The sequence below is a fragment of the Methanoregula sp. genome (genome assembly GCF_028712425.1).
Taxonomy (GTDB): Archaea; Halobacteriota; Methanomicrobia; order Methanomicrobiales; family Methanospirillaceae; genus Methanoregula.
This window is the reverse complement of the sequence record NZ_JAQTQD010000004.1, coordinates 92596-147825: the sequence shown is the minus strand read 5'-3', so window position 1 is coordinate 147825 and position 55230 is coordinate 92596. Positions and strand designations below refer to the sequence as shown.

Below are 55230 nucleotides of genomic sequence, written 5' to 3'. Positions count from 1 at the left end.
GGTCAGCTTCATCGGCAAACCGCTTGGGGTCGTCAGTGTAGATGACAAGTTCCGGACCTTCAAACTCGACCTGCGTTACATTGATGCCGCGGGGCACCTTGTCATTGATCTTGTCTTTGAGTTCTTTTAACCGCTCTTCAATTTGCATACAATAAACGTCCTAAAAAAAGATTATGCTGATGTCTTGGCAAGGTATTTCTTGAGAGCATCCTCGGAAAGAGTCTGGAATTTGTCTTTAGTTATGGCTACCACGTGGATCCCTTCACCGGACCCGGCATCGCGTTTCATGGCCGACTTCAGGCCACGGACCGCGATCTCGATTGCCTGTTCTTCGGTCATGCCCGGCTTGTAACGGTCCTCGAGGACACCGTAGGCCATCGGGGAGCCGGAACCGGTGGCAACGATCTCCTCTTCCTTTGTTGCACCACCCATCGCGTCCACGGAGTAGACGCTCGGGCCTTTCTCGTCAACGCCGCCGACTAAAAGCTGGACGTAATACGGGAAGTAACGGTTCTGGTTCAGGTAGTTCGAGAGGAGCGTTGCCGTTGCCCCGACCGTGATCGGGCGCGACCGGCGGATCTGGTAGAGGTTGCACTCCACGTTCAGGATGCGGGCGAGCTGCTGGGCATCGCCAACGCCTCCCGCCGTAGTCATGCCGATCCGTTCTGCGACCTGGTAGACTTTCTTGGCTTTCTTGCTGGCGATCATGAGGCCCATGGTCGCCCGTTTCTCGGTTGCAAGGATGACTCCTTCGGCAAAGACAATCCCGATGGTGGTCGTCCCCTTCATGGACTCCGGTAACTGTTCAGGCATATGAGATACCTCAAAAATATATTAACGCTGAAATTAGGTAAAAGCGCTTGAAAGTACTTGGGGCTATGTGAAAAGATAAAGGTTTTTATTCAGAATCTTCATGGCAAAAAGCCCGGATCAGTTCACGGTCGTAGAGCATGGAAACCAGTTTCTTGTCTCCGTTCACGACGGGCAGCTGGTCAACGCGGGAACGCCGCATCTTCAGCGCACACTCGCTCACTTCCGCGTTTGCCGGCACGGCAACAACATTCTTCACCATGGCAAGCTTGACCGGGCGGTTGGGCAGCTGGACCTTGGAGATCCCAAAGCTGATGGTGTGGTTGTCCCGGATGCTCTCCCAGGTCCATTCGTCATCATCGGTCCCGTTCGAGAAGTCGGAGACACCGACCGAGTCCTCGATGCTTGAGTTCCGGATCAGGTCCCGTTCTGAGATGATCCCCTTGAGCCGGTTCTCGGCATCAAGGATCGGGATGGCATCGACACCGGATATCTCCATGACCCGGCCCACGACCGGCAGGGGAGTCTCCTCCCAGAGGGCAAACGACTTGCTCGTGTACTTATCCTTGATCTCCTCACGACACTTGACCTGCGCAAGGGCGTGGATAACATCGGCAACCGAGAGGAGGCCGACAAGGTGGTGGTCCTCGACAACCGGCAGCCTGCGGATGCGTTTTGTTACCAGGATCCGGGCCGCCTCTTTCATCTCCATGTCAGGCCCGATGGTAACGGGTTTTGCCGTCATCAAAAGGCCGAGCTGGGTCTCTTCGGGCTTGCTGAGGAGATCCTTTCTCGTGATGATCCCGACGAGCTTCTTGTTCTTGATGACCGGGACGCCGGAAATTCCTGTACGCTTGAGGATCTTTAAGACATCGTCCCGGTTGCCCGGGATCTCGACGTTGACAACGTCCGATGTCATGTAGTCTTTGACAATCATGTCCGTTATGATCTCACCACCATGGTAGAAACCGTGCTGTGGGTCACGATGAACGTGGAAACACTCCCGATGAGGAGCCGGTCGGTCTGGCTCTTGCCGTGGGAACCGACAATGATGAGGTCTGCCTTTACCTTGTCGGCAAGGGCGATGATCTCGCTGCCCGCATGACCGAACTTGAGGTGCGTGGCAAGGGTGATGCCATGTGACGCGGCATCGGTCTTTGCCTTGTCAAGAACCGCATCGCCCTCTTTTTTGAGGACATTATACATGATCTCGACGGTATTGTCTGTAGGGAGGGACGAAAAAAGACCGGTTTCAACAACATAGGCCGCGTGCAGTTTTGTTTCGCCTGCCCGGGCAAGTTCGACAGCACGGTCGAGCGCCTTCTGCCCGGCCGGTGAGCCGTCTAGTGCAACCAGGATATTAGCAAACACCGGAATCACCCAAAACAAACATGCCTCTTTCATTTAATTTACGAATTAAAAACCCTTGTGCCGCGGCAGGAAAACGGAGCCCGGATAACCAGGGATGTAACCGGATCATGGCTGAATTTGAGCGTATTTTGCTCCGGGTCGATGATCCGCAGGCGTGCCCGCGCACCGGGGCGGATGAAAAACGGAGAGCCGGTCAGCACCGATCCGGCTACTGCGGAACGGAGGATTCCTGCGGGATCTGTTTTGTACAGGGTTGAGACGAACGCCATCTCGCCACCCAGGTCCGGGGGAACAAACATGACATTGTCTGTCCCGAGCCAGACCGTACAGCCGAGTTCCTGCATCAGCATGACGGGGGGTTTCTTTGCCGAAGCCGTCACGCCCAGCCTCCAGTTGGACCGCGGGCAGATGACTATGGGAATCCCCTTCTCCGCACAGGTCCGGAGCTGCTTCTTTGTCGCGTGGGTTCCGTGGACAATGAAGTCCGGGTCAAACGAGAGGGCAGCGTCAACATCCCCTGCATCCCGCTCCCCGGCATGGAACGCCACCTTCTTTCCCGCTTTTTTCGCTTCCGCAACAATCCGTTCAACACCCGCGACATCCCGGGCGCTGCTGACCCCGAGGCCGTCTGCAACGAGCTCGCCCCCGTCACGGCCAAAGGCCATGGCATGGAACGGGAGATCCGCGCCGGCATCCCGCAGCATTGCAACCCCTCCGGGACCCCCCTCGCGGAAGTCCGCACAGCCGGCCGTGCCGGAAGCAATCATCCCCTCCATACTCGCCCGCATACCGGCAACAAGATCGGCACGGGGAGCAGCCCGCAGGAGCCGGTGCTTCAGGCCGTCCGGGGGAGTGACCAGCGAAACTAGGTCGCCTGTTGCCCCGCAGTCCATTGCAATGGTGTCGCCAAGGTGCGTGTGAGCATTGAAGAGCGCCGGGCAGATCCAGAGCTGCGGGGCCCGGGGGTTCTCTTCGATTGCCGTGATCGTGCCGTGCTCGATGATGATATCTGCCTTTTCGGGTGCGAGCTCTTCTCCCAGGAGCGCCAGTCCGGACACGATCTGCGGGCTTTTTTCAGTCATGCGTATCTCTCTTTTATATAGCGAAAAATGAAATATATTTGCATGGCAAAGAAGAAAGGTGGCAGATTACTCTCCTCAGCGGGACTGGTCAATTATTACGAGAGCGAGGACCGGCGGGCAATCCATATCAGCCCCATCACCGTGATGGTTGTCGCAGCCGCGATCGGCATCATCATCATGGCGCTCAAGATCGCCTTCCCCGGATAACCCTCTTTTACGACCACTCTTTTTTCAGCACGCGCCGCGTGATATCCTCTTCACCCGAGAAGTACAGGTTGTCGTGCCCTGTCCATTGCGGGCAGCCCCGGAAGAGAACAACAGGGACGCCATTATTGCTCTCGCCCATCACGAAGTTGGAGAAACCCGCTATCTCGTCCACGACCGCCTCTTCCGTGATCTTGAGCACGTGCCCGAAAAGATCCGTATCGCCCCGGAAGTCGCGGATCGCCTGCATCCCGCTCCAGCCGATGGCATTCCCGGTCTGGCCGCGCCTGAACGACCGCCCGCAGGTGTCGGTGATGATGACACCAATATTCCTGCCGGTGATCTTCCGGATCCGCTCGCGGACATCTTCGGCAGCCTTCATCGGGTCGGGGGGGAGGAAGATCACCATGCCGTCCTCGATGTTGCTCTGGTCCACGCCTGCCCGGACACCGATATGCCCGAACGAGAGCTCGGAGAGGATGAACGGGTGCTCCATGATGATATCGGTGGACGCATCGAGAACTGCCTGCACGAAGCGCGGGTCCTCGCCGTTCAGACCGCCAAGCCGGATCGCACGCTCTGAGGGCGTGATCTCCGACAGGGGCCGGGTAAAGCCTTTCGCTTTAGAGTAGATGGTCGAGGCAATGCAGAGGATGTCGCCCTCAGCGATCGCAACGCGGTCGCAGATGAGCGCTGCAACATCGTCGCCCTTTTTAATGAGGGGGAGGCCCTGCACACCGATGACCTGGATCGGTTCAGTCATGCAGATCTCTATGAGACAAACAGCCGATATCAGGGTTTCGGAATGAGATGGTGAAATGCGGATCTGCCGCTCCGGGGGCAGGCTTTCCGCGGGAGAGCACCTCACACCCATACCCGCGCCCCATGCCGATATGTATATATCATGGTCGCGTAGATCACCATCTGATTATGTACCTCATCATACGCTGCCCGCAGTGCGTGACGTTCACGTACGTGGACAAATTCCAGCGCTGGAAACTCTGTCCCACCTGCGGGCACGCGTACGAGGTGAGCAAGGCGCCGATGTATCTCGAAGTCCAGGACCACCATGAGGCAGAGCACATTGTCCGCCAGATGGAAAAGCACCTCCACGCAAACAAGAAAAAAGACTTTTCGCCTGAGGAGAAGGAAGAACTCCGGCACCATTACACCACGGCCCTGAAGCAGCGGCGGGAGCACCAGCACCCGGTGCACTGATCCTTTTTTCCCATCCGGCCCTTTAGTTTGTATCGGTGTGGATCGTTCCCCGCACCCATGAGGCCGCAATGCCGATCACGCACAGGGCAGTGAAGATGACAAAAGCCACCGTAACGCTGGTCATCAGCCCCGGGTAGACCGCGGGTGTGATGGTCTCTGAACCGATAAAGACCGCAAAGCAGAACATCGCGATTGCCATGGAAAGGAGCTGGCCGGTTGACCGCATGGTGGCATTCATCCCTGACGCGATGGCAAGGTGACGCTTCTCCACCGAGCTCATGATGGCGTTGGTGTTGGGCGAGGAGAAGATGCCGTAGCCCAGGCCCATTACCATGAGGCTTCCGACAATGACCCAGAGCGGTGTTGACGGGGTGAGGAGAATGCAGAACGAGAGGCCGAGCGCTGTTATGGCCATCCCAGCCGTGGAGACGAAACGCGGCTCGATCCGGTCGGAGAGGCGCCCCGCGATGGGAGAGAAGATCATCTGGATGACGGGCTGTGCCACGAGGATGAAGCCGGCAGATGCTGCCGAGAAGCCCTGGATATACTGGAGGTAGAGCGAGAGCAGGACACCCACGCCGAACGTTGCGCCATAGTTGATCATCGCGGCGATATTGGAGAAGACGAATGTCCGGTTGCCGGAGAAGACCGAGAAATCGATTAGCGGATGATCCATGTTCCGCTCCCACCGGAGGAAGACTGCGCCCGCACCGAGAGCAACAGCGATCCATGCAAGACCGGCAGGGTCCGGCAGGATGAGCATACCGTTGATGAACGTAAAGAGCATGATGCAGTAGATGGCGGCCCCAACCCGGTCGAGCGTCTCGCCCGCTGCATCGGCCCACTCGTGCCGGATGCCACTGAGCGTGAACGCGATGGTGATGAGGCCGAGCGGGATATTGACCAGGAAAATGGACGGCCAGCCGAAGAGATCGGTAAGGATCCCGCCCAGGAACGGGCCAAGCGAGAGGCCTGCATAGACCGTGGCAATCGTGATGCCAAGCGCCCATCCCCGTTCGCCCGGCCCGTAGACCTGCGTAACGATGGCAAGCGATGTTGCGAAGAGCATGGCGCCCCCGATCCCCTGGATGAACCGCAGCGCAATCAGCAGTTCCACGGATGGTGCAACAGCGCAGGCGAGCGATGCAATGGTGTAGAGGATGACGCCAGAGAGGAAGATCTTCTTCCTCCCGGCAATGTCGGCAAAGCGGCCGAATGGCACGATGAAGATGGCAGCGGAGATGATGTACGCGGAGGTGATCCAGCCCAGCATCACCGCGTCTGCATTGAACTGCACCGCCATGGCCGGGAGGGCAATGGTTATGGACGAACTGGTGAAGGGGACGAGGAAACCTGCGAGTGCGGCCACAAAGAGGATGGTCTTCTTCTCGCGTGCATCGATCATGCGTAACCGGAACTTGGCTTTGATGGCGTTAAAGGATGATGGTTACAGGGAAATTTCATCAGGGGGAAGGCTTTTTTCTTTTCTGCCCGGGCAAGACCGCGCAGGCTATCACACTGCGATACTACACGCGTGCACAAACTAAAAAGTGCCACAAGAGCATTGATCTGGTGAAAGGCATGGATCCGTACGATGTTGCTGTTATCGGGGGAGGGCCGGCCGGGCTCTTCTGCGCGATCCATGCCACATCGCCGTCATGCCGCGTTGTGCTGTTCGAGAAGAGCGAACAACCCGGAAAAAAGCTCCTGCTCTCGGGGACCGGGCAATGCAATATCACCCATGCCGGGGAGATCCGGGATTTCCTTACCCGGTACGGTGATCACGGGAAATTCCTTAAACCGGCGCTGATGGGCTTTTCCAACACGGACCTCATCCGGTTCTTCTCGGGACGGGGGCTCGCCATGATGACGGAAGAGAACGGCAAGGTCTTTCCGAAAACCCGCTCGGCTGCCGATGTCCTCTCCCTGCTGCTCGGAGAATGCAGGACGCGGGGCGTTGAGGTCCGGTGCGGGGAACCGGTGATTGACGTGGAGAAGACCGCAGACGGTTTTCTCATTACCACCGCGACAGGCTCATTTCCGGTCCGGGCCGTTGCCATCACTACCGGGGGGGCATCGTACCCGAAGACCGGCTCTTCGGGCGACGGCATCCGGCTTGCGGCAGGGCTCGGCCAGCCGGTGACGGATCTGTTCCCGGCTCTCACGCCGGTCACGGTGCGGGACTACCCGTTCGCCGGTCTTGCCGGCATCTCGTTTGAAGAGATCCCCTTCTCGCTCTGGCATGGCGGCAGGAAAACCGGATCGTTCTGCGGCGACATCCTCTTCACGCACACCGGGCTCTCCGGCCCGGGCATCCTCGACGCCTCGCGGTATTTCACGCCCGGGGACACACTCCGGGCATCGTTTGCCGGGAAGGCTCCCCGCGACGCCTTTGACCGGGACCTGGCAGCACTCCTCCAGGCCCAGGGCACACGACTGGTCCGGACTGCGATGACCAGCCTTCACCTGCCCGACCGGTTCATGAGAGCAATCCTCGAACTCTCCGGCATTCCGGACGACCTCACATGCGCTCATGTAACGGCCAGCCAGAGAAAGGAGATCGTGACAAGGTGCACGGAGTTCCCGTTTGTCATCGACCATCTCGGGGACTTCTCCATTGCAATGGCCACCCGTGGCGGCATTGCACTTGAGTCCGTGAACCAGAAGACCATGGAATCAAAGATCATCCCCGGTCTCTTCTTTGCCGGAGAGGTGCTGGACATTGACGGGAACACCGGGGGCTATAATCTCCAGGCCGCGTTCTCGACCGGATATGCTGCTGCGATGGCGCTTCGGAACCGGCAGGGCAGCCCTTCCTGAACGCGGTTCCTGTGAGCATCAGGCCGTTGGATGAAATTAACCGGCACCTTAAAATCCCGGACAGCGCACCGGGTACCTATGGAATTGGCATTCAGGAAGAAATGGGGCATCATGTTCAAGGCCGTGGTCATCATGCTCGGCCTGCTGGTTATCCGTACGGCAATCGATCTTGCCGGGTACGACATCATACCAGTCAACCGGGTGGTCGGTGCGTTCATCACGGGCGCCATCTTCACCATCGCAATCATTTTTACCGGCACGTTCACGGATTTCAAGGAGAGCGAGAAAGTGGGGTCCGAACTCGCCACGGCATTAAAAGCCCTGTACAACGACAGCCGGGTGCTTCCTCTGGCTGACGAGAAAACCCTGATTATCTTCCGTTCCCATATCCGGGATCTCCACCGCACCATCCGCGACAGCCTGCTGGAAAACCGGTTTGAGCTCAGCGCGGTCAACCAGGCTATGGACAGGATGAACAACGATATCCGCACGCTGGCGTTCCTGAATGTGGCACCGCCCCTGATCGCCAAACTCCGGAATGAGATGGGCGCCATCGATAAGATCTGCAACCGCATCGAAGTGATCATCCGCACGGACTTCATCCCCGCAGCCTATGCGCTCGCAGAGCTTGCTACCGGGGGCGTTGTCCTGCTCCTCTTCTTCCTCCACATGGACAATATATTCGAGAGCACGATGATCTTTGTCATTGTTACCACCATGCTCATCGGCCTGCTCCTCCTCATCCACGACATGGACAACCCGTTCGAGTTCGGGCCCGATGCATTCGCGGACGTGGACCTCGAATCGCTGGTGATGCTGGAGAAGTATTTCGACGAGCAGGATGCAGCGATGGAGAAAAGCGGGACCGGGAAGGCGTGAGAGCTGAAACGGGAATTGACACTTTTTATTCTTGTGACACTCTCAATCAAAATTTGTTGATAATCTCAATCGAACTGATGGGGGCTGATGCCCCCATACCCCAAAGGGATGACTGCCGCCGCCCCGAAGGGCGCCCCGCGGCGGCCTTCAATTACCGGCTCTTCCCGTAAAGAAAACTACCCCGCTGTGCCCTGAGATGAGCCATGAGGCGGGGAGCCCTTATAATTTCCAGCTGTCATATGACATTCATCATTCAGACATGAAGATGGCAGATTGTAGAAACGGCATTATCCATTTTTTCAGAACAAGTCTTTGAAATACTTATAAAAAAAGATCGGTGTTGATTGAAGAGAAAATAAGTAACTTTTACTCCCCGCTCTTCTTCACGCCACCCGGTCCAATAGTTATCCCGGCCTTCTTAATGAGGTAGTATCCGGCAGTGAGACCGACAATGATGACACCAATGCTCATCATCTCGAAACCGTACTCGAACCCGTTCATGTTCGAGGGGTCCATCAGGATAACCTTCCTCGCCACGGCAATGACCGCAAGCAGGATCACGATCTCGACATGGATGGTGTTCTCACGGAAATATGCCTTGATGGTGTCGAGGAGTTCAACGCCAATCAGGACAAGCAGGAACGCTCCGAGGACATTGATCATCTCAGATGATTCCATCAGGATCGGGCTTGTTGTGACGAGTGCACTAAAGAGGAGTATGGCAAGATCTGCCATGGCAGTGATAAGGACGACAACAAGCATCACCATCAGGGCTGCGTAGATACACTTCTCAATCTTATCTATGCCAGAAATTACTTTCATGATTGGTCAGTCCCTCCAGGGAACAAGGTCCGGCTCGGCCGGGTCGTACAGGTTTACGACATCGCCGATCACGATGACCGCGGGGGGTTTGACACCGGTCTTCTTTGCCTCGCCCGCGATGGTGGCAAGCGTGCCGGCCGTGACCCTGCGGTCTTTTCTCAGGCCGCGTTCGATGATGGCAACCTTTGTCTCTTTCGCTTTCCCGTTCTTCACCAGCACTGCTGCAATCTTTGCAAGGTTCGCCACACCCATAAGGATGACGATCGTGCCCCGGCTCTTTGCCAGCAGCTCCCAGTCAAGCGCCGGTTCCGCCTTGGTCGGGTCCTCGTTCCCGGTCAGCACCGTGACCTGGCTTGCGTACTTCCGGTGCGTGAGCGGGATCCCGACCGATGCAGGCACCGCAAGGGCGCTGGAGATCCCCGGCACCATCTCGACCTCGATCCCCGCAGCCCGGACTGTTTCGAGTTCCTCGCCGCCCCGGCCGAACAGGAACGGATCGCCGCCCTTGAGCCGGACAACAATCTTCCCTTTCTGTGCCCGGTCCACCATCAGCGCCTCGATCTCGTCCTGCTCAAGGTTGTGCTTCCCGCCGTATTTCCCGCAATCGATCTTCTCTGCGCCGGCCGGAAGGGTCGAGAGGATCTCCTCACCCGGCAGCTGGTCAAAGAGCACGACCTCAGCGCGGTCAATCACGTCGCGGCCCCGCCGCGTGAGAAGCCCTTCTGCTCCCGGTCCCGATCCTACGAGGTAAACTTTTCCTTTCATCCGGTAATCCCCAGTTGCTTGTACGCTTCATCTATGAGGCCCTGCGCCTTTGCCTTCAGCTTCCTGCCCTCTTCCCGGGCCTGGCCGATATCCTTTACATCGACCTCGATCCGCTCGGCCCGGGTCCCGTCCAGCGACAGCACTTCGGCGATGAGGTGCCCGCCGCGGGAGAAGATCCCAAGGGGCGTGAAGCAGCCGCCGCCAAGCTTCTCCATCACAGCCCGCTCGATGGCGATATCGGTACGGGTCTCCGGGTGGTCGAGAGCCGAGAGAACCTCCACGAGCGACGGGTCTGCCCTGCTGACCACCGCGACCGTGCCCTGGTTCGGTGACGGGACGAACTTCTCCGGCGGGAGCCGCCGGCCGTCAATCTTGATGCCAAGCCGCTGGAGGCCGGCTTCGGCAAGCATGATACCGTCGTACTCGCCGGCACTCATCTTCCGGATCCGCGTGTCCACGTTGCCGCGGAGGTCCTTAATCGTGATCCCCCGGTCGTGCCGGAGGAGCTGGGCCCTCCTGCGCGTGCTCGATGTGCCGATGACCCGTACGTGGGCAAATTCACCCTTGTGGGCAAGGTAATCCGCTGGCGAGTCGCGTTTCAGGATTGCTGCGGTAAAAAGGCCGCTCGGGCGGAATGCCGGGATGTCCTTCATGCTGTGCACGGCACAATCGATGGTGCCTGCAAGGATCGCATCGTCCAGTGCCCGGACAAATACACCCTGTCCACCGATCTCGTGGAGCGGGACATGGGTCGTGGTATCACCCTGCGTGTTGATGATGATCTTCTCGGACTCTATCCCGAGATCATCGAGTTTCTTGATTACCGTCTCTGTCTGGACAAGGGCGAGCTTACTGCCCCGGGTCCCTATCCTTATCGGCATTTCCGGTACGCCTGTGCCAGTGCGGCGAGATCGTGATCCGTGTGCGCTTCTGAGAGGAAGTTGGTCTCGAACTGCGAGGGCGGCAGGAAGATCCCGGCATCGAGCATCTTCTTCCAGAAGACCCTGAATGCAGCGGTGTCGCACTCCTTCACTTCGCGGTAATTCTGCGGGGGCGAAGCCCTAAAGAAATACTTAAACATCGAGCCGAGGCGGACAAAACACCCTCCCTTCATGTCACCGATGCCCTCTTCCAGGGCCCGACACTTCTCTTCGAGGTTCCGGTAGAGCGACGCGTTCCCGTGCAGGTACCGGAGAGTGGCTATGCCCGCGGTGAGCGAGAGCGGATTGCCCGAGAAGGTCCCTGCCTGGTATACCGGTCCCTGCGGTGCAACGAGCTCCATGATCTCCCGCCGACCTCCGAATGCCCCGATGGGCAGACCCCCGCCGATGATCTTGCCAAGGGTAGTGAGATCGGGTTTTACCCCGAATTTCTTCTGCGCCCCGCCGATGCCGACACGGTATCCCGTGATCACTTCATCGAAGATGAGGAGGACGCCGTGCGCCTTCGTGATCTCCCGGATCTCTTTGAGATAGTTATCGTGCGGAAGGACCGGGCCGATGTTCCCCATCACCGGTTCGATGATGAGGGCTGCAATGTCCTTGTTCTTCGCAAGGACAGCCTCCAGTGCTTCGGGATCGTTGAACGGCACCTGCCGTGTGTGGGCCACGAGGTCGGAAAGCACCCCGGCCGAGTCCGGGACGCCCATCGTGGTGGCGCCGGAACCGGCCTTGACGAGGACTGCATCATGGGCGCCGTGGAACCCACCCTCGATCTTCACGATGTCTTTTTTGCCGGTGAACCCGCGGGCGAGCCGGATCGCGGCCATGGTGGCCTCCGAGCCGCTCGAAACGAACCGGACCATGTCCATGCCCGGGTGGTCGCCGGTGATCATCTTTGCGAACTCCGGTTCGAACGGCGACGGCGTCCCGTAGAGCCAGCCGCGGGCCAGCTGCTCCTCGATGGCACTGCCGATCTCCGGGTGCGCGTGACCGAGGATCAGTGGCCCATAGGCCATGCAGCAGTCGATGAGCACAGCCCTGTCGGCAGTTGCGAGGTGCGCTCCTTTTGCACCAGTTGTGTAGAACGGGTAGGGCTTGATCGCCCGCACGGGACTGCTGACACCGCCGGGCATCAGGGTCTTTGCAAGGTCAAAGAGCTCGCTGCTTTTCATCGTCTTCTCAGTGTTCATGAAGCCACCCTGCAACTTCGCCGGCAAAGTAGGTGATGATGAGATCGGCGCCCGCACGCTTGATGCAGGTGAGCGACTCGATGATCGTCTCCCGCTCTTTAAGCCAGCCATTCTTCGCCGCGGCTTTGATCATCGAGTACTCCCCGCTCACCTGGTACGCTGCAACAGGGAGGCCGAGCGTTGCGACCTCAGAGAGCACGTCCAGGTAGAACCCCGCGGGTTTGACCATCAGGATATCGGCGCCTTCATCTGCATCCATCTGCGATTCGAGGACCGCCTCGCGGCTGTTGGCGGGGTTGATCTGGTACGTGGACCGGTCGCCAAAGGAGAAGCCGGAGTCCGCCGCCTCGCGGAACGGGCCGTAGAGTGCCGAGGCGAACTTCGTGGAGTACGACATGATCAGGACCTCGTCATACCCGGCCTCGTCCAGTGCCGTGCGGATCGAGCCGACCATCCCATCCAGCATGCAGGAAGGGGCGACGATGTCCACGCCGGCTTCCGCGTGACTGACGGCGATCCGGTCCATCAGGACAAGCGAGGGATCGTTTAAGAGATCCGTCCCGCTCCTTGTCTCGCCCACGATCCCGCAGTGCCCGTGATCGGTGTACTCGCAGGCGCAGACGTCCGTGATGACGACCATGCCCGGCACTGCCTCCTTGACAAGCCGGACTGCCTGCTGGACAACGCCCTGCGGGTCGTATGCCGACTTTGCCTCAGCGTCCTTCTCCTTTGGGATACCAAAGAGGAGGACAGCCCGGATCCCTTTCTTCCAGAGCGATTCGGCTTCCGCTGCAATGCCGCCAACCGGGTACCGGAACTGCCCGGGCATGGCATCGATGGGCTTGTTTGCCGTGATGTTCTCGTCCACAAAAAGGGGTGCGATCAGGTCATTTTTTGAAAGCGTGACCTCGCGCAGGAGCGGCTGGATATTCCGGGACCGTGTCCTCCGCATCCGGCGTTTGGGAAAGATGCTCGTTTCTGCCACCACCTGCTTTACTTCTGGTGAGTACTTTTTGGTCCATGGTATTTATGGTTGCAGTATCTGTGCCGGCCGGCAGGGAGTCACAACCCGCTGCATTTCTGCTCGTTCTCGCATTGCTGCTTTAAGGCGCACGCGAGCCGGAGGGCGCTTGCGACAAGGTTCGACAAGTCCTCCTGCGTGTACCGGTTGTTCTCGATAAGCTCCTTGTCCTTGGTCGTGTCCTCGTCGTTCTCGCCAACCCACGAGGCTATCGCGACCTCGGGGATGTGGAACCCGAGCCAGGAGAAGAAGTTCATCAGGTTGCCCGACACATGCTGGACGCCGTCCACGTGGCCGATCACGATGAGCCCGGCAACCTTGTTCTGGATCAGCCGGTTGCCGAACCACGAGTACTGGTTCTCGATGGCGTTCATACGTTCGACAAATTTCTGGACGAGGGCCGAATGGTTGTTCCAGCGGATCGGCGTTGCGAGGATCAGGATGTCGCACGCAAGCACCGCATCGTACACTTTCTGCATCTCGTCGTCCTCGTACTTCATCGAGCTCTGGCAGGGGTAGGTGCAGTACGCGGGGTTCTCGGAATAGTTTCCTTCGCACTCGTATATCTTCAGGTCCTTTAACCGGATGAACTCGGTCGTGCACCCGAACTCCCGGTACTGGGCAAGGGCTTTGTCAAGAAGCGCCTCGGACTTGCTCATCACCGGCTGCTGCCGGCTCGACCCGGAGATCCCGAGGACCCGGATCTTCTTGCAGATTGCCTTGTCCGGGATGGGAATGATGTTGACACCGAACTTTCGTCCAACAAGCGGGGCAGGCATGATTTAATTATCATGGAGAGGAGGATAATCTACTTGTTGATTACGGGGTGGGGAGATGGACACAAAAGACCAGACATTCATTGATGAAAACCGGAAGAAATGCATCTGCGGGCCCTGCCCGAGCTACAACGAGTGCATGCGGGCGGGAGAGGAACTCTTATTCTGTGTCACCGGAAAGAGTGCCGACTGCGTGTTCGAGAAGAAAGGCTGCATCTGCCCATCGTGCCCGGTGACAAAGGAGCTCGGCCTGAAGAAAGCCTACTACTGCATCAGGGGCACGCAGGAAGAGCAGGAGCAGAAATAGTCCTGCCGGCGGGCATGGCAGCGACATCTTTTTTATTCGCACGGGGGTATGATAGATAATGCGCAATCTCCCTTACCTGATTCTCGCGATTCTCCTGTGCGGCGTTCTTGCCGCTTCAGGGTGCACATCCAGTACGGCCAATCCTCCCCCCGTGACCGCAACCGCGATCTCCCTTCCTTCGATTGCTCTCGACCGTACCGATCTTCCCGATGGCTACGTCATGACGATGAGCAGGGAGAAGAGTTCAGCGGATATGAGCCGGCTCGCCCGGTCGCTCGGCTGGGAAGGCGGGTATGTCGTGGAGTATACGAAATCCTCTGATCCGGCAACCGTGATCCTCCATTCCCTTGCCGGGTATAAGGAAGGCAGTATGCCGGATGTCATCGAGTACGTGAACAGGGCAGACCGGTCCTGCGGTGACCTTGAATATTTCGATATTGCCGTAACCGGTCTTGGGGATAAGAGCCGGGCGTTTGTCGGCTACGTGCCGGACAAAGGGCAGGTAGCAATCCCGGTTCCCACTCCCGCTTCCGGAGCCATTCCCGATACCGCAATATCAAAAGAGGGATCGAACACGATGACCTGCGGTCAGGGCTATCTCGAGATCATCTTTGCCAAAGGCACTGTTCTCGAAGTGATCCGGTTTACCGGACCGGTCATTGATGATAAGGAAGCGATTGCGATCGCACAGAAAGCGTACAACAAGCTCCCGTGAGTCCATCCCATTTTTTTTATTTGAAGGAATCAATCCGCAAACGTTATTATCGTGAAAAGTAATCAGGCGTTTATGCTTGGACTTCTCGCTTCCATGACGGTCTTTGGTCTCCCGCTCGCGATTGTGTTTGGGATAATCACCATTCTCTGTCTTTTCATCACCGCACTGCTCGGGTATCTGGTGCTGAAAGGAAAGTACAACATCCCGTTCGCGTGGCATATGCGGATGGCGGCTGCGACACTCATTTTTGCTGTGGTCCACGCGGTGCTGGTCATTGCGTGGTTGTCGGGCTGAGGAGTAAATGAATTTTTGATCTTGTTTTGATCCAATTATCTGAAAAATCGGAAAAGTGATCACCCCCCCTTGCGCCAGCCCAGCCCCCAATGGGGGCGGGGGCGCTGAGGATTCCTCGGAATTACCAATACATGGATTTGCTGATAAGCCGTTGCCCAGCGAGGGGTCGACAGAAATCGAGCGTCGCATCAGCGAGGTTCGATTGGAGAAGACGCAAGTCTTCGACTCCCCCGAGCGACTCCACGAGTAGCGTGGAGGGGGTGGAATCATCTCTTCAACAGAATGAGGAACCGAAAAGACTGAGAAAAATCGCGATCACCCTATTCCTTCTCCGGCTTCCCCTCAATCCGGTCGCCTTTCGTGATAGCATTGACGAGCGCTTCTGCGGAAACTGCGTCGCCCTCCTCCGCACAGGTGCGGATCGAGTAGGTGGCGTCGGTTAAGAGTTTCTTTGTCAGGACCCGGGTCAGGTCATCGATGACGGCCGCAGTCTTCTCGTCCGCTGCACCGAGCCGGGAGAGGGCGCGTTCGCGTTCCCGGACCCGGACCTCTTCGGCCCAGGTGTGGAGCGAGGCAAGGTAGCACTCGGCAGTCCTGCGGTTCAGGTGCCGGAGGAAGAGTGAAAGCTCGGCTTCGACAAAGCCGTGCGCCCGGTCGGCCTCGGCTTTTCTCGTGCTCATGGTCTGCTCGTTTACCGAACGCAGGTCATCGATGGTGTAGAGCCTGACGCCATCGATCGTGCCGGCGCCCTCTTCCACATCGCGGGGCTGGGCGATGTCAACGAGGATGAGGGGGCGGGGATGGCCCTCGGGCGGCCAGCACCGGTCCCGCATGGCATGGGCGAGCTCGGCCCGCTTTATCACGGCATGCGGGGCGGCCGTGCAGGAGATGACCACATCCGAGAGCGTGATGTAGCGGTAAAGATCATTGAACTTCACGGCCTTGCCGCCAATCTTGCCGGCCAGGATCTCGGCCCGCTTGTACGTGCGGTTCGCAACGTACATCGCGGTGAGGTGTTTCGCTGCGAGGGCCTGGGCTACAAGGAGCCCCATCTCGCCGCTGCCTACAACAAGGATGTGCTTTCCCGCAAGGGACCCGATCTCGGCCTCTGCCAGCTGTACGGCGGCAGAGCCGATCGAGACCGAGCCCCGGTTGATGAGCGTGCGCCGCCGCACTTCCACGCCCACGTGGACTGCCTTGTTGATGCAGGTCTCGAGGAACTCGCTTGCGGTGCCGGCTTCCTGTGCGTCCGATAGCGATTTTTTGAGCTGCCCGATGATCTGGTCCTCGCCCACGATCATCGAGTCGATGCCGGACGCGAGGGAAAAGAGGTGACGGAGGGCTCCCGGGCCCTCGTGCACAAAGAAGTCCTTTCTCCCCTGTTCTGCAAGGAACGCCCGGAGCCCGTCTGCATCGCCTTCAACCAGGACCTCGACGCGGTTACAGGTCTGGAGGATCATCACACCCGGGAACCGGTTGCGGGCTGCCTCAAGAAACGCGGGCTCGTCAGGGAAGCGGAACGCCTCGATCATGGTCACGTTCGCGGTGTGGTGGCTCACGCCCGCGATCGCGAGCGGTGCCGTCTGGCATTCAGCCATGCAGGTACCTCCGCTTCACATCTTCCCAGGCCGCATCGTTGCTGGAGAAGAGCGCTTCCCAGACCGTGTGGTCTTCGAGCACGTTCCGGAGGATGGCGTTCCGCTTTGCCTGGTCCGGCTCCGTCTTCTTCAGTTCCTCGCGGAGCCGTTTCTGCAACGCGATCATCGCGTCCAGCGCCGGGTACTCGTCCTCGATCTGTTCGCGGATGAACCGCGAGACAGCAGGGCTCGACCCGTCCGTGCTGATCGCGATCGTGTAGTGGTCGCCTCCCGTGATCGCGGGGAGCACAACGTCGCCGCTCTCACCGTCCGCGTTGTTGTACAGGATCCCCATGGCCTTGCAGAGCCTGCCGACCCGGTTGTTGATCTCCGGGTCCGAGACCGCAGTGATCACAAGGAACGCGTACCGGATCAGGTCCAAGAGCTTCAGGTCGCTGATCGAGTCGAGGTCCAGCTCCACCCGCGTGAACTGCAGGCTGTTGAACTGTGGGACAAACGACCGGCTCACGACGGTGAGATGCGACTTTCCCGAGAAGTACGCAGCCTTCCGTGCAGCAACATTTCCCCCTCCGAAGATGACAACGAGCTTGTCGGAACAGTCAACGAAGAGAGGGATCATCTGCTATAAGATTGAGCGATCTTGGAGAAAAATCCTGTGGAATTCGTTTGGCAGAAGATACATTCCGCGTCCGCGCCTTACTCAAGCCCGCGGATATAGGGGGAATATGTTTTCAGGAAATACTCTTCCAGTCCTTCCCGCGAACGGGGCAGTGACCTACCGGTTTGCGTCTCGAAGAATACAAAACAGAGTTCGAGAAACTCAAGCGCGGTTTTGGTCATTTCCGTAACCTTTGCCGGATTGTATTTCAGGTAATGGACACGACCGGCCGTATCAACGCCATAACGGGACGGGATGTAATAACTTTCCAGCCGGCTCATGACCGGGAGGAATTCCCGGAACCGGTTATCCAGTTCACCGGATGCAGGAATGACATGGACAGTGAAGAGATCCGATGCATGGTGATCGCGGGCGACGACAATAGATTCCAGGGCGAGACATCCTTTTGCGCCTTTTTCGCAAACCTGCTGGGCATGGAAGACCGCAACCGGGTAGAGCCGGTTCTCAAGGGCCGGGCTGATGGTGTCGCGGTCGAACAGCGCATCGGCAAAGTACCGGACTGCCCGCGCTTCGTGGATATCAGACATGGTAACCGATTGTGGCGCCGTCCATGACGATCGGGCGGACCTTCCGGCCACCCGGAACTGCCCGGGACAAAACGTCCCTGCCATGAATAAGCCGGTGGTGCTTTGAGATCTCGTACAGGATCGGTGAATCGCTCTTCAGGTCGTCATGATCAAGAATGATGAGGTCAACCGACCGACTGGTCTTCCCAAGCAGGGCGTGTCTCACTGCGGCGACTGATTCGGTATATGCCTCCGGGAGACTGTCGACAACCGCTACAATATCGTAATCGCTTCCGGTATCCGCATCCCCCCGGGCCAGGCTCCCGAAAAGGTAGATTGCCTCGACACCTTCAATCCTTGGAAGTACGGCTGCGGTGATTGTTTCAAGATCGCCATCGATACCGGAAGTCTTTCGTTTTCCGGGATTCTTTTTTGCCTGCCTGGCTTTTGTCATAGTGTCTTCCCGGCTCCTTGGCCGGACTCGTTACCGGATATTATCTGGCGGTTTGAATAAATAATCCTGCTTCTGCACTTAAGGCAGCAACACGGTGCGGGCACGACAGGCAAAAATCAGGATGACAACCACATCCATATTGAACAGGAACGACACAATGGTGAATAGGAAGCGGCTCATACAGGATCTCATCACCACTGCGAAGATTTTTAAAAGAGGGGGGAATGTACACTTCATATTGCCCTGAACTCGATATCGCGAGTTGCGGTCATACTCCAGAAGAAGCAAGGAAGAACCTGGCCGAAGTTATCATGATCCAGCTGGACTATTCCCCGGTACGCTGAGGGCAGCTTTTCATCCCTTCCGCCCTTTGTTCGATATACTTAAATCAGATGAATACCCACATTGTAGAGCACACTGCGCCGATAGTGTAGTGGTTATCACTAGGCGTTGCCAACGCCTAAACCCGGGTTCGAGTCCCGGTCGGCGCACTCTGGTTTTGGAATTTTTTTAAAAAGAGCGAGAGCCTTTTTTTTCAAGAACCGTCCTCAAAACCCGGCAGGGGTCGTAACCTGGTGTGCGGCGTTGCCGGTCTCGATTATTATTTCCCTTCTCACCGGTCCTTTTCTTGATGGCGAGCCGTTCTTGGTGCAGAAGGTTGTGTTTGTTACGTTACTCGTGGTGGTGTTGACGTGGGTTGTGATGCCGTGGATGTCAAGGGTGGCGGCGGGGTTTTTGTATCCGGAGGGGGAGGGGGCACAGAAAGAGGTTACTGCGCCGATAGTGATGCGGTTATCACTAGGCATTGCCAACGCCAAAATCTGAACTCGAGTCCCTGTCGGCGTATACTGCCTTGACGGTCAAGGCGATTGCGTTTTTCTTAAAAGTTTAAAACCCTGACGTGACAATCACCCGGGATTTTCTCCATTTATATCTCCGGGGGCATTGTTTCGGGTGCCCGCACAACGAGCACGGGACAGCGGGCATGCCGGACCGTCTTCTCGGCCACGCTCCCGAGGCGCAGGTACTCAAAGCCGGTGCGTCCGCTGGTCCCCATGACAAGAAGGTCATGATTGGCTGAAGCCCTGATGATCTCGTTTGCGACAGCCCCCAAAACGACTGTAGGTTTTACCTCAATACCAAGCCTCCGGCCCATATTGGCCACAGAATCTACAGCCTTTCGTGCGGCATCAGGGGTAAGTTGTCCGGCATTTCTGCGAAGAGGGATCCGTATGCTCCGGCTACTGCTGACAGAGAGTGCAGTTACTTCGGCATTGAAGGCCCGGGCCATCTCAAGCCCGTGCGTGATGGCAGTCCGGGTTATGGAGGTCCCGTCTGTTGGGATCAGGATCCGGTGACACGCGGGGCCGCCCGGTTGATCGCCGCGGATGACGAGTACCGGGCAGGATGCAAACCGTATGACCTTCTGTGCCACGCTTCCGAGAAGCATAAGGGAGACTCCGGCACGGCCGGTGGTGCCCATAACGATAAGGTCATAATTTCTGGAGGCATCGATAATTTCCCGTACGGGGATACCGGTGACTATCAGGGTTCTGATGATGACGCCCATCTGCGTACCCCGATCCGCCACCGTTCTCACGGCGTTCTCGCATGCCTGGTAGTGAGGCGAATCCATGTCCGGAGCGGATGCATCCCACGATATTGCATAGTTGCTGACATCGTTCACGCACATCGCCGTGACTTCAGCGCCGGTGATCTTTCCCATGCCAAGGGCAAACGTGATGGCGGCCCTGGTGTCGTTGCTCCCGTCCGTAGGGATCAATATTTTTTTGTACGGTATCATGATCGTCCGCTCCCGCTCACTCCATCCGGGAACGGGACCTTAACGGAAACGTCCCCGCACATTTTCGTGATATCTGCCATCTCTGTCATGTCCTGTGTCGTCATTATCTTCCTGGATCGACGGGTCATTTTACCCTCTCTCCCAACCACCTGCTCCACGGTTTTATGATAATCACTTTACTCAGGGTGGTGTTCACCACATGCACGCCAAGGCCGGTGATGCATGCCATGATGACCGTGCCTATACCTACGCCCTCCAGATGACCGAGGAAGACCATGGACAATATCACGGACAGGACCACACAGATAATATCGAACAGGGTCTTGATCCTCCGGTAGGTAACATGGAAATGTATTGTCAGGTCATTGAGGAACGTGTCGATTATCATCAGCGGAATTTTGGATCCCACCATCAGGGCAATGGCGACACACATGAACAGGTAACCGGCAATAAAGTACAGGAGCCGTTGCCAGTACTCCGTTGGCAGGCCGGCAACAGCATGCATGAAAAAGTTTATGATCAGGCCGAAGAGTACCGAGAGGACAACCGAGATCACGTACCCGGATTTGAACCTCTTTGTGATAGCGAGCAGCAGGCAAAGCAGGCAGATCTGGAAGATCGGGTTCCAGATGCCAAACGAGATCTGGTTGAAGATGCAGCTGAGGACATAAGGAAGCGACGAGATAGTTGAGATGCCGAATCCCGCGATCACCATGAGAGATATGGCAAATGAGATCAGAAGGAGACCGGCCACAAAGGAGACTTCCCCGGGTACTGTGATCTTTTTGTCCATTTCACGCCTTTGCTGGTTCCCTGTCGATACACGGAAGAGGTGAATGCTGTGTCGCGCACGACTGAGAGAAAGACAGGTTGCTATTTCGGCAGGAACTAAATAAAGAATTGGTTACGGAAAGCTGGTACGTTTGCGGCCAAGTTTGCCGGGTCCGACACGGTCGTTACGAAGACCGGGATTACTATCGTGCAGGAATAAGTATTCCGAAATAGAGGATTCCACCCCCTCCACGCTGCGCCTGGAGTCGCTCGGCCGCCTCATCGGGGCCTCGCTGGGCAAGATCGCAATTCGTTGCAGCGCAACAATCAAGGTAAATGCATAGCGCAAAAGTCGGCAGACCTTTTGCGCGTAAGACTCGTGATATCAGATGCCAATTCCGGAGAAATCAACCACACTCACTAAACCCATTTAACTTTTCACAAATTCGCGTACGATCCCATTCAAAAAATTTTCAACGCTGCCCCACTCGTAAAATTTTTTTCAAACGCGATCACCCCCGCAATGTAAAAATTTTAAACGCGAAAACTCCGGTAAAATTCCGGCGCACACCCCGGAACGCAATCAGATTTCCGGAAAAATTTTTCAAAAAACAAATGCGATCGTGACTGCGTTAAAAAATTTTTCACGTGCGATCCGGATCGCGTTTTAATTTTTTCAAACGCGATCACAACCGGATTTGAAAAAACTTAAACTCCTATACACATCCAGACTCGCGAATACAACACCAGGATTACGTTCCAGCATCCATCCTGTATCCAGGGATTCGACGCCCCGCGAGGGGGCCTGATTCAGGGAGTCCTCCACTCCATCGTAATACCCCCTCCCAACCGAGAGCTAAATCGCTCAAAACCAATCTCCCTGTAAAACGCCCCGTTTTCGAATCCGGGCTCATTTTGAAAAACCGACTTTTAGAGGATCGTACTTTTTCGCGAATTACGGTACACCATTTTTGAAATAGCTGAAATTTATCGTCTAATTCCCTGACAGAGGTCGTAATGCGCCCGGAAAAATGTCAATATAGTCGCTCTGGTACAAAGGATCGCTGTTTTTTCTGGACATAAGCACGCGAAACGAACCGGAAGGGGGTTTTGGGCAGGACCTTACCGACGGAAGAATGAATTTCTCCGTCAAAGGATCCTGCGGATCCTTTTTCTGCTCCTGGCTTTATAGCCAGTCCCATGTCAAAGGATCCTGCGGATCCTTCTTCTGCTCCTGGCTTTATAGCCAGTCCCATGTCAAAGGATCCTGCGGATCCTTCTTCTGCTCCTGGCTTTATAGCCAGTCCCATGTCAAAGGATCCTGCGGATCCTTCTTCTGCTCCTGACTTTATAGCCAGTCCCATGTCAAAGGATCCTGCGGATCCTTCTTCTGCTCCTGGCTTTATAGCCAGTCCCACATCGAAGAATTCCCGGACCTCTGCTCCGGCCTGCACCTATCATAGACACCTGCGCAAATCCGGGCCCTCTACGGGCTCCGTTTCCCTTCAGTTACCAATCCAGAGGGAATAATTCTCCAAAATGAGGGAATAATTCACTCATTTTCCCAAATTTTACGTCGGAGGGATGAGGTAAATATTAGCCACGTTTTAACAGCCTCTTTTTCCCGGTAAGGGTTCCAGGCCAATCCATCCTGCCAAACGCTGCCGGACCACGTCTATAGCCGTTTTCGGATCGGAGGGGTTATCAAACCCCGACGAGGAGAAGAGCCAAAGGCTCTTCGACGTTGATAAAACCTTATTGTAACGATGAATTGCAGTCATGATTCCCCACATTTCCAACCCACAGTTATTAACTAACCAATAGTTATAATATAACTGCGGGTAAAAATATGTTGGTGAATCATCATAGTCACCCAGACACCAGAGATCAAACAATCCCTGCAGGCCGCGAAGCTCGCGTTCCTCGCAACGGCGTCGAAGTCCGGCACCCCCAATGTTGTCCCGATCGCGGCGTTCAAAGTCCGCGATGACGCGACGCTGCTCATCTCGGACCAGTACTTCAACAAGACGCTTTCGAACCTGAAGCAGAACCCGGAGATCGCCCTTTCGTGGTGGGGGGAGAAAGGCGGGTTCCAGATCAAGGGGACGGTCTCGGTCCACACAAACGATGAGATCTTCCGGGAGAATGTTGCCTGGATGAAAGAAAGTTTTCCGAAGTTTTCACCAAAGTCCGCGGTGCTCGTGAAGATCACGGGCGTGTATCTTGTCAAGCCGGACCCGGAGCCCGGGAAAAAGATCCTGTAGCCGGCCTGGCACGTTCAGCGTGAAAAAATTTTTCAAAAATTTTCCAGAACGCCCAATAATTTCAAAAAATTTTCCAAATCCAAAAAAATTTCCGGCACCGTCCGGCACATTCAGGAAACGAGAGAACATGAACATCACCTCAGCAAAACTCGTATACTTCTCGCCCACCGGCACAACACAGAATGTTGTCCGGGCGATTGCCCGCGGCGTAAGTTCGGGCACCACAGAAGAGATCGACATTACAACACCGGCAGCGAGAGTGCAGCCGTTGCGGACATCAGAAAACGACCTGCTCATCATCGGCGTACCCGTGTACATGGGCCGGGTGCCGGCCATTGTCCGTAACTGGCTCAACGCAATCGTTGCCCGTAACACGCCCACGGTCTGCGTTGTCCTGTACGGCAACCGGACGTACGAGGATGCTCTGCTCGAGCTCAAAAACATCGTAACGAAATCCGGGTGCAAAACAATCGCGGGCTGTGCCTTCATTGGTGAGCACTCGTTCTCGGACGCCGCGGTCCCGACCGCACAGGGCCGTCCGGACAAAAACGATCTCCTGCGTGCAGAAGCGTTCGGTAAAAAAATCCGGGAAAAACTGCAGGCCGCACCATCCTTCACGCAGATCGCGGAGGCAGACATCCCGGGCGAGTTCCCGTACCGCGGGGACTCCCGACTCTGGACCCTGGACTTCATTGAAGTCAGCGATGCATGCACGCAGTGCGGGACCTGTGCGGAACGCTGCCCGGCCGGGGCTGTCGATCCGTCAGATGTAAAGAAAATCGATACCAAGCTTTGCATCACCTGCTGTGCCTGCATCCGGCAGTGCCCGTCGCATGCCCGGATCATGAAACCCGGGCTCCTGAAAGACGCACAGCTGCGCCTGCACACCTTGTATAGCGAACGAAAGGAACCGGAATATTTCATTGCATGAGGAGACCATGGGGATATCCGAACGGAGGCAGCGGGAGAAGGAGCAGCGGAGGACGGAGATCCTTGATGCAGCCGAACGGCTCTTCTTTGCGAAGAACTACGAAGAGGTCTCGATGGACGGGATCGCCCGCGAAGTCGAGCTGAACAAGGCGACAATCTATCTCTATTTCGAGAACAAGGAGGCGCTCTACGCTGCCATCGTGCTGCGGGGCATTGCACTCCTGAAGGAGAAATTTGCGGAGTGCATGGCAACGGACGCACCGGGTATTGTCAAAGTCGTCCTGATGGGCCAGGCCTATTACCGGTTCTCACAGGAACACCCGGAATATCTCCGGATGATCCACTTCTACGGATCCGAACGGTTCTCGAAAGAGAATCCGTGCACTGCAGAGATCGGGAAAGGATATGGGTCGTGCCGCATGGTGCTGCGGGACGCGGTCCGGCAGGGCATTGACGACGGATCGATCCGGGCCGATCTCGACCCGTTCCTCACATCCATGTACCTGATGATCTCCTTCATGGGCATCCTCTCCATGGAAGAGAAATGGAAACTCGTGATCGAAGAGGGGGGGTTCGGGTACGAAGAGTACTGCAGCCGGTTCTTCCGGTTCATCCTGCCGGCCATTGCACCGGACGGAAAATCCCCCGATGTCAAATGTTTTGCACGCTACGGGTTTGTCCTGACAAAGCCGGAAGGATAAGGGATGCGGGACCAGGACTGCCCGATCCGCTTATCCCCATGCCTGCACAACTCCCCTGCAGGCAATCCCGATGACCGGCACCCCGCATAAATACCACTCCGCTCTCTTCTTCCTCATCGCGTATGCGGTCACCTGGCCAATTCTGTTCGCTGCCGCATACTTCAGCAACCATGGCGGATCCGGAGAACTGACTGGCCTGCTGGTGGTTGCCGGGCTCAACGGGCCGCTCGTTGCCGCGCTCGTTATGTTCTGGCGGGCAAAGAGCCCGGCACTCTGGAGCGATTACAAGGACCGGTTATTCAGCCTTAAGAGGATCGACATCCGGACGCTGCCGGTCATTCTCTTCCTGGTCCCGGCCGTGATGTGTGTCGCGATCGGCATCTCCCTTCTCTTCGGGAAATCACCGGACCAGTTCACCATCCGGCTCGGGGCGGTTTTTCTGACCATCCAGGGCCTTGTCGGACTCTTCCTTGCCCCGGCGTTTGAAGAGGCGGGATGGCGGGGGTACGGGATGGACAGCCTGCGGAGCCGGTACACGCTGTTTGTCGCAACCCTCTGGTTTGCCCTTCTCTGGGCAGTCTGGCATATCCCGCTCTTCTTCATCTCCGGGTTCTACCACAACAGCCTGCTGTCGAGTGGACTGTACACGGCAAATTTTTTTCTTAGTGTCTTTGCGATCTCCTTCATCGTCAACTGGCTCTTCTACCGGAACAACCGGAGCATCGTTGCCTGCTTCCTCTTTCACCTCTCCGCAAATGTCGCGATGAGTTATATCCCGGCTGAACAGTTCACCAAGTGCATCGTCACGGTGCTGCTGCTAGCGGTTGCAGCAGGGATTGTTGTGGCGGACCGGGAACGGTTCTTCCATGAGCCATGGGCCGGGTCGGTGTGAGAGGCGGGAGATATTTCCTCGCTGATGATCAAGGATACGATACATTCGCGCCATGGGTATTCAAAAAATGGCAATTGTTTTATTATCTGGTGAAACAATTAATTTCTGGTGAATTATGCCAAAAGTGGAGATCAAACCGGTTGATGCCCAGGGAAGGATCATCCTCCCGAAAGCATGGCGGGCCCGGCTCCGGACCAGTTCGGTTGTTGTCATTGACGAGGACGACCATCTCGAGATCCGGCCTGCGGATGCAGACCTTTCGCGGTTTGTGGATGCCGTGGAAGTCGAAGCGGAGCACTTTGACAATTACCATAAGCTCCGCAAGGGCCTGAGGAAAGATGCGGTTCATTGACGCCAGCGTCTTCATCTACGCAGTCCTGAAGCCGAAGGGTTCTCTGCCGGATGCGGTACAACAGAAGAAAAAAGCGGCACGTGAGATCTTTTTGCGGGTGAACGATGGCGAGCCGGTCATAACGACCACGGTCCACCTGAGCGAAGTGGCCAATGTACTCGAAGATGCTGCCACGCTACAGTTTGCCTGCGACTTCCTGTCGGCGCTCCTGATAAAATCCACACTATCCATCGAGCCGGTTTCAGCTGACGATTACCGCGAGAGCATCGGTCTTTCAAAGAAATACTCCATCAGCATCAACGATGCGCTCGCCCTTATCATCATGGAACGCCTCGGCATCGATGAGATCTATACCTTCGACCGGCACTTCCGGAAGACCGGTGTTACTATCGTACAGGAATAAACAGTTCATCATTTTTTGGCTCTCCTTTTGATCGATCCTTGACACCGGACTGACGGGTATTACGATAGGATTCACACATCCGGTTGCCGGGAAATTATCTGTGATCGATTCCCCATCTCCGGAACTCTCCCCCACAGGAGACTCCGGCATCCTATTTGCTCTTGCAGCGCACAGGTTAGTGTAACAATGGCAGGCGACCAGATCCCCATCGGCCGGTTCTCGCTTATCACCCGGCTCAGCCAGAAAGCGCTCCGGTTTTACGATGAACGGGGCCTGCTCGTGCCGCAGGTAAAGGACATCTGCACGGGCTACCGGTATTACACGGGCGCCCAGATCGCACGCGGCGTCTCCATCAAGACGCTCTGCACGCTCGGGTTCTCCCCGGCCGAGATCGGCGATCTCCTTTCGGCAAAAGAGGGGCGTGACACGGACACCATCCGCACACTCTTTGCAAGGAGACGGCAGGAGATCCGGTCCGAAGTCAGCCGGTTACAACAGATCGAGGCGATCCTCGCAGACGAAGACGCCTCATTAGAGTTGATCTATATGTCACTGAACGAACCTCTTGTCAAGGAAATCCCGCCCCAGCGGATCATTGCAAAGAAAGGGACCGGCCCGTACGGCGAGACCATCTCGCGGCTCATGCCGGCACTCTGCGGCCAGATCTTTTCGGAAGAGAACCAGAGGACCGGCCTGAAAGTGACCGGGCCGTTCATGACCCTGTATCTCGACAACGAGTACCGGGAGAAGGATGCGACAATGGAGTGCGCTGCACCGATCACCGGGCGGGTTGTGCTCACGGATGCGGAGATGGATGTCCGGACCCTGCCGGGCGGAAAATGCCTCTCCCTCATCCACAAAGGATCGTACTCCGGTCTCCAGGCAGCCTGGAGCCGTATCGAGGCATACGCGGAGGAGAGGGGCTTTGTAGGAAACGGCGCCTGCCGGGAAATCTACCTCACGGACCCGAACGTTGTCGCGGAGAGCGAGCTCCTCACCGAGCTGCAGATCCCCATCGACATGGATGCCCTGCGGCAGCAGCACTGACCTGCCGGAAACGGCGGCGGATTACGCGAAGGCCATGCAGCGCTATAAGGCCGGTTGTGCGGTTTCCTGTGGCACCGGCCCTCTTCCTTTTATTACCCTTCGCGCAAAATCATCAGTCTAGAGCGATCATGAAAGTCCTCGGAATTGTAACAAGCCCCCGGAGGGGCGCAAACAGCCAGACGCTTGTCGAGAATATCCTTGCCGGCGCAAAGGAAGCCGGGGCAAAGACCGAGATCGTGCGGCTCTGCATGATGAACATCCAGCCATGTCTCGGCTGCAATAAGTGCAAGACTGAGGACGGCTGCGTTATCGAAGATGAGATGACGGCGCTTATCGAAAAACTGGAGGGCGCAGACGCTGTTGTGCTGGGCTCCCCGATCTACTGGGGCCGGCTGAACGCCCAGGCGTACCCGTTCATCGACCGGCTTTATGCCCTGGTCAAGTCGGATTTCACCACGGATTTCCCGAAAGGAAAGAAGCTGGCGGTCGCGCTCACGTGCGGAGGAATGGAGCCCGAGGCCATGAAGCCGGTTAACGATTACGTCAAGTTCGTCTTCGGCTTCCTCGGTTTTTCGGACGGGGGATTCATCTGCCAGAACCGCTGCCTCCTGCCGGAAGATATTGCACAGTTCCCGGAGACGTTGCAAAAAGCAAAGGATCTGGGCCGGGCACTGGTGAAATAAGGATCTTAATTGGAGAGATTTTTTTCTTTTTTGCTCATCGGGGGAATTCTGGGGGGCGGTTCCCAGGATTACCGGCTCCAGAGCAGGAACAACAGGTACGCAAAAAAAAAAGATGTTCCAGTGGTCCACACTGGAACACCGGATCAAGGGGAAGCGTCGATATCGCCAAGCAGCTGCTTGATATCGATCCAGATAATAAGTTCGTTGGTCTCCCGGTCGCGGACACGTACCTTCCGCTTGATGATACCGAGGATAGAGGTGTCATCCCGGTTCACGGAAGCGGAGGTATGATCCACCTGGCTCCCCTCGAACGTGGAGACCGACGTCACGTCATCCACAAGTATCCCGGTCTTTAACGAAGAGATTGTTTCGTCGAGGACGATGATCCGCGACGATTCAACGGGCAGGACACTTGCGTCGGTGATGTTTAAACGCTGTTTCAAATCGATGATCATGGTGATCTCGCCGCGAAGATCGATGATCCCGCGGACGTACGGGGCCACGTTGGGGAGTTTTGTGATCGTAGTATACTCCACGACTTCCTTAACATCGAACAGGTCGATGGCAAAGTGTTCGTTGCCGAGCACGAACTCCACGATCTGGATGGTATCAGGTATTTTCTCTACCGTGGCGGGACCCTTTCTTACCGCAACAGGTTCGCTTGCCTTTGCTGACATGGGCAACCGTCTCCCTGCGTTAGTCCACCTTGAACTTCTTGTTTGCTTCCATTGCCTGGACGGCCACGTCATTAACGGTCTGGATCATCTTTGTGATCTCGTCAATGGCGGCAGCGGATTCCTCGGTAGCTGCAGCAGCATCACCCGCTTCCTTTGCTGTCCGTTCGATCAGGTTTGCCACCTCGTGGACGCTTGCCGTGATCTCTTCGGTGGTTGCAGCCTGCTCCTCGGTCGCGGCGGCGACTTCAGAGGCGCTGTTGGCAACGGTCTCGGCCGCTTTCTGGATTGTCCTGAATGCCTCAAGTGCCTGCTGCGCCTCGGCTGCGCCCTTCTTCACCATGTTCTGGGCGCCCTCCATGCCATCGGCTGCCTTCTTGGTGGCAATGTTGAGCTGCGTGATCATCTCCTCGATCTTCTCGGCGCTCGAACGGGACTCCTGTGCCAGCGACTTGACTTCCGATGCGACAACGGCAAAGCCCCTGCCGTGCTCTCCCGCGCGGGCTGCTTCGATCGCGGCATTGAGCGCGAGAAGGTTGGTCTGGCTTGCAAGGTCGCGGATCAGCACGATGATCTTGCCGATATCGGTCATCTGTTTCTCGATGTCCTTGATGACTGCAAAGGTCGTTCCAGTAGATGTCGTGATCTCCACCATGTCCTTATTGACATTCTCGGCAAGGACGGCACCGGTCCGGGCAGAGTCCTTTGCATTGTTGGCCTGGGAGGATACGCTCTCCATGCTGGACGTGATCTCCTCGACTGCGGCGCTCATATCCTGCATTGCCTTGGACATCTGTTCGATGCCCTCCGCCGACTTCTGGGCGTTCTCCGAGACGATGCCGGCATTCTTTGCGATCTGGTTGACACTCTTGGACGCGTCCTCGACGCTCTTCGTTGCATTGTCTGCCGTTGAAGTCAGGTTCTGCATCTGACCGTTGACATCGCCGATGTTCTTCTCGAGGGAAACAACAATGCCGCGGACAGCATCCCGCAGCTTGATGATGGTGTTGTGAACCTCCAGGGTATCTTCATCAGGTTTTTGAAGTTCAACCCGGACAGTGAGGTCCCCGGCAGCCATCTTTGCATACGCCCCAGACAGGACTTCAACATCCGCCGCCATGAATTTCTGTGTCTTTACGATCTTCGTGACATCGTTGTACGTAACGTAAACGAACTTGACCTCTCCCTTCTCATCGAAGATGGGCATGTTCGTCCGTATCACGACATGGACTCCGGCAGGAGTCTCAAGGGTACTCTGGCCGACCGTGGTCGCTTTCCTGCTGATCGCTTCAACAACAGATTCACCAGAATTCTCAAGGTATTTGATCATGCCCTTGTCCTTGAAATCCGTGAACTTCATGTTACGGAGGCGGTCCTTGTTGTATCCCGACAGTTTTTCAAATGCCGGGTTTTCCAGCACGATTCGCAACTCATTGTCGAGAAGTGCCTGTGAAAGAGGATTCTTCTCAAACATCTCCATCATGTCTTTTAACTCGATCATGGTATTCACCCGAGGTTGACAATCTTGTCTTTGTACACTTCGTTCATGACTTCCCCAAGGCCGGTGTACATTGCAGAGAGACCGCAGAGAACTCCCTCAATGCCGGCAATATGGAGGATCATCTCACTGCCCAGTGCGTTCCCGGTGACCAGCAGCGCAAAAAGCAGGACCAGCAAGCCAAAGACAACCTGGAGCGCTTTCGAGAGCCGTAACGTGATGACAAACATCACCAGGGAGAAAAGGCCCCACAGTGCAAGGTAGCAGATGAGCGATACCTTGTCCAGCGCACCGGTCCACCCCAGTGCCGGCATCAGCATCATGAATACCAGCACGATCCAGAAGAACCCGTACGAGATGAATGCGGTCATGCCGAATGTGTTGTTCTTCTTCCATTCCATGATACCGGCAATAACCTGTGCGATGCCGCCATAGAATATGCCCATGGCAAAGACTGCTGAGCCCATGCCGAAAAGCCCGGCATTGTGCAGGTTCAGGATGATCGTTGTCAGCCCGAACGCCAGCAGGCCAAGGGCTCCCGGGTTCGCGGTCGTGTCGGATATCCGTATCTCGTTCTTGAATACTTCATCAATCGTTGCTGCTGATGTCATGAATCACACTGTCCTGAAATTTCATCTGTCTAATCCAAGTCGGCCGGTTTGGCCAGGCATACAAAACTGGCACGGTTTGCCCCGGAGGGGGGCGTCCCGTTGATGACGAGGATGTCCTGCAGGGAGCATGCCGGAAATCTCCGGTTCCGTTCCCATGACGGTACGTGAACACCTTTTCCCCCCTTACTCCCGGGGCATCAGGCGCCTCATCGAAAAATACTCGTCCAGTTCTTTCGACAGGCGCTCCAGGTTCTGTTTGTAGTTTTCCAGTGTTTTTTTTGCATCGGGTGTCTTTGGATCCCAGGCAGGGATCCTGCCGGCCTCGGCAGCATTTTGCCTTGCCTGCCCTGTTGGTAACGCCTCGTTTTCCCAGACCCGCTTCCTCTGTTCCGTCATATCAGTCACCAGTCATGATGCCGACCTCACCATGTGCAATGGCAGCGTTCCGTTCCACCATACAGATACCGAACAGAAAGACGCCGAATGGTAAGACCGTTATGAGTCCGCTAACGGATTGCCCCCCATCGGGTCGATGGCATCCGATCACTTTTACTCAAGTTTTGAAGAACAAAGGTGAAAATATACTTACCCAATGGCATCCCATTAATGCCTTGCATAATATACTTTCATTCACGTTTTATTCAGAAAAAATCCAGGTTTTGGAACGAATGCACAATCTCCAGGACAACCTCGCATCAATACTCCGGATACTCTCTCCCCATCCTGAAGGAATGATGGTTAAGGACATTGCTGCTGCTCTCGGTATGAACCGTAACACAACGGCACAATACTTAAGAATCCTCTTCCAGCAGGGAAGACTCGATCTCAGGTACCTTGGCAAGGCAAAGATCTTTGTTGTCTCAAAACGTGCGCCGTTCGAGCTGCTGGCCGAGATGTGCCCCGAGTATATGATCGGCATTAACCGGAACCTGTGTGCCGTTGATGCTAATGCCGGTTTTTACGCATGGGCTGGTTGTGTAAAAGAAGAGATTGCTGGGCATCCGATCCGGTCTCTTCCCGTTCCCCTCTTCCAACAGAACGCGGTCGAGGACCTGGCAAAAACCGGATTTTCTGCGGTCGGGGAGCCGGTAAAGTTCACGTGCGTGAAGGAGGACAAAAAGGAGCATTACACCATTCGGAGCATTCCGGTCGTTTACCCTGATTACACCACCGGCAGCGCCCTGCATATACAGGATATCACCCTTGCAGAAACCGCAGGGAATGAAATTGCCCTTCTTGAAGAACGGTATCGTGCACTTACCAATGTACAGACGGAATTTATCGTACGATCGTTACCCAACTGCACGATCCTCGCCGCAAATCCTGCATTCGCCGGCTTTGTTGGGGTACCCTGCGAACAGTTGATCGGGACAAGATACTGGCCGCGGGCCTCGGTGGAAGACCAGCAGGCTGCGCGGGAGATGTACCGCTCCATCAGCCCTGAAAATCCTGAACATGTTATCGAACACCGTACCCTTGCCCCCACTGGAGAATTCCGCTGGGTCCGGTGGAGACACCGGGCCATATTCCGTGACGGGGTTATTGCAGAAATCCATTCCCACGGCACCGATATCACGGAACTTAAAGAGATCCAGAAGCAGCTCCAGTATTATCACGAGAATGCCGAGGCGCTGGTGAGGGAGAAGAGCGAAGAGTTCTTGAGGATCAACCGGTACCTGCTCGCGGAGATCCAGAGGCGGAAGGAGAGCGAGAAGAACCTGCAGAAGGCCCAGTTCTGTATAAACAATACCAGCGAGATGATTGTCTGGGCTGATGAACACGGATCGGTCACCGCATCCAACAAGTCAGCACTCAGTGTGCTTGGGGTCGGGCCCGGTGATGTACCGGTCTTTTTACGGCCAGCCGTGACCAATCCGTCGTTACCGGTTTCCTGGGAGGAAATCTGGATATCGGTAAAGCAGAACGGCTTTATCCTCTTTGAGGCACGGATCCAGGACAGGAACCATAAGACGATCCCGGTGGAGGTCCTGGGTAATTTCTTCTTTTTTGACGATAGCGAGACCTGCTGCTTTTTTATCCGGGATATTTCAGAACGCAGGGAGTCAGAGGACAGGTTCCGGCTCCTGAAATTTTCTGTCGATAATGCATATGACGAAGTTTTCTGGATGGACACCAATGCAAACATCCACTATGTCAATAACACCGTGTGTGCGACAACCGGTTTCTCCCGGGAAGAACTCTGCACGATGAAACTCTCTTCTCTGGATCCTGCATTTACTCCGGAACTCTGGGAACGGTCCCTGGAATGCCTGCGTAAGAACAAGCAGCTTTGTTTCCAGACGCGGCACCGGTGCAAGGATGGCCGCCTTCTCAACATGGATATCGGCCTGGTCTGCGTGATGCAGGGACATACGGAAGTCATCTTCTGTTTTGCCCGTAATATCACAGAGAGGATAAGGCTGGCAAATGCTCTCGTGGAAAACGATGAGATGCTACAGAACACCATCGACGCCATCCCGGCTCCGATCTATATTGCATCGGCATGGAAGTTCATCCACCTGAACCCTGCCGCCATCCGTCTCTTTAGGGCATTATCCCAGAACGACCTTGATAAGGATTCCCTGTTCGACCGGGTCCGCAGCGATTATCATGAATTCATTCGGCAACGGGCACAGACACTATTTCGCGACTGGAAGTTATCCCCGCCCCATGACATGGTGTATATTCGGCTCGACGGGAGCGAGATCCACGTCGAAACGTACGCGATCCCGGTCAGGTATCTCGGCAAAGATCTTGCCCTTGTATGTGTCCGGAATATCAGAGAAAGGAAATGAGCGGCGTGGCCCTCGCAGGACTGTGGAGAAACTCAAGCGGCAGAGGTCTGATTCATGTGGCAACAGGGATTACGAATTAATTCCTGAGGATTGAGGAAAAACATGGATTTGAAACGGATCATCTTTCTTGTTCTACTGGGTGTAGTGCTCTGTGCGATATCGGTTCTTTCGGCGCTCACCAGTTGGGCAGTCATCACACCGATTATCATCATCACCGTTCTCGTCGCGGTTGTCGTAATCCTGCTTGTACGGGACCTGAAACTCTGGATAGAATCACTCGTGGACCGGATGGCGGCCGGGGACTCAAAGAACCGGGAGGAGATTGCCCGGATCAACGCATCCCTTGAATCCATGAAGACAACGGTTGTCCGGCTCGAAGAACGGCTGGATTCTTCGGGGAAGTGAGCGGGCGATCCAGGTATCATCCGGTAATTATTTATCGACACGCGACCATCCAACGATTACCTGACGGGCTGATCACCGGCTTTTTAGACCCGGATGCTCTGCCCGTCATTGAGGACCCTGCCATGGTACCCCCAAGTGAGATCGCCCGGGCGGCCGGGATAAAGACGCACCCGGTCGCCATTGTATGGACCGATAAGAAACCGGAGAAGGCCTTTGAATTCAAGCCAGGGACCTGGGGCTGCGTGATGTGGTTCTTCGCCAAGGTGGCAAAGGACGGGAAGATGGCAGTCTTCTCCCGCGAGACCACCACCTGCGCCGGGGGTTGTATGGGTCTCGGATTCGGGCGGCCGCTCGATAAGCATGCGGCCGGAAGCGAAGAAGGGTTCTGCTCGTTCCTCTCAAACGGTTTAGCCGGGGCCGCAGACAAAACGGCCTACCGGGCGGTCATCGACCAGTGCCCAAACGACCGCCAGAAAATGATGCTTGCGGAAGGAGAACGGTTCTTAAAGAACCCGGCTGTCGTGAAAAGATGGTTACGGGACCTTCCCGTCTATGATGCGAAGGATCGGTATGTTGTCATGAAGCCGGTCACGCAGGCGGACGAGAACGAGAAGATCAAGAGCATCGTCTTTGTCGCAAACGCCGACCAGATCGCAGCGCTCTCAACGCTTGCGAATTTTTCGACCGGCAATGTCATGAACGGGGTCTTTGTTGCCGCCAGTGCTGCGGGCTGCCAGGCAATAGGTGTCTGTACCTTTGCAGAAGGGGACTCGGATTCTCCGCGGGCAGTTGTCGGTCTCACCGATCTCTCGGCCCGGAAGGCGGTCCGTCCCACGCTCGGCAAGGATGTACTCACGTTCTCGGTGCCGTTTGCGCTTTACCAGGAGATGGAGCAGAACGTGAAGGACAGCTGCCTTGAACTAAGCCTCTGGAAGGAACTCCGGGACACATAACGCAAAAGACAAAAAAGGGGGCGGGTGTTCGCCCCGGTACTTTTGCGGCTTAACGTGCCTGCGTGCGATCAATACTATCGAGGATAAACGCGGTGATGCGGGAGAACTCTCCCTCATCCACCACACCCCGCGCGAACTCCACATCGGCACACCACGAAAGCACGTCGTCAACGCTCCGGGCGTCCCGTCCCTTCGACTGCAGCAACGCGACCAGCTCGGCGTTCGTGAGCTCGCGCCTCACGCCGTTCTCGCACGCGAGGAGGAGCCGGAGCGCTTGGCCGGCAAACCCGCATGCAGCTGCCGGATCGCCATCCCCATACGCTACCTCTGCCTGCGCCAGCAGCTTGCGTGCAGCGTTCCGGTGATCGAACGGCTCCTCGTACAGGTTCTCGTTGGCCACAGGGAGATGGACGGGCAACGGCCGGTTGCGGAGCTTTCGGTACAGGACCCAGGCTGCAACAAGGGCTACCGCCCCGATCACGACACATGCCAATATGGGCAGGTAATCGAACGGTGCTTCTTTCTCCGTCTCAAGGCTGATCTGTGTCACGTTCCCGTTGCTGGTCGTGGCATTGATAAACGCCGGCTTCCCCTGCCGGTCCTGGAACGTGAGATTTACTGTTGCGCCGGATAATGAGAGGTCCAGGGCCGTGCTGTTCCGCTGGTAGCCCTTGTCCTGGAGCTGTTGTGCCATAGCCTTGTACGTTGCATTGGATGCAAGCGGCGCTGTTACATTGACCGGGGCTTTTGACCGTTCCTGTATGGAGGGGACGATTCCGTTCTCCATCGAACCGCCGACCGAGACGCTCTCTCCGGCTGCGTTCCGGTATTCCATGGAGAACGAACCGGAACTGCCGGAGGACGGGTTCGATGAGAGGGACTGCCGGGTGAAACCGTCAGCCGCAAGGCTCTCGTTGACCGAGGAAAGCAGGGGGTCGTTACCCAGGGCTTCCTCAAACGAGGCCTTGTCCTGCTGCGTTTTCTGCGCTTCCCGCTGCAGCTGTTCTTTCAGGGCATTCGTATTCTCTGCCTGCTGGCCGTTTGAGAGTGCCTGCTGGAGCGTACCGTCACGGCCGGCCTGCTGCTGGACAGAGACCGACTGCTGGACGATCTGGACCGAGCTTCCCGAAGGAACATTGCCGGTGCCCGGGCCGCTCGTGCTGGCGACCGGGGCCTGTGCGCCGGACTGCTGCGGGACCTGCGAAACGAAATGAATGACGATCTCCGGCATTGTTACCTGGACCGGTGAGGTATCCGTGTAATCGTACACGATCTGCACCTTGAGGCTCTTCTCAACATTTGACGTTCCCCCATCGAGCCCGATCTGGGCGGTGCCCGGCGAGATCGTGTCGGAATACACGCGGTTCTTGGTGCTGTACATCACGGTGCCGCTGTTCTGGAGCTGCTCGGTTGTCGTGAACTGGATGGTCCCGTCAATGTCATGGTCGTAGGTGCTCGTCACCGTGATGGGTACGGTTGCCGTTGCGCCGAGAGGGAAGAAATATTCGCTGCTGTCTGCCGAGAAGGTGATCTCCGCGGCTACGACCGGGAGGATGAGGGCCGCCGCAACCGCGAGCAGGAGGACAAGGACGGGATACTTCATTGGATGACCCGCCCCCTTCCATAGCGCAGCCAGAGTTCGAGGACGAGGAGGATGAGAGCGCCGAAGATGAAGACATTCTTGATACTTGTCTCCTCTTTCTCGCGGATGATCTGCTGGTTCATGCTGCCATAGATTTCCTTTAAGGTCTGGCCGTCGACGGACTTGAAGTACTTCCCGCCGGTCTGCGTGGCAATGGACTGGAGCGTTGTCTCATCCAGCTGGGCATACTGGGGATTGCCGAACCAGTCGTAGCCGAGCACCACGGGCTCCGAGGAGCCCATGCCGACCGTGTATACCGGGATGCCGGCAGACTTTGCGAATGTCACGGCCTCATCGGGCGAGATGACGCCAGCATTGTTCACCCCGTCCGAGAGGAGGATGACAACGCTCTTCCGGTTGGGGATGGATTTGGCCATGTCGATCGCGAGTGCAAGGCCGTCGCCGATCGCGGTCTGCCCGGACCGTGCGGAGACCGCGGCAAGTTTCTCGCGGACCCGGTCCTTGTCCGGGCTTAAGTAGGCGACAGTCGATGCACCGGATTCGAAGATGACTACACCCGCATAGTCCTTGGAATCGAGGTTTTTCAGGAGCGTGTCTGCGGCGCTCTTGGCTGCCTCAATACGGGACGGCTGGTAGTCCGTTGCCTGCATGCTCCCGGAGTCGTCGATGGCAAGGACAACGTTCACCCCTTCCCGTGTCTGTTCGAGCGGGATGTGGGGGTCGGCAAGGCCGATGAAGAGCAGGGCAATCGCAGCAATGGCGATTGCAAAGAGGACGTGGGTCCGCCTCGATTTCTTCGCATCCCCCAGCGCCGATTTCACGAACGCGAGCCGGGAGAACCGGATCGCCTCGGTCTTTTTCTGCCGCATAATCCAGAAATACATGGCGGCAAGGACCGGGATCGCAAAGAGGCCCAGCAGCCAGACCGGATCATAGAATCCCGGCATAATGGTCCCTCCTTCCCGCTATACCGGAAAAGAACCGTTTCAGTGGGATTTCATACGGCTCGTCCGTCGAGATCGCAAGGTCGTGGATGCGGTGCCGCGCCAGGTCGTGGTGCAGGGTTGTCTCGGCCTCACAAACCAGTTCCCGGTACCGCTCCCGGAACTCCTCGTCCGAGGTGTCGACAAGCACCTGCTCGCCGGTCTCGGGGTCCTCGAGCTCGATGAGTCCCACGTCCGGCAGCTCGCGCTCGCGTTCGTCCCGGACCCGGAGCGCGATCACTTCGTGGCGCTGGCGCAGGATCCGGAGGGGCCGCATGAAATCAGGCGAGATGAAGTCCGAGAGGATGATGACCGAACTCCTCCGGGAGAGAACCTTTGCGAGGAAGCGGGCGGCAACCCCGAGGTCGGTCCGGTCCGAGACCGGCTTGTGGTTGATCATCGTGTTGAGGATCCCGACAAGGTGCTTCCTGCCCCGGTGGGCAGGGATGAACTTCTCCACCCGGTCCGAGAAGAGCAGGAGGCCGACCCGGTCGTTGTTTTTGAGCGCAGCAAACCCGAGACTTGCCACGAGCTCGAGGATCTTCTTCTGCTTGGTGGTCTCCGAGCCGAACGACCCCGAGTCGGAGATGTCGGCCATGAAGTAGAAGGTCTGGTCGCGCTCCTCGATGTACTCCTTGACAAACGGGTGGTTGTAGCGGGCGGTCACTTTCCAGTCAATCGAGCGGATGTCGTCGCCAGGAACGTACTCCCGGATCTCGGCGAACTCTATTCCCTGCCCGCGGAAGACCGAGTGGTGGAGCCCGGACTGGAGACCTTCGACCAAGATACCGGTCGAGAGCTCGATCTTCCGGATCTGGCGGATCAGTTCGCTGCGGTCTTCCATGCGCCATCCCCTCTAAAAAGGACATGGATTTGTGGACGTGGCGTGCTGCCTGCGGTTATGGAAATGACGGTTGCTGTCATGGGACCTTCACCACGGAAAGGATGCGGTCGATGATCGCGTCGGTGGTGATCCCATCGGCCTCGCCTTCGTAGTTGAGGATGATCCGGTGCCGGAGCACGTCGTGGGCAACGGCCTTGATGTCCTCGGGGATGACATATCCCCGGCCCGCGAGCAGGGCATGGGCCTTGCCGCCCAGGATCAGGAAGATCGATGCCCGCGGGGACGCGCCGAGCGCGATGTAGCGTGCTTCGTCAAGATGGTAATCCGCGGGTTTCCGGGTGGCGTCAACGATCGCGCTGACGTATCGCTTGATGGCGGCATCAGCGTATACCTTCCGGGTGAAAGCCTGGATCTTCAGGATCTCCTCTGACGAGATCACCTTCTTTGGGTCAAGGGCGATCCCTTCAGTGAACCGGTCAAGGATCGTCACCTCGTCGCTCATCTCCGGATAGGTCATCAGGACCTTGAACATGAACCGGTCGACCTGCGCCTCGGGAAGAGGATACGTCCCCTCGGACTCGATCGGGTTCTGGGTGGCGAGCACAAAGAAGGGACGAGCAAGCACGTGCGTGTCGCCCTGGATGGTGACCTGCTTCTCCTGCATGGCCTCAAGGAGCGCCGACTGGACCTTGGGCGGTGCACGGTTGATCTCGTCGGCCAGGATAAAGTGGGAGAAGACGGGACCTTTTACGGTCGAGAAACTCCCGTCCTTCTGGTTAAAGATCTTCGTCCCCATGATGTCGGCGGGGAGGAGGTCGGGGGTGAACTGGAGCCGCGTGAAGCTGCAGTCAACGCATTGCGAGAGGGTGCGGATGGTCAGGGTCTTGGCTATGCCCGGTACGCCTTCGAGAAGGACATGGCCGTCAGCGCAGACCGCCATCAGCAGCCGGTCGATGACCGCGTTCTGCCCGACAATGACGGTCTTCATCTCGTTCCTGATCGCATCCAGCGTAGCGGCATGAGCCTTTGCATCATTTGTCAACTGGGCAATCTCTGCATTCATGGTATCACGTTTGTCTGGTTTTACCGGGCCGGTCTTTTTACCCGTTCATGCCACATGAACGGGAGCGGGGCTCTGTGTATTCCGGGCAGTCCCTGCCTGAGCCCCCTCCGCGAGTTTTGCCCTTCGTGCACGTTACACACGTCGCGGAGATCCCGTATCATGATGTTTTTATACAGTCAGTTAAATGGTTTCTGGAATAACCGGGAGGCCGGACAGGTCCCGCATGGCGGGTCCCGCCGGAGATCCGATCATCGCACCACGCATTTTCTTATGTCCCTGTAGTGTCAGGGGTCTGAAACAGAGTTATGTCAATCAGTATAAAACAGATTTCTTTTTGGAAAATATACTTTACATTTTTTCCAGCACCCGACATAATGAAGGGAAAGGGATATGCTTATTCCTTAGTCCTGCCAACCACATCCGGGATTTACCATGGAGAAAGTCACGCTCGGCCCGATGCCGTATATGAGTGTCATGCCCACCCTTCTCGTGGGTGCAAACGTCAACGGAAAGCCCAACTACATGACCGCTGCATGGGCAACGGTTGCCTGCATGGCGCCGCCAATGGTCTGCGTTGCGATCAACCATGTCCGGCACACGGCAAAGGGGATCGAGGAGAACAAGACCTTCAGCCTGAACGTGCCCGCGGCAAAGGACGTTGTGGCAGCAGACTACTGCGGCATTGTTTCCGGGGAAAAAGAGGACAAGTCGAAGGTCTACACTTCGTTTTACGGAAAGACACAGACCGCCCCGATGGCAAAAGAGTGCCCGGTCAATATCGAATGCAAACTGTTCAAATCAGTTGACTGCGGGAGCCACCTGCTCTATATCGGTGAGATCGTGGAGATCCACGCGAACAAGTCCTGCGTCACGGACCAAAAACCGGACCTGACGAAAATAGATCCGATCGTTTATGCACAGTCTACGTATTTCGGGGTCGGGCCCCAGCTCGATAAGGCATTCTCGGCCGGGAAGAAATTCCAGAAGAAATAACCAGAACAACAATCTTTTTCTTTTTTTAACAGGCTACGGCATATGCCTATGCCCGCTTCCATATCTTAATCAGGAACCAGCATCTATTACCGGATCGAGGCATACTGGCATGGTCAATGCAGGATGGCAGCTGCGGATGAAACGGCATGTCGAACGACTCGTCTCAACCAATCGGAGATACCCGGTGAGCAAAGTGGAGAAGGAGCTGCATGCGCTGGGTTTTGTCGAGCTCGGCGCCGACCAGATCGCGGCCGCGTTCGAGCACCGTATGATGGAACTCTACCTTGAGATCCTGCTGGATGACGAGAGGAAGATCCACAGTTACTTCATCGTTTCGTTTGAGGAGAAAGAAAAGAGGCGAAGGAAGTTCCGGTGGTGAGAAAACAATTTTAATATTCATCTAAAATAGGGCTTCTTCGAATATCTTCATTTTTAGTTTATTGAAAGCCTCAATCACAAAGATAGAGGCTGATGCTCCATACCCCGAAGGGATGACTGTAGCCGAAATCGAAGAACGCTTCGCGGCGGCCTCAATTACCGTTCATCCCTATGCCAGATATTTCCTCATTTTAGAGGGGTAATACGTTGTCATTACATCTGATGATGCATCTCTGGTGGAAAAAAATTTGTCATAGCGAGATACATTCGATAAGATTTCTCGGTTCTGTTGAAAACCTATGTGGGATTGTGTTAGTTTGGGATGGAGCCACGGGCGCTCGGGGTCTGTCGACCCTCGCCCCGTGGAACTTTACCATATGCGAGCTAAAAAAAATGAAACGGGGGGGTCAAGGGGGCTTGCGGCCTTGGGCTGTCTTCGCAGTCATCGGACTGCGAGACGAGAAGATGCGCGGCATCTTCTCGCCCTCGAAGAATCCTTCGGGTTCTTCTCCTTCCTCATGGTCCTGATGAACCATTCGGACTCCCCCACTGGGGACCGACTGTAGGGAGGTTGTAGAATGCCACAGGTCGTCAGACCTGCGGCAGGAGAAGGTCGTTGACCTTCTCCTGAACGCATCGGCGTTCTTCGATGAGAGAGGAGGTCACACTCGTTATTCCACTGAGTGCATTGTGAAAAAGATTTTTACAGACGTATTTTCTTTTTAATTGTTCGAGCAAAGCACCGAGAACGTCAGCAATAACTGAATAATTTCTCAAGAGCACAAAAAAAAGTATTTACAAGAGTCCCGGCGCCTTGACGCGGAACTTCTGCCAGAGCACGCGTCCCATGACGCGGTAGGTATAGTCCAGCTCCTCGAAACTGGGGATGTCGTGCTCCTTTAACATCTCGCGGCCCACGTCCATCGATGCGCCACCAAGGAGCGTTGCCACGAGCCGGTTCTCGGTTGCTGCCGAGAACTTGAGGATCTGGCGGGCCATCTGCTCAGAGTTCAGGACAAGGTTCGGGAAGCCGACGATGAACGCGATGTCCCAGAGGTCGGCGTGCTTTGCGAGAACAGTGAACGTCTTCTCAAAGCGCTTCTCGTTTGCATCGCCTAAAAGGTCGATCGGGTTGCCCTTGTTCCAGAACTCGGGGAGGAACTCGTTCATCTCGTCAATGACTTCCTGCGGGAGGTCAATCATCTCGACACCGTAGCGTTCCGCGTAATCCGATGACAGGACAGCAAAACCGCCGGCGTTTGTGACAACGACCGCACGCTTGCCTTTGGGGTAGCGCTTGCGGTGGGCGAGCATCTGGGCGGCGAGGAACGCACCGGTCAGAGTATGGACAGCGATGATACCGGACTTCCGGAACGCTTCCATGTACACATCATAGGAGCCGGAGAGCGAGCCGGTGTGCGACGATGCCGCGGCCTGTCCCCGGTTGGACGAACCGGACTTGATGGCGATGATGGGCTTGCACTTTGCAACATCGGCAGCGACTTCCATGAAGGCCTTGCCGTCAGTGATCTGTTCGATGTAGAGGATGATGGCCCGGGTCTTATCGTCCTTGCCGACAAACCGGATATAATCGAGGAAGTCGAGGTCTGCCTGGTTGCCGACGCTGATGACCGCGGAGAAACCGATGTTCTTAGACAGGCTCCAGTCGACAACAGTATTGATGATCGCGCCGCTCTGCGAGATGAAGGCGATGTTGCCGGGCCGCGGGGACTGGTGAACGTACGTGGTGTCGATGCCCCGCGGGGGGATGATCATGCCCAGACAGTTCGGGCCGATGAGCCGGGTGCCGTGGTTCCGGGCAATGGAGACGATACGGTCTTCAAGCGCTTTCCCGTGCTCGCCCATCTCTTTGAACCCGGCGGTGATGATGACAGCCATCGGGACGCCCTTGGCCCCGCACTCCTCGATGACACGGGGGACATGGATCGCCGGGACCGTGATTACTGCAAGATCGATTGGCGCGGGAATTGCGGTGATGTTCGGGTATGCCTTGAGCCCCTGGATCTCGGAGCGCTTGTTGTTGACCGGGTAGAGCTGCCCGGGAAAGTGAAGGAGGTTATGCATGACGGCATAGCCCATCTTGGATGTATCCTGGGATGCACCGACAACCGCGATCGAGCGGGGGTTGAAGAATTCCATGGGCACTGGTGGCCGCTCGGGGCGGGCCTCTTCCCGTACGGGTGCATCGGTGACAATAACACGGGCATCAACGGCCAGTGCGCCCTGCTCATAGAGGCGGAGCGGGTTGATGTCGAACTCGACAACATTCTCGCTCTCGAGGAAGAAACGGTTGACCGACATCAGGGTGGAGACGAGCGCTTCCTCGTCCCTGGGCTTCATGCCCCGGTAACCTGCGATGAGGGGGTAACCGTTGATCTCCTTTACCATCTGGCGGACGGTCTCCTCATCGAGCGGAAGAATGCGGAGGGTGATGTCCTTCATCAGTTCGACGAGCGTACCGCCCATGCCGAATGTGAGGACCTTGCCAAAGGCCGGATCAGTCTTCCCACCTATTATGAGTTCGAGGCCGGGTTCGGCCTGCTGCTCGACAATGACACCCTTGATCTCGGCATCGTTGTTGTACTTTTTCGCACCGGCAATGATCTTCTCGAATGCGGATACAGCAGCCTCGCGGCTGCCGACACCAACAACAACGCCGCCCGCATCGCTCTTGTGAATGATCTGCGGGGAGATGATCTTCATCACGACCGGGAAGCCGATGGTCTCGGCAGCATCCGCGGCATCGTGGGGGGTCATCACAATCCGGTACTGGGGTACCGGTACTCCGTATCCCTTGAGGAGATCATAACCCTCGGATTCCGATAACATGGTCCTTTCCATAAACATCACCACAAACTTTTCCACTGTACTGGATCTACTATAACCGGAACCGCCTGCCCGGGCGGGTGAATGAGGAGGATCCCTGAATCGGTGCCCATTGCAGTACCGTCGTTCACAGTAACGGATAGAAATCGGAACAGGCCTGTTTTAAAGGTATGGGAAACTACGGGAGAAACAGGCCCGGATATGCCGCGGTTGGCAGCGGGAGATATGCCGCGCGCAAAAATGTTCCGGAAAAACGATGAATTGAGCCCGGATTCAGAAAATATTGGAGAAGCACCGCATTAAATAGAAATGGGGATTATAATAAGCATTAAACGCCAATCCGAGCCTTTTTTCTGCAAACGAAAACGACAGCCTTTATTTTGTATCACTCATTATTAATAGTGTAAAATCGGGGTTTTTCATGGCAGAACAATTCGATGTCATACTGAGCGAGAAGACGTACACGCCCGATCACTCCTGCAAGCAGAACAGCTGGATAGGTGACTACACAAAAGCGTACAATGAGTTCCTCAAGGACCCTGACGCATTCTGGGACAAGGCCGCAAAGGAACTCCACTGGTTCACGCCGTATAAGAAAGTGAAGGAGTGGAACTACCCCTTCGCCCGCTGGTTCGTCGGCGGGAAGACCAATATCACCTACAACTGCCTTGACCGCCACGTCATGAGCTCCCGCAAGAACAAGGTGGCGCTCATCTGGCGGGGCGAAGACGATACCGAGCGGATCTATACCTACCGCCAGCTCTTCCGTGAGATGCTGAAGGTCGCAAACGGCTTAAAAAAACTCGGCGTGAAGAAAGGCGACCGCGTCTGCATCTACATGCCCATGGTGCCGGAGCAGATCATCTCGATGCTCGCCTGCGCACGCATCGGTGCGGTCCACAGTGTAGTCTTCGGCGGTTTCGGGGCAGCCGCACTCAACAGCCGGATCACCGGCTGCGGTGCAAAGGTCGTCATCACCGCGGACTCAACCTTCCGCCGGGGCAAGACCATCCCCTTGAAGCACATCATTGAAGAAGCGATCATCAATGCCCCCACCGTCGAGTATGTCGTGGTCCTCCGTCGCGAGCTCCACCAGCCTGTGGAGATCCACAGCGAGATGGAGATCGATTTCTATGATATGATCAAGGATGTCCGCCCGGAGTGCGAGCCCGAGATCATGGACGCAGAAGACCCGCTCTTCATCCTGTACACGAGCGGATCCACCGGGGCGCCAAAAGGGATTGTCCACACCTGCGGGGGATACATGGTCGGCGCACATTACACCAGTAAGAATGTCCTCGATATCAAAGACAACGACGTGTACTGGTGTACTGCCGACCCGGGCTGGATCACGGGGCATTCCTATGTTGTCTACGGTCCGCTCTCGCTCGGGGCAACCCTGGTTGTCACTGAGAGTCCCCCGGATTTCCCGGACCCCGGCGTGTACTGGCGCATGATCGAAGAGTTCGGGGTCACGATCTTCTACACGGCACCGACGGCTATCCGGATGTTCATGAAACTGGGCGAGGAATGGCCGGACAAGTCCAACCTCAGCTCACTCCGTATCCTTGCTTCGGTTGGCGAGCCGCTCAATCCTGAGGCATTCGAGTGGTTCTACCGGGTTGTCGGCAAGGGCAAGTGTCCCCTCATCGACACCTGGTGGCAGACCGAGACGGGGATGCAGATGGTCACGACAACGGTGGGCGAACCAATGATGCCCGGGTTTGCCGGCAAGCCAATTCCCGGTGTTGTGGCAGATGTCGTGGATAAGGACGGAAAGCCGGTGCCCCCGGGTACCGGTGGGTTCCTTGCAATAAAAGAGCCGTGGCCCTCGATGATGCGTTCGGTCTACAATGATGAGGAGCGGTATCTCAAGTACTGGCACACAATCCCCGGATACTACGCGGTTGGCGACCTTGCTGTGAAGAACAAGGACGGGTATATCATGGTGCTCGGGCGGTCTGACGACCTTATCGTTGTTGCCGGCCATAATATCGGTACCGCCGAAGTCGAGAGCGCGCTGGTCTCCCACCAGGCCGTTGCCGAATCCGCGGTTATCGGTAAGCCGGACCCGGTCAAGGGCAATATCATCAAGGCGTTTGTCATCCTTCGCCAGGGCCATACGGCAAGCGACCGGTTGAAGAATGAACTCCTGTACCATGTCCGGATCACGCTCGGCCCCATTGCCATGCCATCCGAGATCGATTTCGTCACCTCGCTTCCCAAGACCCGGAGCGGCAAGATCATGCGCCGCGTCCTCAAGGCAAAAGAGATGGGCATGGACCCTGGCGACATATCCACTCTTGATGAATAATTTTCCCGGGATATGAACCCAATTTTTTAAATACTGTTTTGTGGCATTTATAAATATGAAGGTACGGCCAGAAGACTCCCTCAAGATCGAGAACATCGTTGCCTCAGCAAAGGTGACGGACTATCTTGATCTCCCCGCTCTTGCTTCCAAAATCAAGGATGCCGAATACAACAAGAAGCGGTTCCCGGGCGTAGTTCTCCGGATGCAGGACCCGAAGATAGCTGCACTGGTCTTCGGGTCCGGCAAGGTTGTGCTTACCGGAGCAAAGAGCATCGACAGCCTGAGTAAAGGGCTCAATATTCTCGGGAACCTCCTGCGCAAACTCGATATCGATATCCCCAAGAAGCTGGAGTATAAGATCCAGAATATCGTAACATCCGCCGACCTTGCCACGGCCATCAACCTCAACAAGATCGCGGTGGGTTTCAACCTCGACCGCATCGAATACGAGCCCGAGCAGTTCCCCGGGCTCGTGTACCGTCTCGACAACCCGAAAGTCGTCGTCCTCCTCTTCGGGTCCGGCAAACTTATTATCACCGGGGGCAAGGAACCGGAAGATGCCAAGAAGGCGGTTGTCAAGATCCTCTCGGACTTACGAAGCCTCGGGCTCCTGTAATTCTTTTTACTTTTCTCTAAAAGGTAATGATTTATGGTTATTTCTTCACCTGTCACTGTGCAGGTATCGGGGATCAGCGAGGCTGAAAAACCTGAACTGCCGGTTTCTCATAATATAAAAAGTTGGCACTGGTTGCCTGCCAATAACAGAGCCTATATATCCTAATTTAGATAATTGTAATATGTAAGATGAAAATCTGATGGATGTGATGCATGAGAACTGAGAGCGTTATGTACTTTACCGAGAAGGAGGAGGAGTTTGCAAATCTCCTCATCGAGATTGGAACGAAGAGAAATGTTGCCAAGGTCCTTGTATTCCTTGCCAACACTCCTGAAGCAACCTCCCGGGCTATCGAGCGCGGGACCGACCTGCGGCAGCCCGAGGTCAGCATTGCGATGCGCTACCTGATGGAGCAGGACTGGATCACCAGCCGCGAGAGCAAGGCCGAGAGCAAAGGCCGCCCGGTAAAGATCTACGAGCTGTCAAAACCCATTCAGGAGATCATGGACAGCATCGAGAAAGAGAAGAAGAAGGAAGCCAACAACCAGCTGGCACTTGTCCAGAAATTACGGCACTATATCCGCTGAAGTTATCTTTTTAATCCCTTTTTCATTTCCCACGATCACGGTGATCTTATTTGCGTAACCGCAGAAAAGGCCGCTCTCGACTACGCCGGGGATCTCTGCCATCGCCTTTTCGAGCCCTGCTGGATCGGCTATGGACGGAAACGTACAGTCAACGATAAAGTTTCCGTTGTCCGTGATGACCGGGCCGTCCTTTTTCACTCCCTCGCGGATCACCGGGCGGCACCCGAGCCCGCGGAGCTGGGCCACGACCGGAGTTACCGCAAACGGCAGGATTTCCACGGGAACCGGGGCGGCGAAGCGGGAAACGACCTTTGCCTCGTCCACGACAACGATGAACTGGAATGCTGCTGCTGCAACGCATTTCTCCCGCGTCATGGCAGCCCCCCGGCCCTTGATGAGATTAAGGTGCGGGTCAACCTCGTCCGCTCCATCAATGGCCATATCAATGATCGGGTGGTCGTCAAGTGTCGTGAGAGGGATAGCATATTCACGCGCCCTCATGGCAGTCTGGAACGATGTCGGGACGCCGGTCACGTGCAGGCCCTCGCGGACGCGCGCAGAGAGCCGTTCGATCATGTAATACACGGTAGATCCGGTCCCGAGACCGATGACCATGCCGTCTTCCACCATATCCGCTGCCTGGAACCCCGCAGCGGACTTTGCCGCCATGAGAGCGCGCGCCTTTTCGTCCATGTCAGTGAAACGTATCGGTTCGAGAATAATTAAAACTGGTGATTCTGCGGCATGCAGGCCCCAAAAAAACGGAGGTTATGGAGAGAAGATCTTCCGGATCGCGTCCTGCGTTCCGTAGGCCGTGCAGTCAAGGGTGATGGGAGTTATCGATACATTCCCCTTCCGGACCGCGTGGACATCGGTCCCCTCCCCTGCATCCTCCACCAGCGGTCCGTTGATCCAGAAGTACGGCCTTCCCCGCGGGTCGAGACGTTTCTCAACTCCGGTATGGAAGAGCTTACCGGCAAGGTGCGTCACCTCGTACTCCCCCGTCACCTTTGACGGGATGTTCACGTTGATGACATCGGCACCGGGAGGGAACCCGGATGCGAGCACGCGGGAGACAACATCGCGCACAACCTTTTTAGCCTCAGCAAAACTCTGGCCATGAGTGCGGGGGTCATCGAACTTATCACCCTGGTCCTCCACCTGGAGAGAGAATGCAATCCCCTTGGTCCCCTGGTTGGATGCTTCAAGTGCAGCACCGACCGTGCCGGAGGTCATGATAGATTCTGTCGAGAGATTCTCCCCGATGTTGATCCCGCTGACAACGATGGTAGGGTTCAGTTTCAGCGAGTACAGACCGATGATCACGGCATCCGTGGGTTTCCCGGCAACAGCCCACGCTGATTCACCATTGATCACGACCTGCGTTGCCCGCAGCGGCTCGAAAATCGAGATCGACCTGCCGACAGCACTCTGCTGGGTGGCGGGTGCCACCACGGTGACATCCGCAATGGGTCGGAGAGCTTCGTAGGCGGCCCAGAGCCCGATTGAGCTCACGCCGTCATCATTGGTCAGCAGGATCGAGGGTTTCATCGCATTCATTCACTTTTCCGGCAAAGCAGAAATACCTCACCGATTGGATAGGGTAATTTCATTGCAGCGCAAAGAATTGAGGGATGAAGGTCCTCCTTGCCGAATATACAATTGCCCACGAACCTGCTCTCGCCAACGAAGGTGCAGCAATGGTCGCGGTACTGAAGTCGAGTTTTGAGCGCTGCGGGCATGAGGTTGTCCTTCCCGGCCCGGGTGCCTTCGCGGATGAGATTGCGTGCCTTGCTCCAACCTGTGACATGGGCCTTGTCATTGCTCCCGATCACCTGCTCTCGAAATACACGTTCCTGCTGGAGCAGGCAATCCATAACCTCGGGTGCGGGTTCATGGCCGCAGCGCTCTGCGCAAATAAAGAATCGACCGGGAAGATCCTTGCAGAGAATGGCGTGCCGGTTCCTGCGGTTCCGGGTTCCGGAAAACACGTGATCAAACCCATCAAAGGGTGCGGTTCGCAGGGAGTCAGGCTTTCAACGGGATCTCCTGGGGAAGGGGAGTTTTCGCAGGAGTTTATCCTGGGGGAAAACTATTCGGTCAGCATGGTCATCAACCGGGTGATTGGCGATGCCTGCGCATACTATTCGGGAAAACCGCCGGTCGTCCTTGCCGTCAACCGGCAGGAGATCACAGTCGGTCCCGACGGCACATTCCAGTACCTTGGCGGGGAGACACCGGTCCACCCCGACCGGGAAAAGGAGATCATTGACACCGCGGTAAAGGCGGCGACTGTTCTCGGCTGCCAGGGATACTGCGGCGTTGACGTTATTGTTGCGGACAAGGTATGGGTCGTTGATGTCAATCCACGGATCACGACGAGCATTGTCGGGATTGCGGCCTGCATGAAAGAGGAAATTGCCGAAATCCTCGTGTCTGCATCGAAAGGAAACGGCCCCGATGCAGTGCATTTCGGCGGCCGGGCCAGGTTCGACTGCAACGGGAAGGTTACCAGGCTATGATTGGCATCGATGTTGGCGGGGCCAACCTGAAGGTGGTGGATGCGTCTGGCGTCCACATTCATTACTGTCCTCTCTGGGAAAAAGCGCCGATAGCTGAAACGCTCAAAACCTACGTGAAGCACGGGGAAAACAGTGCGGCAGTTGTTATGAGCGGGGAGCTTGCAGACTGCTTTGAGAATAAACTGCAGGGTATCTCCTTTATTGCCGGAGAAGTGCAGAAAGCATTCCCGGGCGCCCGGTTCTATGGTACAGATGCAAGATTCCACGAAGGGCCGGTCCCGCAGCTTGCGGCGGCGAACTGGCTTGCATCGGCTGATTATCTCAGGGAACGGTATCCTGGTGCGATTCTTCTGGACATCGGCAGCACAACAGCGGACATCATCCCGCTCGGGGACTTCGAAGGGCTGCTCGGGCTCACTGACCTGAACCGGCTCCAGAAGGGTTTCCTGCTCTATACCGGAATGCTGCGAACCAACATTGCAGCCATCCTGCAATCCGTGGACCTCAAAGGGATTCATACGCCGATCAGTTCAGAGTATTTTGCATCAAGCGCCGATGCCCATCTCGTGCTGGGGCATATTACTCCTGATGAATATACCTGTGACACACCAGACCATAAGGAGAAAACCCGGACCGCTTGTCTCAGGAGACTGGCACGCGCAGTCTGCGCAGATCTTGACGAGATTGGTGATGAGGGCGCACTGGAGATTGCGCGTCAGGCACATGAGCGGCAGAAAACGGCTGTCTGCGATGCTGTCCGGGCCTGTGCAGGAAGCCATGGTTCACAGGTGATTCTCGTTGCCGGTATCGGCGCAAAGCTCTTTTCCCGGGAACTTGGGGGACGGGACCTGAACCGCGAACTGGGGGCAGTGGCTGATGCACTGCCGGCATTCGCGGTACGGGAGAGAGCACTCAGGGACAAAACACCAAGTAATTGAGAGGCCGGCAGAGCATGAATGCATGGAAGGCAAGTCTCATTCTCCTGATCGGATCGCTTGCAGTCACGTTCCTGATGTGGTACTGGGGACTTCCTTTCTTCTTCCTCTTCCTCTTTGTCCCGCTTCTCCCGTTCCTTGGCAGGAAAAAATCCATCCGGCGCTGTCCTGCCTGTGGCTGGGAGACTTCCGGTAATGAACGATACTGCCCGTATGATGCCACTCCCCTTGAAACAGGGGAACAGGGTAAAAGGAGCAGTTGAAAGCAGCTTCCCGTGCTGCATGGTGGGAGACAGGATGACCACCAGGGCAGTTGTTGTTTCACTATCACCGCTGGATTAAACAAGATCCAGGCGCCCCATCAGCCCCGGATACTCTTTCAATTTTTTTATCGGATCTTTTCGTCAATGCATTGCATTCATATGGGCAATAGTTTTCAGTATGCGCGGGGCATCCTGATACGAAGTGGTGCACGTTTCATTACGTTCGCATTATCTTTTTGCGATAAATTCATTTTTTCATTAGCCCGTTTTTACGCGGTTTTTTCGAATAACTGCACCACAATGCACCACCGGAAAAAAGCAGAGATCGGATGATGAGTATTATATATAATCATATCAAAGTTGACGGTGCCTACCACACCCCATCAACAAACGCGGGGAATTAAGGTGAATTGATGAAACTGCCCCGGTACCTTGAAAATGCATTTACCGGCCTTGAGGCTGCAATTGTCCTCATTGCCTTCGTCGTCGTTGCGGCCGTCTTCTCCTATGTTGTTCTCGGGGCAGGTTTCTATACAACCCAGACCGCACAGGCAACGGTACATACCGGTGTCGCCCAGGCCAGCTCAAGCGTAGACATTAGCGGTAATGTCATGGGAGTTGCACTGGGAGAAAGGCCCGAGCGCCTCACCTACATCAACGCAAGCATCATGCTCATGGCCGGGGGAACACCGATGGACCTCAACCAGATGGTCATCTCCTACTCTGACACCGGGAGCGGTCGGAATGCAAGTATCAACCTGACTCCCTCCGGCTGCGGCACCATCCTGGAAACCAATGCTGCAACAGACAACGATATCCAGTGGTGTGTTTCCCAGAAAATCAATGACGTGGGAACAACCAATAACCTGATCGAACCAAACGAGATCTGGATCCTCACCATCGGGATGCCCTCGACAGCCCGCATCAACCAGAGGATTACCTTCAACCTGCAGCCTGCCGTGGGGGCTGTCTCATCCTTCTCAAAGAGGATTCCCGGAGCACTCTCACGGATACAACCCCTCTACTAATCTCTTATTACACCCTCTCCCTGACGCGGATAATCCATCATTCTTTTTAGCCAGCAGTGCCAATGCTGGATCATTGCGTGATGACCATGGCCCAGCTCCTCCTGTTTTCTGTCGGACCTGTCAGCGGTGCTATCCCCCTGGAGGAGATCGTCCGGGTCATCCGGATGGTCAGGCCGAAGAAGAGAAAGGCGAACAGCCCGCCCTGGAATGCGGGAACCTTCAATCTCCATGGAAGGACTCTCCCCGTAGTCTCAATGAGGAGCCTGTTCGGGCTGAATGATGCGGGTCCCGGGCTGACGGATATGCTCATCATTGCCCGGGCAGGAAGCCAGGATCTGGCACTCTGGGTCGATACAACATCCGGCGTCCACGAGATCCCGCTTCCCCGGGACGCAAAGGGGATGCCAAGGCAGGCGTTTCCTGAAGGTTCCGGTGTTTTAAAAACCGCTGAAGGGCTCCTGGTCATTTATGATCTTCCCGGGCTGATCGCATCCGGGGGGATTGTGGCCGACAGCGCCGATGACAATCAGGTCCCGTCCCGCGACATAACCGGACAGGGCAACGGCAGGAAGACCCTGGCAGGACCTGATGAAGAGGGTGAGCGCATCAATGCGGTGCTGGCCGAACGTGCAGCAAAGATAGCCCGCCCGGAAGAACCTTTGACCGAAACGAACACCGTTGAAGTCCTCAAGTTCCGTCTCGCGTACCGCGAGTATGCAATTGAGATGCAGAATATCCGGGAGGTTATCCTGACAGGAGAGATCACGATGGTCCCCGGAACACCGGCTTTCATCTCCGGCATCTGCGTTGTGCGGGGCGAGATCATCTCCCTTGTCGACCTCCGCGTCCTGCTTGCCATTCCAGAGACAGGGCTCACCGACCTGAACCGCGTGATCGTCCTGACCGACAGGACGCTGACGTTCGGGATCCTGGCAGACCACATCACCGGTATCGGCACCATCGAACTGGACCACATCTCAACGGAACATCCCGACGTCCCCATCTCTGCGGACAGGTATGTAAAGGGAGTGACCGAGGGTCCCCTTGTTGTTATTGACACCCGCGCGCTCTTTTCCGATCCGTCAATGATCATAGACGAAGCATGACATCATTTCCTTAAAAGACCGCTGCGGCTAATCGCTGGATTATCCGGTCACATCAGGTAAGTGAGAATCACTACGTTTATGCAACATGCGGTCAGGATATACAATCAGGGAATTCCTGGAACGTTCCGGAGACAAATTTATGCTTGAATTCTTCTCAAACATGAAAGTCGGGACAAAGATCCTGGTCATCTGCCTGTTCCTCGCCATCATACCGACGCTGCTCCTGGGTGTTGTTGCCTACACGACATCGAGCAGTGTCATCAGCGAACAGACGCAGTCGCTCCTGGAGACACAGGTCCAGGACATGAAAGGCTGGACTAACGATGTGTACAAGCTCACGCGCAACAAGGTCAACAGCGACCTGAATGTTGCAAAGCAGAATTTTTACGCGAAAGGCACCCCGCAGATCATCAACGACCAGATGACGCTTGTCAGCAATGACGGCACGCAATATGTCGTGAATGACAACTTCGAGATCGTTGACAAGGTCCAGTCGATGGTGGGCGGTGCCGCGACTGTCTTCCAGGTGTATAATAACAGTTATGCAGCGCGCATCTCGACCAATGTGCTGGACTACAATGGCCAGCGTGCCGTAGGGACTCACCTGACTGATAATGTCTATGAGGTTGCGGTAGAAAAGGGCGAGACCTACTATGGCAGGAGGGACCTGTTTGGCAAGGACTACGTTACTGCATATGAGCCGATCAAGGACCCGGGTGGAAAGATCATCGGTGTCCTTTTCGTAGGAACCGAAGCCGGTCAGACACTTGATGTGGTCAAGAAAAGTATCCGTGACACGGTTGTCGGGGAGCACGGATACATGTACGTGATCGACAGTACCGGAACCGTTCTCGTTCACCCGAATGCCGAAGCCCAGAACTGGGCGGACAGGGCGTATGTCCAGGAGATGCTGGTAAAAAAAGAAGGGGCTATTCCTCACGATGTGGACGGGACGCAGGTCATCGATGCTTACACGTATTATGAACCCCTGGACTGGTACATTGTCTCCCGGGCGGAACTTGCTGACTTCAGCGGCCCGATCGACACCATCCGGAACACCATCTTCGCCCTGGTCCTCGCATCCATGGGCAGCGGTGCGGCTGTCGCGGTCCTCTTTGGGAAATCCATCTCCGAACCCCTCCAGCAGGTTGTCCTGATGATCCGGGAGCTCAGGAACGGCCACCTCTCGGCCCGGCTGAACCTGAGACGCAAGGACGAGATCGGCATGATGTCTGCAACCATGGATGAGTTTGCCGATGATCTCCAGACAAACGTTGTCGGCGACATCAAGAAAATCGCAAACGGGGAATATATCGAACAGTTCTCTGAACCGGTGGATGACCGCGATGAGATCCGGCCGGCCCTCAGGATGATGGTCGATTCCCTGGACCACCTGCACAAGGAGACGATCAAGCTGACCGATGCAGCCCGGGCGGGCGACCTCTCTGTCCGCGGTGACGAGAAGGCATTCCGCGGGGGGTACCGGATGATCATTGCCGGTTTCAACAAGACGCTTGAGACGATCACGGAGCCGGTCAACGAAGCCATGCGCCTTGCCCGCTTCTATGCATCCGGTGACTTCACGGCCCGGTTTGATGAGAAGATCCCGGTTGCCGGTGAATTCGTTGCATACCGCGATGCCCTCAATACCATCGGTATTGAACTCCAGCGGCTCATGAAACTGATCAACGAAGAGCTGTACGAGGGTATCTCCGTTCTCTCCTCGGCTTCGAGTGAACTGCTGACCGTGACGACCCAGCTCTCCTCGACCAGTTCACAGACTGCATCTACGGTGAACGAGACCTCCGATACGGTCGAGAGCGTGCGGACCAAGACCGACCTGATGAACCAGAAGACAAAGGAGGTCTCCGAGAAGGCAATGAACGCCCTGAAGGTTTCCGGTGACGGCCAGA

Annotated in this window: 61 protein-coding genes, 1 tRNA gene and 1 pseudogene (2 of these 63 cut by a window edge); 30 read left to right on the top strand and 33 right to left on the bottom strand. The window is 56.2% G+C overall.

The features are described from left to right. From PHF39_RS03525 to PHF39_RS03505, 5 genes are all read right to left on the bottom strand, one after another. Positions 1-148, bottom strand: partial view of a beta-CASP ribonuclease aCPSF1 gene (locus PHF39_RS03525; RefSeq protein ID WP_300220231.1) — the 5' end (the start) only. The gene continues 1763 nt to the left of window position 1, outside the view; only the first 148 of its 1911 coding nucleotides appear in the window; it begins with the start codon at positions 146-148; its stop codon lies off the left edge, out of view. A gap of 23 nt (positions 149-171) precedes the next feature. Beyond that, positions 172-813: an archaeal proteasome endopeptidase complex subunit beta gene (psmB, locus tag PHF39_RS03520; RefSeq protein WP_300220229.1), complete on the bottom strand. Its 642-nt coding sequence runs from the start codon at positions 811-813 to the stop codon at positions 172-174. A gap of 85 nt (positions 814-898) precedes the next feature. Next, complete coding sequence (locus tag PHF39_RS03515) at positions 899-1747, bottom strand: CBS domain-containing protein (protein ID WP_300220227.1); 849 nt, start codon at positions 1745-1747, stop codon at positions 899-901. Positions 1748-1752: 5 nt separating this feature from the next. Continuing rightward, entirely contained in the window at positions 1753-2181 is a 429-nt protein-coding gene (locus PHF39_RS03510) for a universal stress protein (RefSeq protein WP_300220226.1), read from the bottom strand. Between the two features lie 38 nt (positions 2182-2219). Then, positions 2220-3263: an amidohydrolase family protein gene (locus PHF39_RS03505; protein WP_300220224.1), complete on the bottom strand. Its 1044-nt coding sequence runs from the start codon at positions 3261-3263 to the stop codon at positions 2220-2222. 42 nt (positions 3264-3305) lie between these two features. On the opposite strand from PHF39_RS03505, the gene PHF39_RS03500 reads away from it, so the two are divergent. Next, positions 3306-3470, top strand: coding sequence for a preprotein translocase subunit Sec61beta (locus PHF39_RS03500; RefSeq protein ID WP_300220222.1), 165 nt, complete (start codon positions 3306-3308; stop codon positions 3468-3470). A 7-nt stretch (positions 3471-3477) separates the two neighbouring features. On the opposite strand, the gene PHF39_RS03495 is transcribed toward PHF39_RS03500, so the two are convergent. Next, positions 3478-4230 carry a coenzyme F420-0:L-glutamate ligase gene (locus tag PHF39_RS03495; protein ID WP_300220220.1) on the bottom strand — a complete coding sequence of 251 codons (753 nt, stop codon included), beginning with the start codon at positions 4228-4230 and terminating at the stop codon, positions 3478-3480. 167 nt (positions 4231-4397) lie between these two features. Between PHF39_RS03495 and PHF39_RS03490 the strand changes: the two genes are divergently transcribed. Then, positions 4398-4685: a DUF1922 domain-containing protein gene (locus PHF39_RS03490; RefSeq protein ID WP_300220218.1), complete on the top strand. Its 288-nt coding sequence runs from the start codon at positions 4398-4400 to the stop codon at positions 4683-4685. Between the two features lie 22 nt (positions 4686-4707). Here PHF39_RS03490 and PHF39_RS03485 read toward each other — a convergent pair whose 3' ends face one another. Beyond that, complete coding sequence (locus PHF39_RS03485; RefSeq protein ID WP_300220216.1) at positions 4708-6090, bottom strand: MFS transporter; 1383 nt, start codon at positions 6088-6090, stop codon at positions 4708-4710. A 176-nt stretch (positions 6091-6266) separates the two neighbouring features. Between PHF39_RS03485 and PHF39_RS03480 the strand changes: the two genes are divergently transcribed. After that, positions 6267-7505 carry an NAD(P)/FAD-dependent oxidoreductase gene (locus PHF39_RS03480; RefSeq protein ID WP_300220214.1) on the top strand — a complete coding sequence of 413 codons (1239 nt, stop codon included), beginning with the start codon at positions 6267-6269 and terminating at the stop codon, positions 7503-7505. Positions 7506-7583: 78 nt separating this feature from the next. Continuing rightward, a complete protein-coding gene (locus tag PHF39_RS03475; RefSeq protein ID WP_300220212.1) occupies positions 7584-8384 on the top strand; it encodes a hypothetical protein in 801 nt (266 codons plus the stop codon). A 366-nt stretch (positions 8385-8750) separates the two neighbouring features. On the opposite strand, the gene PHF39_RS03470 is transcribed toward PHF39_RS03475, so the two are convergent. From PHF39_RS03470 to PHF39_RS03445, 6 genes are all read right to left on the bottom strand, one after another. Beyond that, positions 8751-9206: a phosphate-starvation-inducible PsiE family protein gene (locus PHF39_RS03470; protein ID WP_300220210.1), complete on the bottom strand. Its 456-nt coding sequence runs from the start codon at positions 9204-9206 to the stop codon at positions 8751-8753. Positions 9207-9212: 6 nt separating this feature from the next. Next, positions 9213-9971 carry a uroporphyrinogen-III C-methyltransferase gene (cobA, locus tag PHF39_RS03465; RefSeq protein WP_300220208.1) on the bottom strand — a complete coding sequence of 253 codons (759 nt, stop codon included), beginning with the start codon at positions 9969-9971 and terminating at the stop codon, positions 9213-9215. Then, positions 9968-10852 (bottom strand): hydroxymethylbilane synthase, encoded by an 885-nt coding sequence (gene hemC, locus PHF39_RS03460; RefSeq protein WP_300220206.1) that lies wholly within the window; start codon positions 10850-10852, stop codon positions 9968-9970. Before hemC ends, cobA begins: the two co-directional genes overlap by 4 nt. Then, on the bottom strand, positions 10843-12084 hold the full coding sequence (gene hemL / locus PHF39_RS03455) for a glutamate-1-semialdehyde 2,1-aminomutase (RefSeq protein WP_300220274.1): 1242 nt from the start codon (positions 12082-12084) through the stop codon (positions 10843-10845). Before hemL ends, hemC begins: the two co-directional genes overlap by 10 nt. A 7-nt stretch (positions 12085-12091) precedes the next feature. Continuing rightward, complete coding sequence (gene hemB, locus PHF39_RS03450) at positions 12092-13072, bottom strand: porphobilinogen synthase (protein ID WP_300220272.1); 981 nt, start codon at positions 13070-13072, stop codon at positions 12092-12094. Between the two features lie 92 nt (positions 13073-13164). Then, positions 13165-13902, bottom strand: a complete 738-nt coding sequence (locus PHF39_RS03445; RefSeq protein WP_300220204.1) for a flavodoxin family protein — start codon at positions 13900-13902, stop codon at positions 13165-13167. A gap of 55 nt (positions 13903-13957) precedes the next feature. Between PHF39_RS03445 and PHF39_RS03440 the strand changes: the two genes are divergently transcribed. The 3 genes from PHF39_RS03440 to PHF39_RS03430 all read left to right on the top strand — a co-directional run bounded on the left by PHF39_RS03440 (position 13958) and on the right by PHF39_RS03430 (position 15215). After that, positions 13958-14206 (top strand): DUF2769 domain-containing protein, encoded by a 249-nt coding sequence (locus tag PHF39_RS03440; protein WP_300220203.1) that lies wholly within the window; start codon positions 13958-13960, stop codon positions 14204-14206. A 58-nt stretch (positions 14207-14264) separates the two neighbouring features. Then, positions 14265-14921, top strand: coding sequence for a hypothetical protein (locus PHF39_RS03435; protein WP_300220201.1), 657 nt, complete (start codon positions 14265-14267; stop codon positions 14919-14921). A 72-nt stretch (positions 14922-14993) separates the two neighbouring features. Further along, positions 14994-15215 carry a hypothetical protein gene (locus tag PHF39_RS03430; protein ID WP_300220199.1) on the top strand — a complete coding sequence of 74 codons (222 nt, stop codon included), beginning with the start codon at positions 14994-14996 and terminating at the stop codon, positions 15213-15215. Between the two features lie 320 nt (positions 15216-15535). Here the strand turns inward: PHF39_RS03430 and hemA are convergent, their stop codons facing one another. From hemA to PHF39_RS03410, 4 genes are all read right to left on the bottom strand, one after another. Then, complete coding sequence (gene hemA, locus PHF39_RS03425; RefSeq protein WP_300220197.1) at positions 15536-16813, bottom strand: glutamyl-tRNA reductase; 1278 nt, start codon at positions 16811-16813, stop codon at positions 15536-15538. Further along, positions 16806-17432, bottom strand: a complete 627-nt coding sequence (locus PHF39_RS03420) for a bifunctional precorrin-2 dehydrogenase/sirohydrochlorin ferrochelatase (RefSeq protein ID WP_300220196.1) — start codon at positions 17430-17432, stop codon at positions 16806-16808. Before PHF39_RS03420 ends, hemA begins: the two co-directional genes overlap by 8 nt. A gap of 77 nt (positions 17433-17509) precedes the next feature. Next, positions 17510-18019, bottom strand: a complete 510-nt coding sequence (locus tag PHF39_RS03415) for a HEPN domain-containing protein (RefSeq protein ID WP_300220194.1) — start codon at positions 18017-18019, stop codon at positions 17510-17512. Continuing rightward, positions 18012-18452, bottom strand: coding sequence for a nucleotidyltransferase domain-containing protein (locus PHF39_RS03410; protein ID WP_300220192.1), 441 nt, complete (start codon positions 18450-18452; stop codon positions 18012-18014). The genes PHF39_RS03415 and PHF39_RS03410 overlap by 8 nt, the downstream gene beginning before the upstream one ends. A gap of 419 nt (positions 18453-18871) precedes the next feature. Here PHF39_RS03410 and PHF39_RS03405 point away from each other — a divergent pair. After that, positions 18872-18943 (top strand) — tRNA-Gly (locus PHF39_RS03405). A 57-nt stretch (positions 18944-19000) separates the two neighbouring features. On the opposite strand, the gene PHF39_RS03400 is transcribed toward PHF39_RS03405, so the two are convergent. The 4 genes from PHF39_RS03400 to PHF39_RS03385 form a co-directional block, all read right to left on the bottom strand. Beyond that, complete coding sequence (locus PHF39_RS03400; RefSeq protein WP_300220190.1) at positions 19001-19258, bottom strand: hypothetical protein; 258 nt, start codon at positions 19256-19258, stop codon at positions 19001-19003. A gap of 122 nt (positions 19259-19380) precedes the next feature. Further along, positions 19381-20256, bottom strand: coding sequence for a universal stress protein (locus tag PHF39_RS03395; RefSeq protein ID WP_300220188.1), 876 nt, complete (start codon positions 20254-20256; stop codon positions 19381-19383). Between the two features lie 124 nt (positions 20257-20380). Next, entirely contained in the window at positions 20381-21049 is a 669-nt protein-coding gene (locus PHF39_RS03390) for a DUF6198 family protein (protein WP_300220187.1), read from the bottom strand. A 1012-nt stretch (positions 21050-22061) separates the two neighbouring features. After that, complete coding sequence (locus tag PHF39_RS03385; protein WP_300220185.1) at positions 22062-22481, bottom strand: hypothetical protein; 420 nt, start codon at positions 22479-22481, stop codon at positions 22062-22064. Positions 22482-22886: 405 nt separating this feature from the next. On the opposite strand from PHF39_RS03385, the pseudogene PHF39_RS03380 reads away from it, so the two are divergent. The 8 genes and pseudogenes from PHF39_RS03380 to PHF39_RS03345 form a co-directional block, all read left to right on the top strand. Continuing rightward, a pseudogene (locus PHF39_RS03380) lies at positions 22887-23147 on the top strand (pyridoxamine 5'-phosphate oxidase family protein); the annotation flags it as partial. Between the two features lie 271 nt (positions 23148-23418). Then, the gene (locus PHF39_RS03375) at positions 23419-24222 is read left to right on the top strand and encodes an EFR1 family ferrodoxin (protein ID WP_300220183.1); all 804 of its coding nucleotides are present in this window, start codon (positions 23419-23421) and stop codon (positions 24220-24222) included. Between the two features lie 7 nt (positions 24223-24229). Beyond that, positions 24230-24922 (top strand): TetR/AcrR family transcriptional regulator, encoded by a 693-nt coding sequence (locus PHF39_RS03370; RefSeq protein ID WP_300220181.1) that lies wholly within the window; start codon positions 24230-24232, stop codon positions 24920-24922. A gap of 70 nt (positions 24923-24992) precedes the next feature. Then, positions 24993-25814 carry a type II CAAX endopeptidase family protein gene (locus tag PHF39_RS03365; protein ID WP_300220179.1) on the top strand — a complete coding sequence of 274 codons (822 nt, stop codon included), beginning with the start codon at positions 24993-24995 and terminating at the stop codon, positions 25812-25814. Between the two features lie 115 nt (positions 25815-25929). Further along, the gene (locus PHF39_RS03360) at positions 25930-26166 is read left to right on the top strand and encodes an AbrB/MazE/SpoVT family DNA-binding domain-containing protein (protein WP_300220177.1); all 237 of its coding nucleotides are present in this window, start codon (positions 25930-25932) and stop codon (positions 26164-26166) included. Continuing rightward, the gene (locus tag PHF39_RS03355) at positions 26153-26569 is read left to right on the top strand and encodes a type II toxin-antitoxin system VapC family toxin (protein WP_300220175.1); all 417 of its coding nucleotides are present in this window, start codon (positions 26153-26155) and stop codon (positions 26567-26569) included. The genes PHF39_RS03360 and PHF39_RS03355 overlap by 14 nt, the downstream gene beginning before the upstream one ends. 186 nt (positions 26570-26755) lie before the next feature. Further along, positions 26756-27616, top strand: a complete 861-nt coding sequence (locus PHF39_RS03350; RefSeq protein ID WP_300220173.1) for a MerR family transcriptional regulator — start codon at positions 26756-26758, stop codon at positions 27614-27616. Positions 27617-27744: 128 nt separating this feature from the next. Then, the gene (locus tag PHF39_RS03345) at positions 27745-28299 is read left to right on the top strand and encodes a flavodoxin family protein (protein WP_300220171.1); all 555 of its coding nucleotides are present in this window, start codon (positions 27745-27747) and stop codon (positions 28297-28299) included. Positions 28300-28442: 143 nt separating this feature from the next. On the opposite strand, the gene PHF39_RS03340 is transcribed toward PHF39_RS03345, so the two are convergent. From PHF39_RS03340 to PHF39_RS03325, 4 genes are all read right to left on the bottom strand, one after another. Then, entirely contained in the window at positions 28443-28976 is a 534-nt protein-coding gene (locus PHF39_RS03340; RefSeq protein WP_300220169.1) for a chemotaxis protein CheW, read from the bottom strand. Positions 28977-28995: 19 nt separating this feature from the next. After that, positions 28996-30474, bottom strand: a complete 1479-nt coding sequence (locus PHF39_RS03335) for a methyl-accepting chemotaxis protein (RefSeq protein WP_300220167.1) — start codon at positions 30472-30474, stop codon at positions 28996-28998. A 5-nt stretch (positions 30475-30479) separates the two neighbouring features. Beyond that, positions 30480-31082 carry an acetate uptake transporter gene (locus PHF39_RS03330; protein ID WP_300220165.1) on the bottom strand — a complete coding sequence of 201 codons (603 nt, stop codon included), beginning with the start codon at positions 31080-31082 and terminating at the stop codon, positions 30480-30482. Positions 31083-31265: 183 nt separating this feature from the next. Further along, on the bottom strand, positions 31266-31478 hold the full coding sequence (locus PHF39_RS03325) for a hypothetical protein (protein WP_300220163.1): 213 nt from the start codon (positions 31476-31478) through the stop codon (positions 31266-31268). A 272-nt stretch (positions 31479-31750) separates the two neighbouring features. Between PHF39_RS03325 and PHF39_RS03320 the strand changes: the two genes are divergently transcribed. The 3 genes from PHF39_RS03320 to PHF39_RS03310 all read left to right on the top strand — a co-directional run bounded on the left by PHF39_RS03320 (position 31751) and on the right by PHF39_RS03310 (position 35235). Beyond that, positions 31751-33877, top strand: coding sequence for a PAS domain S-box protein (locus tag PHF39_RS03320; RefSeq protein ID WP_300220161.1), 2127 nt, complete (start codon positions 31751-31753; stop codon positions 33875-33877). 102 nt (positions 33878-33979) lie between these two features. Further along, complete coding sequence (locus PHF39_RS03315) at positions 33980-34282, top strand: hypothetical protein (RefSeq protein WP_300220159.1); 303 nt, start codon at positions 33980-33982, stop codon at positions 34280-34282. 122 nt (positions 34283-34404) lie between these two features. Continuing rightward, on the top strand, positions 34405-35235 hold the full coding sequence (locus PHF39_RS03310; RefSeq protein ID WP_300220157.1) for a DUF169 domain-containing protein: 831 nt from the start codon (positions 34405-34407) through the stop codon (positions 35233-35235). A gap of 49 nt (positions 35236-35284) precedes the next feature. On the opposite strand, the gene PHF39_RS03305 is transcribed toward PHF39_RS03310, so the two are convergent. From PHF39_RS03305 to PHF39_RS03290, 4 genes are all read right to left on the bottom strand, one after another. Next, positions 35285-36838: a hypothetical protein gene (locus PHF39_RS03305; protein ID WP_300220155.1), complete on the bottom strand. Its 1554-nt coding sequence runs from the start codon at positions 36836-36838 to the stop codon at positions 35285-35287. Beyond that, positions 36835-37785 (bottom strand): VWA domain-containing protein, encoded by a 951-nt coding sequence (locus tag PHF39_RS03300; RefSeq protein ID WP_300220154.1) that lies wholly within the window; start codon positions 37783-37785, stop codon positions 36835-36837. The genes PHF39_RS03305 and PHF39_RS03300 overlap by 4 nt, the downstream gene beginning before the upstream one ends. Beyond that, entirely contained in the window at positions 37769-38665 is an 897-nt protein-coding gene (locus PHF39_RS03295) for a DUF58 domain-containing protein (protein WP_300220151.1), read from the bottom strand. Before PHF39_RS03295 ends, PHF39_RS03300 begins: the two co-directional genes overlap by 17 nt. A gap of 76 nt (positions 38666-38741) precedes the next feature. Further along, positions 38742-39728 carry a MoxR family ATPase gene (locus PHF39_RS03290; protein ID WP_300220149.1) on the bottom strand — a complete coding sequence of 329 codons (987 nt, stop codon included), beginning with the start codon at positions 39726-39728 and terminating at the stop codon, positions 38742-38744. 432 nt (positions 39729-40160) lie between these two features. On the opposite strand from PHF39_RS03290, the gene PHF39_RS03285 reads away from it, so the two are divergent. Beyond that, positions 40161-40721 carry a flavin reductase family protein gene (locus tag PHF39_RS03285; RefSeq protein WP_300220147.1) on the top strand — a complete coding sequence of 187 codons (561 nt, stop codon included), beginning with the start codon at positions 40161-40163 and terminating at the stop codon, positions 40719-40721. A gap of 109 nt (positions 40722-40830) precedes the next feature. Further along, positions 40831-41100 carry a hypothetical protein gene (locus tag PHF39_RS03280; protein WP_300220145.1) on the top strand — a complete coding sequence of 90 codons (270 nt, stop codon included), beginning with the start codon at positions 40831-40833 and terminating at the stop codon, positions 41098-41100. A 406-nt stretch (positions 41101-41506) separates the two neighbouring features. Here the strand turns inward: PHF39_RS03280 and PHF39_RS03275 are convergent, their stop codons facing one another. Both PHF39_RS03275 and PHF39_RS03270 read right to left on the bottom strand, forming a co-directional pair. Further along, positions 41507-41635, bottom strand: coding sequence for a hypothetical protein (locus PHF39_RS03275; RefSeq protein WP_300220143.1), 129 nt, complete (start codon positions 41633-41635; stop codon positions 41507-41509). Positions 41636-41894: 259 nt separating this feature from the next. After that, positions 41895-43961, bottom strand: a complete 2067-nt coding sequence (locus PHF39_RS03270; protein WP_300220141.1) for an acetate--CoA ligase family protein — start codon at positions 43959-43961, stop codon at positions 41895-41897. A 406-nt stretch (positions 43962-44367) separates the two neighbouring features. Between PHF39_RS03270 and acs the strand changes: the two genes are divergently transcribed. From acs to PHF39_RS03255, 3 genes are all read left to right on the top strand, one after another. Continuing rightward, on the top strand, positions 44368-46260 hold the full coding sequence (gene acs, locus PHF39_RS03265) for an acetate--CoA ligase (RefSeq protein ID WP_300220139.1): 1893 nt from the start codon (positions 44368-44370) through the stop codon (positions 46258-46260). Between the two features lie 55 nt (positions 46261-46315). Continuing rightward, positions 46316-46876, top strand: a complete 561-nt coding sequence (locus PHF39_RS03260) for a TATA-box-binding protein (protein WP_300220137.1) — start codon at positions 46316-46318, stop codon at positions 46874-46876. Between the two features lie 212 nt (positions 46877-47088). Further along, positions 47089-47463 carry an ArsR family transcriptional regulator gene (locus PHF39_RS03255; protein ID WP_300220135.1) on the top strand — a complete coding sequence of 125 codons (375 nt, stop codon included), beginning with the start codon at positions 47089-47091 and terminating at the stop codon, positions 47461-47463. Here PHF39_RS03255 and rpiA read toward each other — a convergent pair. Continuing rightward, positions 47443-48156, bottom strand: coding sequence for a ribose-5-phosphate isomerase RpiA (rpiA, locus tag PHF39_RS03250; RefSeq protein WP_300220133.1), 714 nt, complete (start codon positions 48154-48156; stop codon positions 47443-47445). The genes PHF39_RS03255 and rpiA overlap by 21 nt on opposite strands. Before the next feature lie 75 nt (positions 48157-48231). Beyond that, on the bottom strand, positions 48232-49014 hold the full coding sequence (gene surE / locus PHF39_RS03245; protein WP_300220270.1) for a 5'/3'-nucleotidase SurE: 783 nt from the start codon (positions 49012-49014) through the stop codon (positions 48232-48234). Between the two features lie 83 nt (positions 49015-49097). Here surE and PHF39_RS03240 point away from each other — a divergent pair, with 83 nt between their 5' ends. The 6 genes from PHF39_RS03240 to PHF39_RS03215 form a co-directional block, all read left to right on the top strand. Beyond that, on the top strand, positions 49098-49985 hold the full coding sequence (locus PHF39_RS03240; protein ID WP_300220131.1) for an ATP-grasp domain-containing protein: 888 nt from the start codon (positions 49098-49100) through the stop codon (positions 49983-49985). Further along, positions 49982-50923, top strand: coding sequence for a hydantoinase/oxoprolinase family protein (locus tag PHF39_RS03235; RefSeq protein ID WP_300220129.1), 942 nt, complete (start codon positions 49982-49984; stop codon positions 50921-50923). Before PHF39_RS03240 ends, PHF39_RS03235 begins: the two co-directional genes overlap by 4 nt. A gap of 14 nt (positions 50924-50937) precedes the next feature. Next, positions 50938-51183 carry a hypothetical protein gene (locus tag PHF39_RS03230; RefSeq protein WP_300220127.1) on the top strand — a complete coding sequence of 82 codons (246 nt, stop codon included), beginning with the start codon at positions 50938-50940 and terminating at the stop codon, positions 51181-51183. A gap of 413 nt (positions 51184-51596) precedes the next feature. Then, positions 51597-52211, top strand: a complete 615-nt coding sequence (locus PHF39_RS03225) for an archaellin/type IV pilin N-terminal domain-containing protein (protein WP_300220125.1) — start codon at positions 51597-51599, stop codon at positions 52209-52211. 62 nt (positions 52212-52273) lie between these two features. Beyond that, positions 52274-53317: a chemotaxis protein CheW gene (locus tag PHF39_RS03220; RefSeq protein ID WP_300220268.1), complete on the top strand. Its 1044-nt coding sequence runs from the start codon at positions 52274-52276 to the stop codon at positions 53315-53317. Positions 53318-53456: 139 nt separating this feature from the next. Next, positions 53457-55230 carry the 5' portion of a Cache 3/Cache 2 fusion domain-containing protein gene (locus PHF39_RS03215; RefSeq protein WP_300220123.1) on the top strand. It continues 614 nt past the right edge of the window, so only the first 1774 of its 2388 coding nucleotides appear in the window; it begins with the start codon at positions 53457-53459; the stop codon falls past the right edge of the window.

Bases quoted from the DNA above. Each gene is read 5' to 3' on its own strand.
- PHF39_RS03430 (WP_300220199.1), top strand. From the start codon at position 14,994: ATGCTTGGACTTCTCGCTTCCATGACGGTCTTTGGTCTCCCGCTCGCG.
- PHF39_RS03345 (WP_300220171.1), top strand. From the start codon at position 27,745: ATGAAAGTCCTCGGAATTGTAACAAGCCCCCGGAGGGGCGCAAACAGC.
- PHF39_RS03320 (WP_300220161.1), top strand. From the start codon at position 31,751: ATGCACAATCTCCAGGACAACCTCGCATCAATACTCCGGATACTCTCT.
- PHF39_RS03480 (WP_300220214.1), top strand. From the start codon at position 6,267: ATGGATCCGTACGATGTTGCTGTTATCGGGGGAGGGCCGGCCGGGCTC.
- hemA (WP_300220197.1), bottom strand. From the start codon at position 16,813: ATGGCTGAATGCCAGACGGCACCGCTCGCGATCGCGGGCGTGAGCCAC.
- PHF39_RS03350 (WP_300220173.1), top strand. From the start codon at position 26,756: ATGGCAGGCGACCAGATCCCCATCGGCCGGTTCTCGCTTATCACCCGG.
- PHF39_RS03305 (WP_300220155.1), bottom strand. From the start codon at position 36,838: ATGAAGTATCCCGTCCTTGTCCTCCTGCTCGCGGTTGCGGCGGCCCTC.
- PHF39_RS03290 (WP_300220149.1), bottom strand. From the start codon at position 39,728: ATGAATGCAGAGATTGCCCAGTTGACAAATGATGCAAAGGCTCATGCC.
- surE (WP_300220270.1), bottom strand. From the start codon at position 49,014: ATGAAACCCTCGATCCTGCTGACCAATGATGACGGCGTGAGCTCAATC.
- PHF39_RS03400 (WP_300220190.1), bottom strand. From the start codon at position 19,258: ATGCCTAGTGATAACCGCATCACTATCGGCGCAGTAACCTCTTTCTGT.
- hemL (WP_300220274.1), bottom strand. From the start codon at position 12,084: ATGAAAAGCAGCGAGCTCTTTGACCTTGCAAAGACCCTGATGCCCGGC.
- PHF39_RS03260 (WP_300220137.1), top strand. From the start codon at position 46,316: ATGAAGGTACGGCCAGAAGACTCCCTCAAGATCGAGAACATCGTTGCC.
- PHF39_RS03275 (WP_300220143.1), bottom strand. From the start codon at position 41,635: ATGGTTCATCAGGACCATGAGGAAGGAGAAGAACCCGAAGGATTCTTC.
- PHF39_RS03505 (WP_300220224.1), bottom strand. From the start codon at position 3,263: ATGACTGAAAAAAGCCCGCAGATCGTGTCCGGACTGGCGCTCCTGGGA.
- PHF39_RS03220 (WP_300220268.1), top strand. From the start codon at position 52,274: ATGCTGGATCATTGCGTGATGACCATGGCCCAGCTCCTCCTGTTTTCT.
- PHF39_RS03470 (WP_300220210.1), bottom strand. From the start codon at position 9,206: ATGAAAGTAATTTCTGGCATAGATAAGATTGAGAAGTGTATCTACGCA.
- PHF39_RS03270 (WP_300220141.1), bottom strand. From the start codon at position 43,961: ATGGAAAGGACCATGTTATCGGAATCCGAGGGTTATGATCTCCTCAAG.
- PHF39_RS03335 (WP_300220167.1), bottom strand. From the start codon at position 30,474: ATGATCGAGTTAAAAGACATGATGGAGATGTTTGAGAAGAATCCTCTT.
- PHF39_RS03415 (WP_300220194.1), bottom strand. From the start codon at position 18,019: ATGTCTGATATCCACGAAGCGCGGGCAGTCCGGTACTTTGCCGATGCG.
- PHF39_RS03375 (WP_300220183.1), top strand. From the start codon at position 23,419: ATGAACATCACCTCAGCAAAACTCGTATACTTCTCGCCCACCGGCACA.
- PHF39_RS03280 (WP_300220145.1), top strand. From the start codon at position 40,831: ATGGTCAATGCAGGATGGCAGCTGCGGATGAAACGGCATGTCGAACGA.
- PHF39_RS03410 (WP_300220192.1), bottom strand. From the start codon at position 18,452: ATGACAAAAGCCAGGCAGGCAAAAAAGAATCCCGGAAAACGAAAGACT.
- PHF39_RS03420 (WP_300220196.1), bottom strand. From the start codon at position 17,432: ATGATCCCTCTCTTCGTTGACTGTTCCGACAAGCTCGTTGTCATCTTC.
- PHF39_RS03515 (WP_300220227.1), bottom strand. From the start codon at position 1,747: ATGATTGTCAAAGACTACATGACATCGGACGTTGTCAACGTCGAGATC.
- PHF39_RS03395 (WP_300220188.1), bottom strand. From the start codon at position 20,256: ATGATACCGTACAAAAAAATATTGATCCCTACGGACGGGAGCAACGAC.
- PHF39_RS03225 (WP_300220125.1), top strand. From the start codon at position 51,597: ATGAAACTGCCCCGGTACCTTGAAAATGCATTTACCGGCCTTGAGGCT.
- PHF39_RS03285 (WP_300220147.1), top strand. From the start codon at position 40,161: ATGGAGAAAGTCACGCTCGGCCCGATGCCGTATATGAGTGTCATGCCC.
- PHF39_RS03435 (WP_300220201.1), top strand. From the start codon at position 14,265: ATGCGCAATCTCCCTTACCTGATTCTCGCGATTCTCCTGTGCGGCGTT.
- PHF39_RS03230 (WP_300220127.1), top strand. From the start codon at position 50,938: ATGAATGCATGGAAGGCAAGTCTCATTCTCCTGATCGGATCGCTTGCA.
- PHF39_RS03330 (WP_300220165.1), bottom strand. From the start codon at position 31,082: ATGACATCAGCAGCAACGATTGATGAAGTATTCAAGAACGAGATACGG.
- PHF39_RS03490 (WP_300220218.1), top strand. From the start codon at position 4,398: ATGTACCTCATCATACGCTGCCCGCAGTGCGTGACGTTCACGTACGTG.
- PHF39_RS03360 (WP_300220177.1), top strand. From the start codon at position 25,930: ATGCCAAAAGTGGAGATCAAACCGGTTGATGCCCAGGGAAGGATCATC.
- PHF39_RS03365 (WP_300220179.1), top strand. From the start codon at position 24,993: ATGACCGGCACCCCGCATAAATACCACTCCGCTCTCTTCTTCCTCATC.
- psmB (WP_300220229.1), bottom strand. From the start codon at position 813: ATGCCTGAACAGTTACCGGAGTCCATGAAGGGGACGACCACCATCGGG.
- PHF39_RS03255 (WP_300220135.1), top strand. From the start codon at position 47,089: ATGAGAACTGAGAGCGTTATGTACTTTACCGAGAAGGAGGAGGAGTTT.
- PHF39_RS03475 (WP_300220212.1), top strand. From the start codon at position 7,584: ATGGAATTGGCATTCAGGAAGAAATGGGGCATCATGTTCAAGGCCGTG.
- PHF39_RS03300 (WP_300220154.1), bottom strand. From the start codon at position 37,785: ATGCCGGGATTCTATGATCCGGTCTGGCTGCTGGGCCTCTTTGCGATC.
- PHF39_RS03295 (WP_300220151.1), bottom strand. From the start codon at position 38,665: ATGGAAGACCGCAGCGAACTGATCCGCCAGATCCGGAAGATCGAGCTC.
- PHF39_RS03240 (WP_300220131.1), top strand. From the start codon at position 49,098: ATGAAGGTCCTCCTTGCCGAATATACAATTGCCCACGAACCTGCTCTC.
- PHF39_RS03500 (WP_300220222.1), top strand. From the start codon at position 3,306: ATGGCAAAGAAGAAAGGTGGCAGATTACTCTCCTCAGCGGGACTGGTC.
- PHF39_RS03310 (WP_300220157.1), top strand. From the start codon at position 34,405: ATGGTACCCCCAAGTGAGATCGCCCGGGCGGCCGGGATAAAGACGCAC.
- PHF39_RS03440 (WP_300220203.1), top strand. From the start codon at position 13,958: ATGGACACAAAAGACCAGACATTCATTGATGAAAACCGGAAGAAATGC.
- PHF39_RS03370 (WP_300220181.1), top strand. From the start codon at position 24,230: ATGGGGATATCCGAACGGAGGCAGCGGGAGAAGGAGCAGCGGAGGACG.
- PHF39_RS03495 (WP_300220220.1), bottom strand. From the start codon at position 4,230: ATGACTGAACCGATCCAGGTCATCGGTGTGCAGGGCCTCCCCCTCATT.
- PHF39_RS03340 (WP_300220169.1), bottom strand. From the start codon at position 28,976: ATGTCAGCAAAGGCAAGCGAACCTGTTGCGGTAAGAAAGGGTCCCGCC.
- acs (WP_300220139.1), top strand. From the start codon at position 44,368: ATGGCAGAACAATTCGATGTCATACTGAGCGAGAAGACGTACACGCCC.
- rpiA (WP_300220133.1), bottom strand. From the start codon at position 48,156: ATGGACGAAAAGGCGCGCGCTCTCATGGCGGCAAAGTCCGCTGCGGGG.
- PHF39_RS03235 (WP_300220129.1), top strand. From the start codon at position 49,982: ATGATTGGCATCGATGTTGGCGGGGCCAACCTGAAGGTGGTGGATGCG.
- PHF39_RS03445 (WP_300220204.1), bottom strand. From the start codon at position 13,902: ATGCCTGCCCCGCTTGTTGGACGAAAGTTCGGTGTCAACATCATTCCC.
- PHF39_RS03390 (WP_300220187.1), bottom strand. From the start codon at position 21,049: ATGGACAAAAAGATCACAGTACCCGGGGAAGTCTCCTTTGTGGCCGGT.
- PHF39_RS03355 (WP_300220175.1), top strand. From the start codon at position 26,153: ATGCGGTTCATTGACGCCAGCGTCTTCATCTACGCAGTCCTGAAGCCG.
- cobA (WP_300220208.1), bottom strand. From the start codon at position 9,971: ATGAAAGGAAAAGTTTACCTCGTAGGATCGGGACCGGGAGCAGAAGGG.
- PHF39_RS03485 (WP_300220216.1), bottom strand. From the start codon at position 6,090: ATGATCGATGCACGCGAGAAGAAGACCATCCTCTTTGTGGCCGCACTC.
- PHF39_RS03315 (WP_300220159.1), top strand. From the start codon at position 33,980: ATGGATTTGAAACGGATCATCTTTCTTGTTCTACTGGGTGTAGTGCTC.
- PHF39_RS03325 (WP_300220163.1), bottom strand. From the start codon at position 31,478: ATGACGGAACAGAGGAAGCGGGTCTGGGAAAACGAGGCGTTACCAACA.
- hemC (WP_300220206.1), bottom strand. From the start codon at position 10,852: ATGCCGATAAGGATAGGGACCCGGGGCAGTAAGCTCGCCCTTGTCCAG.